The organism is Streptomyces sp. NPDC004732 (genome assembly GCF_040609235.1).
In the GTDB taxonomy this organism is placed as follows: Bacteria; Actinomycetota; Actinomycetes; order Streptomycetales; family Streptomycetaceae; genus Streptomyces.
Genome location: NZ_JBEXJR010000017.1, coordinates 111887 through 166783, shown reverse-complemented (window position 1 = coordinate 166783; position 54897 = coordinate 111887). Strand labels below are relative to the sequence as shown.

General features: G+C 70.4%; 57 protein-coding genes and 1 pseudogene (1 of these 58 running past the window's edge). 24 read left to right on the top strand and 34 right to left on the bottom strand.

Going from position 1 to position 54897, the window contains the following annotated elements:
* The 9 genes from ABZV77_RS37380 to ABZV77_RS37340 all read right to left on the bottom strand — a co-directional run.
* A protein-coding gene (locus ABZV77_RS37380) for an SCO6880 family protein (RefSeq protein WP_356266894.1) crosses the window boundary here: on the bottom strand, nt 1–1388 show its 5' portion. The gene continues 172 nt to the left of window position 1, outside the view; the window shows 1388 of its 1560 coding nt (coding positions 1–1388); the start codon lies at nt 1386–1388; the stop codon falls past the left edge of the window.
* A complete protein-coding gene (locus ABZV77_RS37375; RefSeq protein WP_356266892.1) occupies nt 1385–2746 on the bottom strand; it encodes a hypothetical protein in 1362 nt (453 codons plus the stop codon). Before ABZV77_RS37375 ends, ABZV77_RS37380 begins: the two co-directional genes overlap by 4 nt.
* A complete protein-coding gene (locus tag ABZV77_RS37370) occupies nt 2736–3575 on the bottom strand; it encodes a hypothetical protein (protein ID WP_356266890.1) in 840 nt (279 codons plus the stop codon). The genes ABZV77_RS37375 and ABZV77_RS37370 overlap by 11 nt, the downstream gene beginning before the upstream one ends.
* A gap of 237 nt (nt 3576–3812) precedes the next feature.
* Nucleotides 3813–4121 carry a hypothetical protein gene (locus tag ABZV77_RS37365; protein ID WP_055570172.1) on the bottom strand — a complete coding sequence of 103 codons (309 nt, stop codon included), beginning with the start codon at nt 4119–4121 and terminating at the stop codon, nt 3813–3815.
* A 215-nt stretch (nt 4122–4336) separates the two neighbouring features.
* Nucleotides 4337–5968 (bottom strand): hypothetical protein, encoded by a 1632-nt coding sequence (locus ABZV77_RS37360; protein ID WP_356266888.1) that lies wholly within the window; start codon nt 5966–5968, stop codon nt 4337–4339.
* Nucleotides 5969–6158: 190 nt separating this feature from the next.
* Nucleotides 6159–6872: a DUF4232 domain-containing protein gene (locus tag ABZV77_RS37355; protein ID WP_356266886.1), complete on the bottom strand. Its 714-nt coding sequence runs from the start codon at nt 6870–6872 to the stop codon at nt 6159–6161.
* Between the two features lie 236 nt (nt 6873–7108).
* Entirely contained in the window at nt 7109–7807 is a 699-nt protein-coding gene (locus tag ABZV77_RS37350) for a hypothetical protein (RefSeq protein ID WP_356266884.1), read from the bottom strand.
* Between the two features lie 44 nt (nt 7808–7851).
* A complete protein-coding gene (locus ABZV77_RS37345) occupies nt 7852–9150 on the bottom strand; it encodes a hypothetical protein (RefSeq protein ID WP_356266882.1) in 1299 nt (432 codons plus the stop codon).
* A complete protein-coding gene (locus ABZV77_RS37340) occupies nt 9150–9962 on the bottom strand; it encodes an ATP-binding cassette domain-containing protein (protein WP_356266880.1) in 813 nt (270 codons plus the stop codon). Before ABZV77_RS37340 ends, ABZV77_RS37345 begins: the two co-directional genes overlap by 1 nt.
* Nucleotides 9963–10228: 266 nt before the next feature.
* On the opposite strand from ABZV77_RS37340, the gene ABZV77_RS37335 reads away from it, so the two are divergent.
* Both ABZV77_RS37335 and ABZV77_RS37330 read left to right on the top strand, forming a co-directional pair.
* A complete protein-coding gene (locus tag ABZV77_RS37335; protein WP_356266931.1) occupies nt 10229–11239 on the top strand; it encodes a bifunctional lytic transglycosylase/C40 family peptidase in 1011 nt (336 codons plus the stop codon).
* A gap of 248 nt (nt 11240–11487) precedes the next feature.
* Nucleotides 11488–12204 (top strand): phosphatase PAP2 family protein, encoded by a 717-nt coding sequence (locus ABZV77_RS37330; RefSeq protein ID WP_356266878.1) that lies wholly within the window; start codon nt 11488–11490, stop codon nt 12202–12204.
* A gap of 31 nt (nt 12205–12235) precedes the next feature.
* On the opposite strand, the pseudogene ABZV77_RS37325 reads toward ABZV77_RS37330, so the two are convergent.
* The 3 genes and pseudogenes from ABZV77_RS37325 to ABZV77_RS37315 all read right to left on the bottom strand — a co-directional run.
* Nucleotides 12236–12727: pseudogene (locus ABZV77_RS37325) on the bottom strand (sortase); the annotation flags it as partial.
* 71 nt (nt 12728–12798) lie between these two features.
* Nucleotides 12799–13746 carry a hypothetical protein gene (locus ABZV77_RS37320; protein WP_356266876.1) on the bottom strand — a complete coding sequence of 316 codons (948 nt, stop codon included), beginning with the start codon at nt 13744–13746 and terminating at the stop codon, nt 12799–12801.
* 128 nt (nt 13747–13874) lie between these two features.
* The gene (locus ABZV77_RS37315) at nt 13875–15479 is read right to left on the bottom strand and encodes an FAD-binding oxidoreductase (protein WP_356266874.1); all 1605 of its coding nucleotides are present in this window, start codon (nt 15477–15479) and stop codon (nt 13875–13877) included.
* 354 nt (nt 15480–15833) lie between these two features.
* Between ABZV77_RS37315 and ABZV77_RS37310 the strand changes: the two genes are divergently transcribed.
* Together ABZV77_RS37310 and ABZV77_RS37305 are read left to right on the top strand one after the other, a co-directional pair.
* Nucleotides 15834–16652 carry a hypothetical protein gene (locus ABZV77_RS37310; RefSeq protein ID WP_356266872.1) on the top strand — a complete coding sequence of 273 codons (819 nt, stop codon included), beginning with the start codon at nt 15834–15836 and terminating at the stop codon, nt 16650–16652.
* Nucleotides 16653–16742: 90 nt separating this feature from the next.
* Nucleotides 16743–16925, top strand: a complete 183-nt coding sequence (locus tag ABZV77_RS37305; RefSeq protein WP_356266870.1) for a hypothetical protein — start codon at nt 16743–16745, stop codon at nt 16923–16925.
* 82 nt (nt 16926–17007) lie between these two features.
* Here ABZV77_RS37305 and ABZV77_RS37300 read toward each other — a convergent pair whose 3' ends face one another.
* A complete protein-coding gene (locus tag ABZV77_RS37300) occupies nt 17008–17367 on the bottom strand; it encodes a metal-sensitive transcriptional regulator (protein WP_055567144.1) in 360 nt (119 codons plus the stop codon).
* 212 nt (nt 17368–17579) lie between these two features.
* Between ABZV77_RS37300 and ABZV77_RS37295 the strand changes: the two genes are divergently transcribed.
* Nucleotides 17580–18200 (top strand): DUF47 family protein, encoded by a 621-nt coding sequence (locus tag ABZV77_RS37295; protein WP_055567145.1) that lies wholly within the window; start codon nt 17580–17582, stop codon nt 18198–18200.
* A gap of 9 nt (nt 18201–18209) precedes the next feature.
* Entirely contained in the window at nt 18210–19208 is a 999-nt protein-coding gene (locus ABZV77_RS37290) for an inorganic phosphate transporter (RefSeq protein ID WP_356266867.1), read from the top strand.
* A gap of 119 nt (nt 19209–19327) precedes the next feature.
* Here ABZV77_RS37290 and pstB read toward each other — a convergent pair whose 3' ends face one another.
* The 10 genes from pstB to ABZV77_RS37240 form a co-directional block, all read right to left on the bottom strand.
* Nucleotides 19328–20104: a phosphate ABC transporter ATP-binding protein PstB gene (pstB, locus tag ABZV77_RS37285; RefSeq protein WP_356266865.1), complete on the bottom strand. Its 777-nt coding sequence runs from the start codon at nt 20102–20104 to the stop codon at nt 19328–19330.
* A 53-nt stretch (nt 20105–20157) separates the two neighbouring features.
* Nucleotides 20158–21231 carry a phosphate ABC transporter permease PstA gene (pstA, locus tag ABZV77_RS37280; RefSeq protein ID WP_356266863.1) on the bottom strand — a complete coding sequence of 358 codons (1074 nt, stop codon included), beginning with the start codon at nt 21229–21231 and terminating at the stop codon, nt 20158–20160.
* Complete coding sequence (pstC, locus tag ABZV77_RS37275; RefSeq protein ID WP_356266861.1) at nt 21228–22250, bottom strand: phosphate ABC transporter permease subunit PstC; 1023 nt, start codon at nt 22248–22250, stop codon at nt 21228–21230. The genes pstA and pstC overlap by 4 nt, the downstream gene beginning before the upstream one ends.
* A 113-nt stretch (nt 22251–22363) precedes the next feature.
* Nucleotides 22364–23488: a phosphate ABC transporter substrate-binding protein PstS gene (gene pstS, locus ABZV77_RS37270; RefSeq protein WP_356266859.1), complete on the bottom strand. Its 1125-nt coding sequence runs from the start codon at nt 23486–23488 to the stop codon at nt 22364–22366.
* Nucleotides 23489–23869: 381 nt separating this feature from the next.
* Complete coding sequence (locus tag ABZV77_RS37265) at nt 23870–24286, bottom strand: NUDIX hydrolase (RefSeq protein ID WP_356266930.1); 417 nt, start codon at nt 24284–24286, stop codon at nt 23870–23872.
* Between the two features lie 92 nt (nt 24287–24378).
* Nucleotides 24379–25524 carry a CHAD domain-containing protein gene (locus ABZV77_RS37260; RefSeq protein ID WP_356266857.1) on the bottom strand — a complete coding sequence of 382 codons (1146 nt, stop codon included), beginning with the start codon at nt 25522–25524 and terminating at the stop codon, nt 24379–24381.
* Entirely contained in the window at nt 25505–27751 is a 2247-nt protein-coding gene (locus tag ABZV77_RS37255; protein ID WP_356266855.1) for an RNA degradosome polyphosphate kinase, read from the bottom strand. Before ABZV77_RS37255 ends, ABZV77_RS37260 begins: the two co-directional genes overlap by 20 nt.
* Nucleotides 27752–27990: 239 nt before the next feature.
* Nucleotides 27991–28959 (bottom strand): ABC transporter permease, encoded by a 969-nt coding sequence (locus ABZV77_RS37250; protein WP_356266853.1) that lies wholly within the window; start codon nt 28957–28959, stop codon nt 27991–27993.
* The gene (locus ABZV77_RS37245; protein WP_356266851.1) at nt 28956–29858 is read right to left on the bottom strand and encodes an ABC transporter ATP-binding protein; all 903 of its coding nucleotides are present in this window, start codon (nt 29856–29858) and stop codon (nt 28956–28958) included. Before ABZV77_RS37245 ends, ABZV77_RS37250 begins: the two co-directional genes overlap by 4 nt.
* A complete protein-coding gene (locus tag ABZV77_RS37240) occupies nt 29855–30271 on the bottom strand; it encodes a GntR family transcriptional regulator (protein WP_356266849.1) in 417 nt (138 codons plus the stop codon). The genes ABZV77_RS37245 and ABZV77_RS37240 overlap by 4 nt, the downstream gene beginning before the upstream one ends.
* Before the next feature lie 198 nt (nt 30272–30469).
* Here ABZV77_RS37240 and ABZV77_RS37235 point away from each other — a divergent pair, with 198 nt between their 5' ends.
* A complete protein-coding gene (locus ABZV77_RS37235) occupies nt 30470–30811 on the top strand; it encodes a hypothetical protein (RefSeq protein WP_356266847.1) in 342 nt (113 codons plus the stop codon).
* A 120-nt stretch (nt 30812–30931) separates the two neighbouring features.
* Here the strand turns inward: ABZV77_RS37235 and mshD are convergent, their stop codons facing one another.
* A complete protein-coding gene (mshD, locus tag ABZV77_RS37230; protein WP_356266845.1) occupies nt 30932–31867 on the bottom strand; it encodes a mycothiol synthase in 936 nt (311 codons plus the stop codon).
* 353 nt (nt 31868–32220) lie between these two features.
* On the opposite strand from mshD, the gene ABZV77_RS37225 reads away from it, so the two are divergent.
* Entirely contained in the window at nt 32221–34053 is a 1833-nt protein-coding gene (locus ABZV77_RS37225) for a bifunctional metallophosphatase/5'-nucleotidase (protein WP_356266843.1), read from the top strand.
* Nucleotides 34054–34188: 135 nt separating this feature from the next.
* Entirely contained in the window at nt 34189–35463 is a 1275-nt protein-coding gene (locus tag ABZV77_RS37220; RefSeq protein WP_356266842.1) for a DUF2993 domain-containing protein, read from the top strand.
* Here ABZV77_RS37220 and ABZV77_RS37215 read toward each other — a convergent pair whose 3' ends face one another.
* The 6 genes from ABZV77_RS37215 to ABZV77_RS37190 all read right to left on the bottom strand — a co-directional run bounded on the left by ABZV77_RS37215 (nt 35464) and on the right by ABZV77_RS37190 (nt 40903).
* Nucleotides 35464–36921 carry a HAMP domain-containing sensor histidine kinase gene (locus ABZV77_RS37215; protein ID WP_356266840.1) on the bottom strand — a complete coding sequence of 486 codons (1458 nt, stop codon included), beginning with the start codon at nt 36919–36921 and terminating at the stop codon, nt 35464–35466. It abuts the gene before it with no gap.
* Nucleotides 36918–37655 carry a response regulator transcription factor gene (locus ABZV77_RS37210; RefSeq protein ID WP_356266838.1) on the bottom strand — a complete coding sequence of 246 codons (738 nt, stop codon included), beginning with the start codon at nt 37653–37655 and terminating at the stop codon, nt 36918–36920. The genes ABZV77_RS37215 and ABZV77_RS37210 overlap by 4 nt, the downstream gene beginning before the upstream one ends.
* Before the next feature lie 44 nt (nt 37656–37699).
* Nucleotides 37700–37888, bottom strand: coding sequence for a hypothetical protein (locus ABZV77_RS37205; protein WP_356266836.1), 189 nt, complete (start codon nt 37886–37888; stop codon nt 37700–37702).
* 37 nt (nt 37889–37925) lie between these two features.
* Nucleotides 37926–38945 carry a trypsin-like peptidase domain-containing protein gene (locus tag ABZV77_RS37200; protein ID WP_356266834.1) on the bottom strand — a complete coding sequence of 340 codons (1020 nt, stop codon included), beginning with the start codon at nt 38943–38945 and terminating at the stop codon, nt 37926–37928.
* A 123-nt stretch (nt 38946–39068) separates the two neighbouring features.
* Complete coding sequence (locus tag ABZV77_RS37195; RefSeq protein WP_356266833.1) at nt 39069–40091, bottom strand: LacI family DNA-binding transcriptional regulator; 1023 nt, start codon at nt 40089–40091, stop codon at nt 39069–39071.
* A gap of 23 nt (nt 40092–40114) precedes the next feature.
* On the bottom strand, nt 40115–40903 hold the full coding sequence (locus ABZV77_RS37190) for a response regulator transcription factor (RefSeq protein ID WP_356266831.1): 789 nt from the start codon (nt 40901–40903) through the stop codon (nt 40115–40117).
* Nucleotides 40904–41114: 211 nt separating this feature from the next.
* Between ABZV77_RS37190 and ABZV77_RS37185 the strand changes: the two genes are divergently transcribed.
* The 7 genes from ABZV77_RS37185 to ABZV77_RS37155 all read left to right on the top strand — a co-directional run bounded on the left by ABZV77_RS37185 (nt 41115) and on the right by ABZV77_RS37155 (nt 46117).
* Complete coding sequence (locus tag ABZV77_RS37185; RefSeq protein ID WP_356266829.1) at nt 41115–41960, top strand: alpha/beta fold hydrolase; 846 nt, start codon at nt 41115–41117, stop codon at nt 41958–41960.
* 16 nt (nt 41961–41976) lie between these two features.
* Nucleotides 41977–42231 carry a MoaD/ThiS family protein gene (locus ABZV77_RS37180; protein WP_356266827.1) on the top strand — a complete coding sequence of 85 codons (255 nt, stop codon included), beginning with the start codon at nt 41977–41979 and terminating at the stop codon, nt 42229–42231.
* A gap of 5 nt (nt 42232–42236) precedes the next feature.
* Nucleotides 42237–43604, top strand: coding sequence for a hypothetical protein (locus ABZV77_RS37175; protein ID WP_356266825.1), 1368 nt, complete (start codon nt 42237–42239; stop codon nt 43602–43604).
* Nucleotides 43605–43752: 148 nt separating this feature from the next.
* Nucleotides 43753–44505, top strand: a complete 753-nt coding sequence (locus ABZV77_RS37170; RefSeq protein ID WP_356266823.1) for a DUF2993 domain-containing protein — start codon at nt 43753–43755, stop codon at nt 44503–44505.
* Between the two features lie 218 nt (nt 44506–44723).
* On the top strand, nt 44724–44804 hold the full coding sequence (locus ABZV77_RS37165; RefSeq protein WP_350893136.1) for a putative leader peptide: 81 nt from the start codon (nt 44724–44726) through the stop codon (nt 44802–44804).
* A 145-nt stretch (nt 44805–44949) separates the two neighbouring features.
* The gene (locus ABZV77_RS37160; RefSeq protein WP_356266821.1) at nt 44950–45795 is read left to right on the top strand and encodes a sulfurtransferase; all 846 of its coding nucleotides are present in this window, start codon (nt 44950–44952) and stop codon (nt 45793–45795) included.
* 34 nt (nt 45796–45829) lie between these two features.
* The gene (locus ABZV77_RS37155) at nt 45830–46117 is read left to right on the top strand and encodes a DUF1416 domain-containing protein (RefSeq protein WP_356266819.1); all 288 of its coding nucleotides are present in this window, start codon (nt 45830–45832) and stop codon (nt 46115–46117) included.
* 79 nt (nt 46118–46196) lie between these two features.
* On the opposite strand, the gene ABZV77_RS37150 is transcribed toward ABZV77_RS37155, so the two are convergent.
* On the bottom strand, nt 46197–46454 hold the full coding sequence (locus tag ABZV77_RS37150) for a DUF3099 domain-containing protein (protein ID WP_356266817.1): 258 nt from the start codon (nt 46452–46454) through the stop codon (nt 46197–46199).
* Between the two features lie 244 nt (nt 46455–46698).
* Between ABZV77_RS37150 and ABZV77_RS37145 the strand changes: the two genes are divergently transcribed.
* From ABZV77_RS37145 to ABZV77_RS37135, 3 genes are all read left to right on the top strand, one after another.
* Complete coding sequence (locus tag ABZV77_RS37145; protein WP_356266815.1) at nt 46699–47271, top strand: FABP family protein; 573 nt, start codon at nt 46699–46701, stop codon at nt 47269–47271.
* 16 nt (nt 47272–47287) lie between these two features.
* Nucleotides 47288–47716 (top strand): transcriptional repressor, encoded by a 429-nt coding sequence (locus ABZV77_RS37140; protein WP_356266813.1) that lies wholly within the window; start codon nt 47288–47290, stop codon nt 47714–47716.
* Nucleotides 47717–47790: 74 nt separating this feature from the next.
* The gene (locus tag ABZV77_RS37135; protein ID WP_356266811.1) at nt 47791–48756 is read left to right on the top strand and encodes a folate-binding protein; all 966 of its coding nucleotides are present in this window, start codon (nt 47791–47793) and stop codon (nt 48754–48756) included.
* Nucleotides 48757–48795: 39 nt separating this feature from the next.
* Here ABZV77_RS37135 and dtd read toward each other — a convergent pair whose 3' ends face one another.
* The gene (gene dtd / locus ABZV77_RS37130) at nt 48796–49233 is read right to left on the bottom strand and encodes a D-aminoacyl-tRNA deacylase (protein ID WP_356266809.1); all 438 of its coding nucleotides are present in this window, start codon (nt 49231–49233) and stop codon (nt 48796–48798) included.
* Between the two features lie 209 nt (nt 49234–49442).
* Between dtd and ABZV77_RS37125 the strand changes: the two genes are divergently transcribed.
* Nucleotides 49443–50006, top strand: a complete 564-nt coding sequence (locus ABZV77_RS37125; protein ID WP_356266928.1) for an ABC transporter substrate-binding protein — start codon at nt 49443–49445, stop codon at nt 50004–50006.
* A 230-nt stretch (nt 50007–50236) separates the two neighbouring features.
* Here the strand turns inward: ABZV77_RS37125 and ABZV77_RS37120 are convergent, their stop codons facing one another.
* Nucleotides 50237–50422, bottom strand: a complete 186-nt coding sequence (locus ABZV77_RS37120) for a hypothetical protein (RefSeq protein WP_055567178.1) — start codon at nt 50420–50422, stop codon at nt 50237–50239.
* A 234-nt stretch (nt 50423–50656) separates the two neighbouring features.
* Here ABZV77_RS37120 and ABZV77_RS37115 point away from each other — a divergent pair, with 234 nt between their 5' ends.
* Nucleotides 50657–51568 carry a winged helix-turn-helix domain-containing protein gene (locus ABZV77_RS37115; RefSeq protein ID WP_356266807.1) on the top strand — a complete coding sequence of 304 codons (912 nt, stop codon included), beginning with the start codon at nt 50657–50659 and terminating at the stop codon, nt 51566–51568.
* A gap of 53 nt (nt 51569–51621) precedes the next feature.
* Here the strand turns inward: ABZV77_RS37115 and ABZV77_RS37110 are convergent, their stop codons facing one another.
* Nucleotides 51622–51810 carry a hypothetical protein gene (locus ABZV77_RS37110; protein WP_055567180.1) on the bottom strand — a complete coding sequence of 63 codons (189 nt, stop codon included), beginning with the start codon at nt 51808–51810 and terminating at the stop codon, nt 51622–51624.
* Nucleotides 51811–51935: 125 nt separating this feature from the next.
* Here ABZV77_RS37110 and ABZV77_RS37105 point away from each other — a divergent pair, with 125 nt between their 5' ends.
* The 3 genes from ABZV77_RS37105 to ABZV77_RS37095 all read left to right on the top strand — a co-directional run bounded on the left by ABZV77_RS37105 (nt 51936) and on the right by ABZV77_RS37095 (nt 54838).
* Nucleotides 51936–52847, top strand: coding sequence for a GntR family transcriptional regulator (locus ABZV77_RS37105; protein WP_356266926.1), 912 nt, complete (start codon nt 51936–51938; stop codon nt 52845–52847).
* Nucleotides 52848–53615, top strand: coding sequence for an HAD family hydrolase (locus tag ABZV77_RS37100; protein WP_356266805.1), 768 nt, complete (start codon nt 52848–52850; stop codon nt 53613–53615).
* Nucleotides 53616–53707: 92 nt separating this feature from the next.
* Entirely contained in the window at nt 53708–54838 is a 1131-nt protein-coding gene (locus tag ABZV77_RS37095; protein ID WP_356266803.1) for an aminoglycoside phosphotransferase family protein, read from the top strand.
* Nucleotides 54839–54897 lie beyond the last annotated feature (59 nt).

Genomic DNA, 54897 nt, shown 5'->3' with positions numbered 1-54897 from the left:
TTCACCCCCGCCGCGCCGCTCGCCAGGTCCTCGCCGCGCTGGTCGAGGCGGGAGTGCGAGGCGATGTCGCGGGGGTCGACCGTGCGGTTCATCTTGGCCTGGCGGCTGGCTTCCGCCTCGTCGTTGGTCTTCTCGGTCAGCATCCGCTCGATGGCGACCTCGGTGGGTTCGAGGTCCATCGTCACGGCCACCGTCCTGATGACGTCCGGGGTGTGGACGAGCAGCGGCGCGAGGAAGTTGACGCCGACGGGCGTCATCGGCCACTCCTTCACCCAGGCCGTCGAGTGGCACCACGGGGCGCGGGTGGAGGACTCGCGGGTCTTCGCCTGGAGGTAGGTGGGCTCCATGGCGTCGAGCTCGGCGGGCCAGGCGTTGCGCTTCGTCATCGCCTGGATGTGGTCGATGGGGTGGTCCGGGTCGTACATGGAGTGCACCAGCGAGGAGAGCCGCCCCTGACCGAGCGGCTGCCGGACCCGGATGTCGGCCTCCTGCAGCCGCGAGCAGATGTCGGTGAGCTCGCGCGCCATGACGACGGCGAGCCCGGCGTCCTTGTCGAGCTTCCTGCCGCCCGCCGGGCGGGCCGCGCGGGCCATCGCCTGGGCCTCGGCGGCCAGGTCGCGGGAGTAGTGCATGCAGGCGACGAGGTAGGCGCGGTGCTGCTCGCTGCTGGTCGACACCATGGACTGCAGCTGGTCGTACGACTGCTGGAGCCAGGGCAGGGCCCGGGTGTCCCCGCGCACGCTGACGTCCTTGGCGTGCGCGTCCGGGTCGGCGGGGAGCGTACGGGCGAGCATCTGGAGGCGGGTGACGAACCCGTCCCCGTTGGCGACGTGCTTGAGGAGCGTCCCGAAGCGGTCGACGAGGGCTTCCTGGTCCTCGCTGTCGCGCAGCCCGACGCCGGGGCCCTCGATCTCGATCGCTGCCGTGACGGTTCGCCGGTCGGCGTGGAGCAGCACGGCGATCTCGTCCGGGCCGAAGGGCGCGGCCAGCCAGCTGATGCGGCCGATGCCGGGCGGCGGGCCGATCTCGACCTCGCGGCCGTCGAGCCGGATGCCCGACTCGGGCGCGGCGGAGCGGTAGGCGGTGCCGCGCTTCAGGGAGCGCTTGTAACTCCGGTTGATCTCGAACCACTTGAAGAAGGTGCGGCCCTTGTACGGGACGTAGACGGCCGCGATGGCGAGCATCGGGAGGCCGGTGAGCAGCACGATGCGCAGGGAGAGGACGGGGACGAGGAGCCCGCACATCATGCCGAGGAAGGCGCCCACGATGATCAGGGCGATTTCCCCGGTCTCGCGGTTCTTGCCGACGATCGCGTTCGGCCGGGCGCGGCCGATCAGATATGTGCGGCGGGGCGCGACCGGCTGGGACACGTGGGACTGGGTCGTCAACGCCCTTCACCTCCCGTGCGGTTGTTACTGCTCTTGCCTGAACCGCCGCGTGGGCCCGCGTGCGGGGTGTTCGTCGCGCCGCTGCGCGGCGGGGGTGCGGCGGAGGGGACAGATCCGCCGCCGTTGGAGGAGCCGCCGCCGGAGGATCCGCGGCTGCTGTGTGCGGCGACGCCGCCGCTGACGGGATTGGCGGGCCTGCCTTGGTTGTTCCCGCCACCTCCCCCTCCGCCGCTGTTTCCGTTGCCGCGGGCACTGTGGGTCTTGATGCCCTGCGAGACGAGGGAGGCGGGGGAGCTGATCACGGCGGCGGCCTTGTTCTCGGCGCCGCGCATGATGCGGTTGTTGCGGGAGTTCGCGATCTCGTCGCCGAAGCCCGGCACGAAGCGGTAGATCATCGCGCTCGCGAAGATGGCGAGCAGAATGATCGAGAGCCCGGAGACGACCGCGGAGAAGGAGTCGGGGCCGTCGTCGGCGGAGAGCGCTCCGGCGAGACCGAGCACGATGACGATGATCGGTTTGACGAGGATGACGGCGATCATGATCCCCGCCCAGCGGCGGACGTGCGTCCACAGGTTCTTGTCGACGAGACCTGCGTAGACGACGGTGCCGAGGAGCGCTCCTACGTAGAGGAGCGCGGCCCTGATCACGAGCTCCAGCCAGAGCACGCCCGCGGCGAGGATCGACACGAGCGAGACGACGATCAGCATGATCGGCCCGCCCCCGATGTCCTCGCCCTTCTTCAGCGCGCCCGAGAACGTCCCGAAGAACGTGTCCGTCTGACCGCCCGTCGCCTTCGCGATGACGTCCGTGACGCCGTCCGTCGCGGAGACGACGGTGTACAGGATCAGGGGGGTGAAGGCGGAGGCGATGACGGTGAGCCAGAGGAAGCCGATGGCTTCGGACAGGGCGGTGGTGAGCGGGACACCCCGCACCGCCCTCTTCGCGACGGCCAGCAGCCACAGGAGCAGCGTCAGGACGGTCGACGCGGCGAAGACGACGGCGTACTGCTGCAGGAACTGGGGGTTCGTGAAGTCGACGTTCGCGGTCTCCTTCACGGCGTCGGAGAGCTTGTCGACGGTCCAGGAGGCGGCGTCGGCGCAGCCTTTTGCGAGGGAGCTGAGGGGGTCGAGGGTGTCGCCGAGGGGGGGCTCGGTGGGGTATTTGCCGCTGCCGCCGCTGCCGCCGTCCTCGCCTTTTTCGCAGTACTTCTTGGCGGGGCCGATCAGAAGGTCGCAGGAGTCGTCCGATGGCTTGGGGTCCGGGGCTGCGAAGGCACGCGTGGCCAGCAGGACCGCCGTGGCCTGCACGGCAGCGACGGCGGCGGTGACCTTGAGCACGCGACGTGGGCTACCGGGCATACGTGAACCCTCCGTACTCCTCGATGGCCTTGCTGATGTCGTCCGAGGCCGATGCCCGCTCGTCGCCCGGCACGGGAGTGGGCCCGCTCTTCTGCGAATCCGCCGTGATCTTCCAGTCGCCGTCGGCCCACCGGAGGGTGAACGTCCACGTCTGCCAGGTCGAGCTGACCGGGTTGGTCGAGCGCTGCCCGGACATTCCGAGAAGCCCCATGTACCAGACGGAGATCTCGGCCTCGTCATTGCTGTACTTCAAGACCTTCGTACCCACAGGGACGGTGCGTGAGACGAACGTGCTCCCCTGCGGAGGGTTGCCCTTCGCGTCGAGGCCCAGCGTTTCGAGGAACTTCGTCGAGTACGCCTTGTCCATGGGCGCCTTGAGCTTGGCGGATGCGGCAGGCGTGTAGATGGTGTCGACGATGCCGTGGCGACTGTCGACCTTGAACATGCCCGTACCACCGAGAGCCACCGCATAGTTGGACGCCGCACTCTGCGCCCCCTGCTCGTCATGCGCGTACCCGGAGGGGATCCCCCCGTTCTTGCCCCCGACAGGCTTCTCCCCCGTCGCCGCCGTCGACGACGCGTCCGGCTTCTTGGCGTCGCCGCCGCCCGAAGAGGAATCGTCCCCTCCGCGGTTCGCGAACGCGATCGCCGCGATCAGGAGGACCACGACGCCCACGACCGTGACGAGGCTGCGGGAGGATCCGCGGGCGGGGCGGGCGGATCTGCGGGTGCCGTAGACGTCGTCACCGCCCTCCCCCTCGGGAAGGCGCGTCCGGGTCTCCCCCGAGCCGCCGAAGAGGCCGTCGTTCCGGTCGTCGTCGGGACTCATGCCGCGCACGCCCCCTCAACCTCTCGCTGGACCGTCTCGTAGGACACGTATGACGGTAGCCCTGCTGGTTCCCGCGCGGGCGCGGTGTGGTGACTCGACATCAGGGAGTTGCAACCTCAGCCGGTGGGCACGACGGACGGGTGGGGGAGAGGGGGACAGGGAGAGGGGGGACAGGGAGAGGGGGGACAGGAGGAGAGGGGACGTGGGGGAGGAACGGCGGAGGTCAGCGTGGGACCGCTAGACCGCCATGCCGTAGACGATGGTGAACAGTGTGCCCAGCGATCCGATGATGAAGACGCCGGTCAGGCCCGCGATGATCAGTCCCTTGCCCTGCTCCGCACTGAACGTGTCACGCAGCGCCGTCGCACCGATGCGCTGCTTCGCCGCGCCCCAGATCGCAATGCCGAGACAGAGGAGGATGGCGATCGCCATCACGACCTCGATCATCACGCGTGCCTCGTTGCCCAGACTCCCGAAGGGACCCCAGTCGGGGGCGATCCCGCCGATGATGGTGGTGATGTCGCCCTTTTCGGCTGCCATAAGCATGTGTAACTCACCGCCCCTAGTGGGTTGTTCTGCCACCTCTGCCCACTCGGTGCAGAGGACAGCTCATTGTCGCCGACAATCGGGCCCGCGCATGTCGCCTTGGCGCCATTCGTTGGCTGACTTCGTACGTTTCCTCGTACGCGAGGTCCGGTGACTCTGTGTATCACGCGGTACGACGCCGGGCAATGACGGCCCGGCGTGCCCCTGACCAGGTGTTAAGTGGGCCCGAGCCCGGCGGTGCCGCGGGTCACGAAGGAGCAGTCGGTGTAACGGTACGAGGTGCTGAGCTTCGCGCCGTCGGCTCGATTGCGTACGGTCGCCCGCTTGTAGAGGAAGTGGTAGTCGCCCGCGGGCAGCCGGAGCGTGGTCCTCGGGTACTGCTTGACCCCGGCCCGGCAGGCGGCGTCGCCCCGGGACCTGGTGGCGTAAATGTGGCATGACGTGCAGTCATCGAGCTTGACGGTGCCGGTGGTGGGGCCGGTGTAGAGGACCTCGAGCGCGCCGGGGCCGAGGTTGGCGACGACGAACTCGACCGTGCCGCTGCCCCCTGAGGCGCGGGTCGGGGGCAGGCGGCGGCCCGCGGCGGGGCGTTCGGCCGCGATCTCCGCGGCGACGGCGATGTCCTCGGCGCGGTCGCGCTTCGCGCTCCCCGGGTACTGCCTGGCGAAGCCCGTCAGCGTCGCGGCGGCCTCGGCGAAGGCGCTGTCCTTGAACTCGTCCACTCCGCAGGCGTAGACGCCGCGTTCCACCGCGCGGTCGGTGGTGTCGCGCAGCGCCTCGGTGTCGACCCGGCCGCCGGGCAGCGCTTCGGCGGTCCGGCTGAGGGTGCGCAGCTCGTCGACGCCGGTGCAGGGGTCGGAGCCCTTGAGCGCGGCCGAACGGGTGTCGATGGCGGCGCGCAGGGCGGGCCCGACCTTCGCGGCCTGGTCCGACTCGGGGAAGGTGCGGAGGAGTTCGCGCAGCGGTTCGTTCGCGTCGGCCCTGCCGAGGGCGGCGGACCCGCACTCGTAGAGGGAAGTGGCCAGGCGTGCGTCGGGCCAGGCGGCGAGCGCGCCGAGGCGGCCCCTGCCGAAGGCCGGGACGGTGTCGGGGACGGTCCGCAGGTGTTCGAGCGGGACGACGGCGTCGCAGTACCGCCCGGCGGCGTACGGGGCGGCGACGGACTTGTAGTACGCGTCGAGGCTGCCGGGCAGCCGGTCCGCGGCCTTCGACCCCGCGTGGTCCTCGGCCAGCCCCCGATAGAGGCCGAGCGCCTTCTCGTACTGCCGCTCCGCCGTGCCGCCGAAGGCCTGCCCGTCCAGTCCCTCGACGATGCGGTCGGCCTCGTCGAGTCGGCCGAGGAGCATCCGCTCGATCGCCTCGTCGCGCGCGGACTCGTACGCGAGCGATGCGCCGGTCGGCACGGCCAGGAGGACGACGCCGAGGCCGATGGCGAGGGGCGTCGTCCGGAGCGGCCGGGGGGTGCGGGCCTGGGCGGCCCGGTACGCGCCGTGGGCCGCGGCGAGGAGCAGCAGGGCGGCGTATCCGATGAGTACGCCGCCGGGGACGCCGTCGACGTCGGCGGGCAGCGCGATGAGGAGCAGGGCGGCGGTGGCGGCACAGCAGAGGAGGGCGAGGAGCCGTTGCCGGAGGAGGAGGTAGCCGAGGCCGAGGCCGTTGAGGTTGAGGAGGGCGGTGGTGAGGGGGTGGGGGTTGGGGCTGTTGGGTGATGGTGGCGGTGGCAGTGGCGGTGGTGGCGGCGGAACTGGAGGAACTGGTGGGAGCGGTGGCATCGGTGGGCCGAACTCTCCGGGCTCTCCGAACTCTCCTGGGCGGCGGTCCTCCGGGCCCCGGTCCGGTGCATTCATCGGCGGCTCCCCCCGGCCGTGACGCCGCGCCCTGGACGGCCGCCGCACACAGAGGCCGCATGACGCCCAATTCACCCACCATCGGGGTTCGTTGAGGGCACGTCAATCGGGTGCGGAGGGAGCGTGTGAACCCCTGTGACCAGGGCGTTCTGCCTGGCCACAGGGGTCACTCGGGCACCTCTGCCGTGGGTCAGCCCGCGGGGGAGTCGCTCACGATGCCGACCGGGCTGATCGACAGCTTCGGGCCGTCCGAGGGGGCGTCGGGGTTGTCCACGGGGAGGGAACCGGCGGGCCAGGCGATGGTGACGGTCTTCGTCTCGTTCGGCGGGGTCACCAGGATCTTGGTGACGCGCACACCGGAGCCACCGCTGTTGTTGATCGGGAAGGTGATGTTGAAGGCCGCGGATTCGCCGTCCTTGATGACTCCGGGGGTGGCCTTCTCGCCGTTGCGGTTCACGGACAGGGTGTCGCCCGCGGCGGTCTTCAGGTCGACGCCCGCATAGCCGTTGATCGTGCAGTCGCGGCCGCCGCCGTTCTTGAACTGGACGGTGACGACACCCTCCGTCTTGTCGGTGGAGTTGTCGACTGCGCTCACTTCCAGCTCGTCGCTGCGGCAGATGCCGACCTTGCCGTTCTCGTTGGAACCGGTGCCTGCGTCGGTGCCCTGACCGCTGTCGTTGCCGCCGCTCTTGCCCTCGCTGCCACCGCTGCTGCCGCTGCTGCCGGAGGAGCCGCCACCGGTCCCCTGGTCCGAGCCACCGCTGCCACCGGTCGAGGCGCTGGACGCGGAGTCGGGGGCCGCACCGGCGCTGCCGTCGTCGTCACCGTTGCAGGCGGTCAGGCCGAGGGTGCTGATCAGCGCCAGGCCGGCGAGGAGGGTCTTGGTGGCGTGGGCGTGCTTCATGGGGGTCCCCGTGAGGTAGTGAGTGATGGGCCGTGCGGTGAGGCCGCGCCGTGAGGCTGTGCTGTTCGGCCTGGTGAACAGCGAAGCGGGTGGCGCCGGGGCGGGGCAAGGAGTGCCGGAAGATCAGGAACGCTGGAATGCCAAAAGGGGTTCTGACCTGGGGAAACGGTCGTACCCTGGAACGCCCTGATGGGACACGGGGCCCGGAAGCGGAACCCTCCGATCAAGAACGGCCCTCAGTTCTGCTCGGCCCGCTCCGCCTGCCGTGGCCCCGCCGTGGCGGCGGCGCACGCGCCGACCACCCACAGCGTCACGGCCACGATCGCGGCCGCGGCGTCGGACGACGGGTGCAGGGACCAGGCCCAGGGCTCGGGTGTGTTGTCGCTGCCGACCCCGAGGAGCAGCGTGGGGCCGAACATGGCGAGGGGCAGCAGCCAGGCGAGGCCGCTGCCGAAGAGGCGGGCGCTGAGCATGCCGAGGCCGAGGTAGCCGATGACGTTGCGGGCCGCCGAGACGTAGACCTCGGCCGTGGCACCGGCCAGCAGCGGCAGTGCGGTCAGGCCCAGGGCCAGGGCGAGGAGGGCCACCAGGTACAGCGCCCGGTGGCGGCTCATCGGCTGGGCCGAGGTCTGTTCCAGGTCGGCCATAGGGGAGAACAGCGTGGTGGCGAGGACCATCGCGTGGGCGAGCGGCACGATTTCGGCGACCGGCACGCTGAAGTCGACCAGGTAGCGGAACTCGGGCACCGCCACGCGCTGCCCCGCGAAGGCGGTCGCCGCCAGGGCCACGAGCAGGGCGACGGCCGCGGCGCGGGGCAGGCCCCGGCAGCGTACGAAGGCGAGGACGGCGCGCAGCCGGGGGTCGCGCAGCAGGCTCGCGCGAGGGGACTCCTCGGGCTGCGCCGACGTGTTCGACGTGGGGTTCGCAGAGGTCATGGCGGCACGGTCGATTCGCTCAGAGAGGACGCTGAAGGGGGGCGCTAGGGAAGCTTGGGGACGGGCCTGCACGCGCGGATGTCGGCGGCCGCCGCCTCGATCCACTGGTCCTGCCGCGCGCCAGGCGCGCCGGTGACGCGCTCGAGGGCGCGGCCGAACTCCTCCCCGTAGTACTCGCCGGGCGCCCCGATGCGGGCGCGTACGGCCGCTTCGAACAGGAACGTGTCGGGGTAGCCGCCCGCCGACTTGAGGAGGTGCGGTCCGCACTTGGACGACGTCGGCTGGGGGAGCGCCGCCGAGAACATCGCGTCCGTCAGGTCGTCCTGCGTCGCCGCCGGTGACATGAGGGGCAGTTCGGCGGTGGCGCCGGACGGGCGGAGGAGGCCGTCGGCGTAGAAGGCGCGGTTGAGTCCGGACAGGGAGCCGAGCCCGGAGTCGACGGTCCGCAGGGCGGCGCGGGTCTGCGGCAGCAGATGGCGGTCCTCCGGCCACAGGCACGCCTTCGTGCCGCCACTGGTGACGCAGAGCGGCTGCGCGGGCTGCTCCTTGCGCACCGCCCAGTACGAGTCGGGCACCGGCGTGCGGAAGGCGACGAGGGTGCCGCCCGCGACGAGTGCGACCACCGTGAGCGCGCCGAGCGCGACCGGGCGGGGTGCGAGGGAGGCGCGGCGCCAGAGGGCGGGGAGCGCGGTCAGGGCGAGGCCGAACGCCAGACACCAGGCGACGGCGACCAGCATGCGGGTCGAGTCGGGCTCGAACTCCGAGCTCCAGAACTCGTCTATCGCCGGGAACAGCTTGTCGAGCGGGGTGTCGGGGGCGAACGCGACGACGACGAAGAGGCTGTACCAGAAGATCCCCGCGAAGGGCGCGACCACGCGGGAGGGCAGCGCGGAGCCGATGGCGACGCCGGCGGCGATCTCCAGGCCCATCATGCCCGCGCCGAGCAGCAGCGGCGCCCACGCGGGGTCGCTGACCTCGCTGACGGACGCGGTCCGCGAGAACGCGACGGCGATCAGTACGGCGTAGGCCAGCAGGGCCCACAGCCAGGCCGCGAGCCAGAGCAGCAGGGCCTGGGCCCAGCCGCCGCGGGCTGCGGTGTCGGCCCAGACCCGGGTGCGGTGGCGGAAGGCGCGGCCCGCGCTCCAGGCGGCCGCGGCGCTCATCACGGAGCCCATCACGATCACCGAGAAGAGCTGGACCTGGAGGCTGGTCTGGTTCCACCAGCCGATCCAGTCGCTCTCGCCGGGGCTCTCGGCGGTGAAGTAGTAGATGCCGATGGCGCCCATGAGGGCGGCGCCCCACTTGGCCTCGCCGCGGCGCATCTCGGTCAGCAGTACGCGCATCACCCGGCCACCGCTTCCGTACCGGCGAGATGCAGATACCCGGCTTCCACGGCGCCCCCGTCGACTTCCTTCGCGACGGTGCCGTCTGTGCCATCACCTGAGGTCGGCAGGGCGCACAGCTCGGCGACCGTGCCCGTGAAGCGGACCGTTCCCTCCAGGAGGACGGCGACCCGGTCGCACACGTGGGCGACGTCCTCGGCGAGGTGGGTGCTCATCACCACCGCGCACCGGTCGCCCAACTCCTTGATCAGGCTGCGGAATCCGACGCGCTGGGCCGGGTCGAGGCCGACCGTCGGTTCGTCGAGGAGGACCAGGGAGGGCTTGTTGACCATGGCCTGGGCGATGCCGACGCGGCGCAGCATGCCGCCGGAGAGGGCGCCCATCTTGGTGTGGGCGTGCTTCTCCATCTGGACCAGGCGCAGCGCCTCGCGGGCCCGGTCGCGCCGCTGGGCCGCGGGGACCTTGCGCAGCCAGGCCGCGTACTCGGTGAATTCCAGGACGGTGAAGCGGGGGTAGAAGCCGAAGGACTGCGGCAGCACCCCGATCTGCTTCCGCAGCCGCTGCACGCGGGCCCGCCCCGGGGTCTCTCCCAGGAGGGTGACGTCGCCGGTCTTCGGCCTGCGGGCGGTGCTCAGCAGGGACAACAGGGTGCTTTTACCCGCTCCGTTGGGCCCCAGGAGGCCGGTGACCCCGGCGGGGAAGGTGAGGGTGACGTCGTCGAGGGCGGTCGTCGAGCCGTACTGGACGGTGACGCCTGCGACCGCCGCGACCGGCGGGGAGCCGGTCGCGGCGGCGCAGTGGGAAGTACGCACGTGATTCCTGAGTTCTGAGTCCTGAATCCGAATCAGTTCTGGGCGTTCACGTAACCGTAGGCCCGGCTGCCGGGAATGCCCGCCCAGGGGGCCTTGGCGCAGTACTTGCCACCCGTGCTGGCCATGCGGGATGTTTCTGATCGCTCCCCGGCGCGTCCTGGTTCCCGAGGTTCCTGACCTTTCTCGGGCAAGGGCACCTGTCATCGTCGGACGTGACCTCTACACTGAGCGCCGGTGGACTACCGGCGGGTGAGGGGTGGTTGACGGTGCGTAAGGCGTGGCTGGTCGCTGCCGTGGGGATCGGTGGTGCGCTCAGCTTCATCGCGCTGCTCGTCGTCGGGACGTACATGGCCGCGGGAAGTCTTGCCAACGGGGTGGGGGGCGGGTCCGTGGGGCTCGCCAAGGGGGCCGTGCCGGCCACCTATCAGCCCCTCGTGCAGAAGTGGGGCAACCTCTGCAAGGCCATCAACCCCGCGCTGCTCGCCGCCCAGCTCTACCAGGAGAGCGGGTTCAATCCGCGGGCCAAGAGTCCGGCCAAGGCGCTGGGCATAGCGCAGTTCATTCCGGGGACCTGGGCGGCTCATGGGGTGGACGGGGACGGTGACGGGGACCGGGACGTGTGGGACCCGGAGGATGCCATTCCGTCGGCTGCCTCGTACGACTGCAAGCTCGCCGGGTACGTGAAGGACGCGCCCGGCAATCCGACGAAGAACATGCTCGCCGCGTACAACGCGGGGGCGTACGCCGTCATCAAGTACGGCGGCGTGCCGCCCTACAGCGAGACGCAGAACTACGTGAAGACCATCACCGACCTGTCGAAGAGCTTCGCCCGGCCCGTCGGCCGCGTGGCGCCCTCGCAGCAGGCTGCCGGGGCCATCTACTTCTCGCAGAAGAAGCTCGGCACTCCCTACCTGTGGGGCGGCAACGGCACCGCGGACCAGGGCGGCCGCTTCGACTGTTCCGGGCTCACCCTCGCCGCGTACCGCTCCGTCGGCATCACGCTGCCGCGTGTCGCCAACGACCAGTACAACGCGGGACCGCACCCCAAGAGGGACGAACTCCTCCCGGGCGACCTGGTCTTCTTCTCGGACGACCTGACCAATTCCCGCACCATCCGGCACGTCGGGATCTACGTCGGCGGGGGCTACATGATCGACGCCCCGCGGACCGGCGCCGTGATCCGGTTCGACCCGATCGACACTCCTGACTATTTTGGCGCGACTCGTGTCACCGAGGACGGGGCCAAGGCCCTGCCCGCCAAGCCGACAGCGGTCTGAGGGCCGTCGGTGCGGGTGGGGTCCGCGGGGCGTGCGTGGTGTGATGTGGCTTGAACTCTCCGTTAGGACACTCCTCTGAGCTGCAGCGATGTATCTCTCTTCGATAACGTCTGAGTGATCTTTCGGTGGAGGGTGGAACGTATGACGGGGGACAGGGCGTTCCCTTGACTGGACCGACCACGGGGGTTGATGGAACGGGCGCACCGCACAGTGCGCCCCTGGGCTAGGAGACAAGGGGCCGCAGCGCCATGGCTGGACTCGATGAATCCGGGTCGAACCCCGACGTCGGCCTGCTCTACGACATCAACGGCCTGGCGAAGGACTCCCCGTCCTGGTTCGACAGCGCCATGGCGTTCGTCGGGGAGTACGGCCTGTTGCTCGCCCTCGTGCTCCTCGTCGTGTGGTGCTGGTGGGGCCAGCGCAAGCGCGGCACCCTCGACGACGCCGCCTCGTCGGTCGCCGCCGTCGTCTGGGCACCGCTCGCCGCGGGCATCGCCGTCCTGGTCAACGTCCCCATCCGCAGCTTCGTCGAACGGCCGCGCCCGTTCCGCGTCCACCGCGGCGTCGAGCTCCTCGTGGACGGCAAGAACGACTACTCGTTCGTCAGCGACCACGCGACCCTCGCCATGGCCATCGGCGCCGGACTCTTCGTCGCCAACCGGAAGTTCGGGCTCGTCGGCCTCGGCCTCGCCGTCCTCGAAGGCTTCTGCCGCGTCTTCATGGGCGTGCACTATCCGACGGACGTCGTCGGCGGCTTCGCGCTCGGCACCGCCGTCGCCCTGCTCCTGTCGCCGCTCGCCATGGCCCTGCTCACGCCGCTCACCAAGATGATCGGGCGCTCCGGTCGCGCGGGGTGGCTGGTGTGGGACCGGAAAGTCGGTCCTGTCGCGGCGCCGCTGACCGGGACGGCGACGCAGTCGGGTGCGGCGTCGGCAGATCCGGACGAGCGGGACCTCGCCGCGTAACGCCATTTCCGGCCACGGCCACGCGCGCGGCGCTCACGACCACGTTCGAGTCCCAGTGGCCGTCCCTGCCGATGCGGCCGCCGCAGGTGAGCAGGCGCAGCTGGGAGCCGATCGCGGGCGCGTAGACCGTGCCGGTGGGGAAGTCCGCCGTGCGGTACGTGGCGACCGCCGTGACATTGAACGTCGTACGTCGCCCTGCCGCCGTCGTCGTCTCGATCCGGTCGCCGGGGCGCAGCCGGTCGAGGTGGGCGAAGACGGCGTCCCGGTAGCTGGTGGAGGCCCTGTCGTACCGGTCGTCCCGCACGGCGGGTGCGTCGCGGTGGCCCACCAGGACCGCGGGGCCCCGGGCTCCCGGGCGGGGGCCCCGGGTGTACCAGCCGACCTTCATGGCGTCCCGGAACGACGGCACCTCCAGGGCGCCCTGCCGGTCCAGGCCGACCGGCAGGAGATCCGCGTCCACGCCGATCGCGGCGATCCGGATGCGGCCCTCCAGGACCCGTCCTGAGGGCGGCCCGTCACCCACCGGGGGTGCGGTGGCGAGGAGCGCGGCCGCGGCGAGCAGGAGAGGGGCCGCCGTGCGGCGCAGGGAGCGGTTCAGTGGTGGTCCGTGCCGGAGCGGGTGCTGGTGCCGGTGCCTGTGCCTGTGCTGGAGCCGTGTGTCTTGCGGCGGCGCAGCAGCCAGACGCCGATACCGGCCGCGGCGCCGGTGACCGTCGCCGAGGCGAACGTCAGGGGGCCCGCCGCGGGGTGCTCGGCCTCGGCCGTGACGTGCGTGGCACCGCCTCTGGCCGCGCCGGAGGGTGTGGCTTCCAGGGCGCCGGTGTTCGTGCCGGTGCTCGTGCTCGGGGACGCCTTGGTGGCGGGTGTGCTCGGCATGGGGGACGCGGTGGCCGAGGCGTTGGCGGACATGTTCGAGTGCGGGGACTCGGACTTCTCCGCGGATGCGGATGTGGATGCGGATGTGGATGCGGATGCGGACGCGGATGTGGACGAGGTCTCGGGGGACGCCGACGGGTCCGTGGAGTCGGTGCCCGCGCCCAGGCTCTTTCCGTCCGCACCCAGCAGGCTCCAGCCCTCGACGTCCTGGCCCTTCGGGTCCTGCCCCTTCTCGTCGTCCTTGAAGTAGTAGAGGGGGCGGGTCTCGTAGATGACCTGGGGCATGTCCGCGTCCGGCGCGTTGGCCCCGCTCTGGGCGCTCCGGGAGGCCTGGGCGGTCTGGCCCGTGACCCCGTCCGCCTTGGTCGGATAGCCGATCGCGGCGGGCCACTCGGTGGCGCACTCCCCGGTGCAGCCGGGGGTGTCGGCCTCGTCGGCGTCGCGCGTGTAGAGCGGGTTGCCCTCCTTGTCGGCGAGGGCCTTGCCCTTCGGGGTGTCGACGAGGGTCAGCTCGCCCGGCTCGGTGGGCTTGTCCAAGGCGACGGCCGGACCCGCCAGGGCGAGGACGGCAGCTGCGGCCGCCGTCGCCGTGACGGCGGCTATTCGAGGCGTACTGCGAGGCGTCCTGCGAGACGTACTGCGCGGCGTACTGCGGCGTGGGGTCATGCCCTCAGGCCACCCGTGTCCAGCGGGGTGGGCCACCTGGGGGCGTGTCGGGCGGGGCCGAACGGGTTGCGGTGCCCGCCGGGCGGGTGACGGGCCCGCCATGACAGCGCTGCGGGCTCAGAACCGGCTCAGAGTGCCTGCGGGAAGTCGAAGAAGCGGGTCGGGTCGTACTGCTTCTTGAGCTTCTTCAGCCGCGGCGCCGCAGCCCCGTAGTACGCCTCGCGCCAGTTCGTCAGCGTCGAGTCGGCGTAGTTCTGGTAGGCGGCGCCGGACGCGTAACGGCCCATGGACCCGTGCGCCTTCTTCAGCCACGCCCGGGCGCCCGAGCCCGACGTGCCCGCGCGCCACGACGCGATGTACTGCGCCAGCATCCGCGAGCGGCGGTGCACGAAGGCCGTCGCCGTCGGGTCGACGCGGTTGATCGCGCCGCCGAGCGCGGTGAGCGCGATGCTGCCCCCGCTCGCGCCCGTCACGTTCTCGATCTGCGACAGCAGCGTGCGGATGCCCGCCGCCGAGAGCGAACGGTCGAAGAAGTCCGAACTCGCCGCGTACGTCTCGCGCTTGAGGGCGCCCTGCGGGCTGCGGCCCGGCGTCGCGCCGGGCAGGTGGCACTGGGCGTCGGAGGAGAAGGACGAGCAGCCCGCGTACACCTCCATCGACTCCTCGTACGTACGCCGCTTCAAGGAGACGCTGCGGGCCGGTGCGCCGATCTTGTCGGCGAGGCGGTCGACGGCGTTCTGCAGCTCGCCGTACGTGCCGAGCGAGAAGCAGGCGATGGAGACGGTGGGGGTGCCGCCGGGGGTGTTCGCCAGGTGGAGGGACGACCAGATCTCGTCGGGCTGGTCAGGGCCCCACGTCTGCCACGCCTTGACGACCGCGGCCGCCTTCGACCAGGGCCAGGTCATGTAGGCGGAGACGCCCTGCGGTGCGGCGTGCGTGCGGTAGGTGAGCTCGGTGACGATGCCGAAGTTGCCGTTGCCCGCGCCGCGCAGCGCCCAGAACAGGTCCTTGTTCTCGGACTTGGAGGCGGTGAGCTGCTTGCCGTCCGCCGTGATGAGCGTGGCGGAGGTGAGGCTGTCGCAGGTCAGGCCGTACGCCCGGGAGACCACGCCGTGGCCGCCGCCGAGGGTCAGGCCGGATATGCCGACGGTCGGGCACGATCCCGCGGGGATGGTGACGCCCTTCGCCGCGAGCGAGCGGTAGACGTCGATGAGCTTGGCGCCGCCGCCGATGGTGGCGGAGCTGCCGCTCGAACGTATTTTGCTCAGCTTCGACACGTCGATGATCAGCCGACCGTTGCCGGAGGACCAACCCGCGTAGGAATGACCGCCGTTGCGGATCGCGACCTGGGTGCGGTGGGCGCGGGCGTACGCGAGGGCGGTGCGGATGTCGTCCGGGTGCGCGACGTAGGCGACGGCCGTGGGCTTCAGGTCGTCGTAGCGCGTGTTGTACAGCTGGCGGGCCGCCGCCCACTTGGCCTGTCCCGGCTGGACGAGGGTGCCGTCCAGGTCACGGGCGAGGGCCTTGAGGTTGGCGGGGGAGGAGGACGCGGCACTGGAGCTCCTGATCGGGGTGCCGCCGCCGCGGGACGCGGTGGTGCCGGTGCTGCTTCCCGTGCCGGAGCCGGTGCTCGTACTGGTGCCGCTGCCGCCCGGACCGCCGCTGGTGCAGCCCGCGACCGTCGCCGCGGCCAGCGTGGCCGCCGTTGTGCCGATGAACGTACGTCGTTCCATGACGCCTCCCGTTGCTTCCCGAGAACGAGACGGTGTGGGGGGCGCCGGGGTTCCTTAGGGGCGGGGGTCGGAGGAGGCGCTTAAGGGGACGCTTCGTGTTCTGTCGCGTCCGTACGGGCCTTGCTGCGGGCCCGTCTGGCCGGGCCGCGCCACCCGCAGGTGCAGTGGGCCGTGGTGAAGCGGCCCTTCTCTACCGTCGTCGTGCGATGGGCTGAGGGGACTTGCTGATCGGCCACGCGGTCACCGTACCGACCCCGGGTGAACGGCCGTGCGCGTGACGGGTCAACGTACCGGTCGTTAGGGGAACGACGGGGGACGGCGCAGGCGCGGGAAACGCTTGGGGGTAGACGGGCGATGGTGCATCGGCACAGGCGCACGGGCGGAGCGGTCGTCGCGGCCGCGGCGGTCGGACTGATGGCCGTCACCTCCGGGTGTTCGCACACCGGCGCCGCCGCCGACGGCAATGGCGCGGGCGACCCCGCCGACGTCGTGCGCAAGGCCGCGGACTCCCTGGTCGGGTCGGGCAGTTCGCAGGCGTCGACCTCCATGGAGATGGCCAGCGGCGGTACGCGCGTGACCATCCGCGGCAAGGGTGTCTACGACTTCGGGCGGCAGCGGGGACGGTTCGAGGTGATGCTGCCGCCGGACCCCGCGGGCGCCGACGAGCACCGGCCCATCACCGAGCTGATGACCGCGGGAGCGCTGTACATGAAGAACCGGGGGGCCGGGGTGCCCGCCGACAAGTGGGTGCGGATCGAGACACGTTCGCTCTCCGACGGCAACCTCGTCACCGGCGGCGCCACGGATCCCCTCGCTGCGGCGGAGCTGCTGCGCGGGGCGAGGAAGGTGGGGTACGTGGGAGAGGAGCGGGTCGGTGGGGTGGAGGTGCGGCACTATCGCGGTGTCGTGGACCTGCGTGCCGCGGCCCGGGCGGCTTCCGCAGGTCAGCGTGGTGCGCTCGGGGTGGCGGCGGCGAAAGGGTTCAGCAGGGGCCGCGTGCCCTTCGACGTCTTCCTCGACGAGCGGGGGCGGGTGCGGAAGCTGCGGCAGCGGTTCGCCGTGGCCGACGCGAACGTGGCGTCGACCACGTTGCTCTATGACTTCGGGGTGCCGGCGAAGGTACGACTTCCGGCCGAGAAGGACATCTTTGCCGGGAAGATTGCCGGGCAGTAGTCGCGTACGACTGGTGGAAATGGTCCGTCCGTGCCATGCGCGGTGCGTAGACCGCTCCCTACCCTAGGAAGTCGGCATCAGGAAGAGGTGATGAACGTGGCTCCGATGCGTGGCGGTACGGCGGTTCAGGACCACGTCGCCCTCGCCGAGATCGAACTGTGCGGCGAGCTCATCATTGCGGCGAGTGCGGCGGCCGAGCGGTTGAGCTTCGACCGCATCGACGAGGTCCTCCAGGTCGCCGACGAGCGGGACCCCGGCGACGACTTGCGGTGACGGCGTCCCGGCGTCCCAGCGTCCCGGCGTCCCGGCGTGACGCGCGGGGCATCCCGGGAGCCGTCTCCCCCTGACGGGAGCGTCACGTGCGCATCATGCGTGCGATCGCCTTCGTCGCCTCCTCGACCTTCGCGTCGATCTCCGTGCCGCCCTTCACCGCCGCGTCGGCCACGCAGTGCCGCAGGTGCTCCTCCAGGAGCTGGAGGGCGAAGGACTGGAGGGCCTTCGTGCTGGCCGAGACCTGCGTGAGTATGTCGATGCAGTAGACGTCCTCCTCGACCATGCGCTGCAGGCCGCGGATCTGGCCCTCGATGCGGCGCAGACGCTTGAGGTGCTCGTCCTTCTGCTTGTGGTAGCCGTGCACTCCGCGGTCGTGGTCGGAGGGCGCTTCGGGCGCCCCCGGGGTCGGCACGGCCGCGTCGGCCGCCTCGGTGGTCGTCATGACGTCCTCCTCCTGGACTTCCTGGACTTCCGGGCTTCTTCTGTGTTTCTGCAGATCTATATACCCCCGGTGGGTATATGATAGCCGATTTCTCGGGGGGTGTGCTGATCACTGTGCCTGATGGGCGACACTGGGGGGCGGCCGGTTAGCCGTGGCCGGATGATGCGCCTAGCATCAGCCTGACCGCATCCAAAGCACCCCGAGGACCCCACGTGCGCTTTCGTCTGACCCCCAGGGAGACGAGCTTCTACGACATGTTCGCCGCATCCGCGGACAACATCGTCACGGGCTCGAAGCTCCTGATGGAACTGCTCGGAGCGGACTCCTCCGCACGGGCCGAGATCGCAGAGCGTATGCGGGCCGCGGAACACGCGGGAGACGACGCGACGCATGCGATCTTCCACCAGCTGAACTCCTCGTTCATCACGCCGTTCGACCGCGAGGACATCTACAACCTCGCGTCGTCCCTCGACGACATCATGGACTTCATGGAGGAGGCCGTCGACCTGGTCGTCCTCTACCAGGTCGAGGAACTCCCCAAGGGCGTCGAGCAGCAGATCGAGGTCCTCGCGCGAGCCGCCGAGCTCACCGCGGAGGCCATGCCCAATCTGCGGACGATGGCCAACCTCACCGAGTACTGGATCGAGGTCAACCGTCTGGAGAACCAGGCCGACCAGATCCACCGCAAGCTCCTGGCCCAGCTCTTCAACGGCAAGTACGACGCCATCGAGGTGCTGAAGCTCAAGCAGATCGTGGATGTGCTGGAAGAGGCCGCCGACGCCTTCGAGCACGTGGCGAACACTGTGGAGACCATCGCGGTCAAGGAGTCCTGAGGCCTCGCCATGGACACCTTTGCTTTGATCGTGACGATCGGCGTCGCGCTCGGATTTACGTATACGAACGGCTTTCACGACTCCGCGAACGCCATCGCCACCTCCGTCTCCACGCGTGCGCTGACGCCTCGCGCGGCGCTCGCGATGGCCGCGGTGATGAACCTCGCCGGTGCCTTCATGGGCAGCGGGGTCGCCAAGACCGTGAGCGAGGGGATCATCGAGACCCCGCACGGCGACAAGGGGATGTGGATCCTCTTCGCGGCGCTCATCGGCGCCATCGTGTGGAACCTCATCACCTGGTACTTCGGGCTGCCCTCGTCCTCGTCGCACGCACTGTTCGGCGGCATGGTCGGCGCGGCGCTCGCCGGTGGCATCGGGGTCATCTGGTCCGGCGTCATCGACAAGATCGTCATCCCGATGTTCCTGTCGCCGGTGATCGGCCTCGTCGCCGGTTATCTGGTGATGTGCGCGATCATGTGGATGTTCCGCAAGTCCAACCCGCACAAGGCCAAGCGGGGCTTCCGCATCGCGCAGACGGTGTCGGCGGCCGGTATGGCCCTCGGTCACGGTCTGCAGGACGCGCAGAAGACGATGGGCATCGTGGTGATGGCGCTCGTCATCTCCGACGTGCAGAGCGCCGACGCGCCCATTCCGATCTGGGTCAAGATCGCCTGTGCGCTGATGCTCTCGGCCGGTACGTACGCGGGCGGCTGGCGCATCATGCGGACCCTCGGCCGCAAGATCATCGAGCTGGACCCGCCGCAGGGCTTCGCGGCCGAGACGACCGGCGCGGGCATCATGTTCACCACGGCGTTCATGTTCCACGCGCCGATCTCGACGACCCACGTCATCACGTCCGCGATCATGGGCGTGGGCGCGACCAAGCGGGTCAACGCGGTCCGGTGGGGCGTGGCCAAGAACATCATTCTGGGCTGGTTCATCACGATGCCGGCGGCCGCGATCGTGGCCGCGGTCAGCTTCTGGATCGTGAACCTCGCGTTCTTGTAAGGCGTGAGCAACCGCGCACGCACATGGAAGGGCCCGCCCCCGGGAGCCAGGGGCGGGCCCTTCTTGGTGTCCCTGCGGTGGCACCGCCATGCAGCACCGCGGGGAGTCTGGCGGACGGCTCAGCCGAAGCGGCCCGAGATGTAGTCCTCGGTGGCCTGCACCGACGGGTTGGAGAAGATCCGCTCGGTGTCGTCGATCTCGACGAGCTTGCCGGGCTGGCCGACGGCGGCGAGGTTGAAGAAGGCGGTGCGGTCCGAGACGCGGGCCGCCTGCTGCATGTTGTGCGTCACGATGACGATCGTGAAGCGCTCCTTCAGCTCGCCGATCAGGTCCTCGATCGCGAGGGTCGAGATCGGGTCGAGGGCCGAGCACGGCTCGTCCATGAGGAGCACCTGCGGCTCCACCGCGATCGCCCGCGCGATGCACAGCCGCTGCTGCTGGCCGCCGGAGAGGCCGGAGCCGGGCTTGTTGAGGCGGTCTTTGACCTCGTTCCAGAGGTTCGCGCCCTTGAGGGACTTCTCGACGACGTCGTTGAGCTCGGACTTCTTGTACGAGCCGTTGAGCTTCAGGCCCGCCGCGACGTTGTCGAAGATCGACATCGTGGGGAAGGGGTTCGGGCGCTGGAAGACCATGCCGATCGTGCGGCGGACGGCCACCGGGTCGACGCCGTGGCCGTAGAGGTCCTCGTCGTCCAGCAGGACCTTGCCCTCGACGCGGCCGCCGGAGGTGACCTCGTGCATGCGGTTCAGGGTGCGCAGGAACGTGGACTTGCCGCAGCCGGACGGGCCGATGAAGGCCGTCACGGAGCGGGGCTCCACGGTCATGGAGATGTCGTCGATCGCCTTGTGGGAACCGTAGAAGGCGGTCAGGCCCGATACGTCGATTCGCTTGGCCATGGGGATCACTGCTTTCGAAAAGGGAGGTGCAGAGGGTCGCTGATGTGGCCGCGTCAGCGGCCCGTCTTGGGGGCCTTCCAGCGGGCTACGCCGCGGGCCGCCAGGTTGAGGATCATGATGAAGCCGATGAGGGCGAGGGCCGCGGCCCAGGCGCGGTCGATCGAGGCGTCGGTGCCCGCCGCGTACTGCTGGTAGATGTACAGCGGCAGCGAGCCCTGCGAGCCGTCGAACGGGTTCGTGTTGATCACGGGGTTCACCCAGACAAGCAGCAGGACCGGCGCGGTCTCACCGGCGATGCGGGCGACCGAGAGCATGACGCCCGTGGTGATGCCGCCGATCGCGGTGGGCAGGACGACCTTGAGGATGGTCCGCCACTTCGGGACGCCGAGGGCGAGGGACGCCTCGCGCAGCTCGTTCGGGACGAGCTTCAGCATCTCCTCGGTGGAGCGCACGATCACCGGCATCATCAGGATGGCGAGCGCCATGGCGCCGGCCCAGCCGGAGTAGCCGAAGCCGAGGATCAGGATCCAGAAGCTGAGGACGAACAGACCCGCGACGATCGAGGGGATGCCGGTCATGACGTCGACGAAGAACGTGACGGTCTTGGCGAGCTTCCCGCGTCCGTACTCGACGAGGTAGACCGCGGTGAGCAGGCCGATCGGCACGGCGATCACGGAGGCCAGGAGCACCTGCTCCAGGGTGCCGATGATCGCGTGGTAGATGCCGCCGCCGGTCTCCTCGTCGGAGAGCAGGCCCATCGAGTGGGTGAGGAAGTATCCGTCGAAGACCTCGGCGCCGCGCTTGACGGTCTCGTAGATCAGCGAGGCCAGCGGGACGACGGCGAGCAGGAACATGACCCACACCAGCGAGGTGGCGAGGCGGTCCCTGGCCTGCCGGGCGCCCTCGACGGTCACCGCGAGGGCGTACGACCCGACGAGGAAGAGGACGGCGGCGATCAGGCCCCACTGGATGCGGCTGTCCAGGCCCGCCCCGGCGCCGATGCCGACCGCGACGGCGGCCGATCCGGCGGCGACGGCAAGCGGCGACCAGCGCGGCAGGCTCGCGGCCTTCAGCGTCGAGGGACGCTTGACGAGGGGGTTGGGCGGGGTGGGTGTCGTGGTGCTCATGCGTTGGCCCCCGAGTACTCCTTGCGGCGCGCGATGATCAGGCGGGCGGCGCCGTTGACCAGCAGCGTGATGATGAACAGGACCAGGCCGGAGGCGATGAGTGCGTCCTGGCCGTACTCCGTGGCCTCGTTGAACTTGCTGGCGATGTTCTGCGCGAACGTGCCGCCGCCGTAGTCGAGGACGGAGGCCTGGATCACGAAGGTCGGGGAGAGCACGGTGGCGACGGCGATCGTCTCGCCGAGCGCGCGGCCGAGGCCCAGCATCGAGGCGGAGATGATGCCGGAGCGGCCGAAGGGGAGCACCGACATGCGGATGACCTCCCAGCGCGTGGCGCCGAGGGCCAGCGCGGCCTCCTCGTGCATCTTCGGGACCTGGAGGAAGACCTCGCGGCTCACGTTCGTGATGATCGGCAGGATCATGATCGCGAGGAGGATGCCGACGGTCATCAGGGAGCGCGGGGCGCCGCCCTGGTACTCGAAGATGCCGGTCCAGCCGAAGTAGTCGTCGAGCCAGCTGTAGAGCCCGGTGAGGTTGGGCGCGACCACGAGGGCGCCCCACAGGCCGTACACGATCGAGGGCACGGCGGCCAGCAGGTCGATCACGTAGGCGATGGGGGCGGCCAGCTTGCGCGGCGCGTAGTGCGAGATGAAGAGCGCGATGCCGATGGCGACGGGGACCGCGATCGCGAGGGCGATGATCGAGCTCACCACGGTGCCGAAGACGAGGACGGCGATGCCGAAGTACGGCTTGCCGCCGGTGCTCGCACCGGCCGGGTCCCATTCGAAGGTGGTGAGGAAGTTGCCCGTGTTGTCGGCGAGGGCGAGGGTCGTGCGGTACGTCAGGAACGCGGCGATGGCCGCCATGATGAGGAGGAGCACGATCCCGGAGCCCCGGGAGAGGCCGAGGAAGATCCGGTCGCCGGGGCGGGTGGAGCCGCGGGTGGCTGCCTTGCTCACCGGGGCCGTCGGCTCGGCGTCGTCGACGGGGGGAGGAGCGGTCGTATTGCTTGGTATGTCCATGGGGTTCTCCGGTCTGCGGAGGCGCCGTGCGGGTGACGCAGGCGCTCCGTGGCGGCGGTGCACCGGACGGTGCGGCCGGCCCGGTACTGCGGGGCCGGCCGCACTCGGTTCAGCTAGCTCAGGCTCGCGACGGTGGAGCGGACCTTGGTGATGATCTCGGCCGGGATCGGCGCGTAGTCGTTGTCCTTGAGGACGTTCTGGCCGTCCTCGCTGGCGATGTAGGTCAGGAAGGACTTGGTGGCGGCGAGCGAGTCGGCCTTGTTGCCCTTCTCGCAGACGACCTCGTACGTCACCAGGGTGATCGGGTAGGCGCCCTCGGCGGTCGGCTTGTAGTTCAGCTCCAGGGCGAGGTCCTTGCCCTTGCCGACGACCTTGGCCTCGGAGATGGCCTTGGAGGCGTTGTCGACGGTGGCCTTCACCGGCTCCTTGGCCTCGGTCTTCAGGTCGACGGTCTTGACGCCCTCACCGGCGTAGGAGAGCTCGAAGTACGAGATGGCGCCCGCGGTCTGCTTGACCTGGCTCGCGACACCGGACGAACCGTTCGCGGACTGGCCGCCCTTGGGCTCCCACGACTTGCCCGGCTCGTAGGGCCAGGCCTTCGGGGCGGCGCCCTTCAGGTACTTGGTGAAGTTGTCCGTGGTGCCGGACTCGTCGGAGCGGTGGAACGCCTGGACCTTGGTGCTGGGGAGCTTGACGCCGGGGTTGAGCTTCTCGATCGCCTTGTCGTCCCAGGTCTTGATCTTGTCGTTGAAGATGTCGGCCAGGGTCGCGGCGTCCAGGGTCAGCTTGTCGACGCCGGGGACGTTGAAGCCGATGGCGATCGGGCCGCCCACCATGGGCAGGTCGATGGCCTGGCTGCTCTTGCAGACCTTCTTCGACTTCTCGATCTCCTCGGGCTTCAGCGCCGAGTCCGAACCGGCGAACGCGGTCTGGCCCTGGAGGAACGCGGTGATGCCGGCGCCCGAGCCCGTCGGGTTGTAGTTCAGCTGCACGTCCTTGCAGTTGGTCGTGTAGACCTTCCGCCAGGCGTCGATCGCGTTCTTCTGCGCGGACGAGCCGGAGGCCGCGAGCTGGCCCTTGGCGTCGTCGCACTTGATGTTGGCGTTGGCGTTGGTCTCCTTGCCGCCATCGCCCGAGCTCGTGTCGTCGGAGCCGCACGCCGTGAGGGCCAGGGCGCCGGAGACGGCGATGGCGCCGAGGGAGAGGGCGCGGAGCCGGTTCTTGCGCTGAAGCTTCACTTCGGGTCTTCCTTCCGGGAGCCGCCGACCCATGCTGGCGGCGTGCGATGTGTTGCGTGTAGAGGTCTTACGTCGTGTTGTAAGGCCGAAATTAGGCAGGGCAGGTGAAGCGGCCGATGGGCATGAGTGAACGGAGGGTGAACCTCGGCGGTCGGCCTGGTTAGGCGAATCACTACGAAAAGTAGCGCTTCTACTACATAGCGTCATGGATGCTGGTCCGACGGGTCCGAATACGATCAGCGCATGATCATTCCGTTCCTCGTCGGCGTCACCGTCCTGCTCGCCGTCGCCGTCCTGGCCGTCCGGGTGGGCCTGGAGTTCCGCGCGGAGTGCCGCGCGCGGAGGAACACGGCGGCCTAAGACAGGCCCTAGGGGAGAGGGCTAGCGCCCGCCCCCGGAAGAGGCCAGCGCGGCCAGCAGGTCGGCGACGAGTCCGACGTCCCTGCGGTGCGTCAGGTGGCGGCGGGCCGCGTCGGGCGAGAGCCACCGCAGGTGCGAGACCTCGGAGTTGGGGGCGAAGGCGCCGGAGAGCGCCTCGGCGGCCCAGTAGCGGACCTCCTTGGGGCGGCCCTGGGAGTCCCTGTAGTGGGCGGTGGTGAGCTCGGCGCCGAGCTCGCACGTCATGCCGGTCTCTTCGAGCACTTCGCGCAGGGCCGCCTCCTCGAACGTCTCCCCGCGCTTGAGCTTGCCCTTCGGGTGGGACCAGTCCGCCCACTTGGGGCGGTGGACCAGGGCGAGCTCGATGCCGTGCGCGGACCCGGTCCCGTGGCCCGCGGCGGGCGCGGGGCGCCACAGCACGCAGCCGGCCGCCAGGACCGTGCTCTCCCCGCCGGGCCTGTCATCTCCCCCGTACGTCTCTTCTCCCCTGTACGTCTCTTCTTCCCGGTACCTCACCGTGTCCTCGCCTCCTCGCGCAGCCAGGCCCGCTGGAAGACGAACCTGGCCGCCTCGACCTCATGGCGCTGGTCGGCATGGAGCACCCCCAGCGCGTACGCCGTGGCCGGGGCGATCCGTGGCGTCCTGGCCGCCTGGGCTGCCGCGCCCGCCGCCGACGCCGCCTCGCGGTGCACGTTCAGGGCGTGGCTCGCGTCCGCGATGCGCGGGTCCGGGCGGGCGTGGCCCAGGAGGACCTCCTGCGCGTACCTGTGCAGGCGCAGCAGCGAGCGGACCTGCAGCCAGGGGGCGTCCTGGGCGTCCGGGGCGGTGTCCGTGGGGGCCAGGCCGTGGGCGAGGGCACCGGCGTTGTACGGGTGGCCCGCCTGGCCGAGGGGGAGGGCGGCGACGGCTTCGTCGAGGTCGGCCCGCGCCTGCTCGGCCTGGTCCGCCAGATCTCTCTCCGCGTCCTTCTCCGCGCCCTTCAGGGGGACCTCGCTGGCCAGCACGGCCACGTTGTCCGCCACCGCGTGGAAGCGGGAGGAGCCGAAGGCCTGGAGGGCGGTGGAGTGCGCCCGGGTCCTGGCGAGCGTGAGCTGCCGCTCCAGGAGGGCGGCGGCCTTGGCCGCGCCGACGGCAAGCCCGCGCGGGGTACTGCCCCCGTCGGCGGCACTCGGCACCGCGGGCCGGGGCTGCGCCCACCCGTTCCGCTGGGCCGCGGAACGCCTGCCCGCGGCGGGTGCGGCCAGGGCCGCGGCGGCGTGCAGGGTCCCGGCCTGGCCGGTCGGCCCCGGTACCGGGGCGGGGCCCGACAGGCGGTGCAGGGCCTCCAGGAGGCGGTCCAGGCGGGTGGCGTACGCGTGCTCCTGGGCCAGTGTGCCGGAGAGCCAGGCCAGTTCGGGGCGGAGTGCCGACGCCCAGTCGGCGTCGAGGAGCGGGCGGAACGTGTGGAGGGTGCCGCCGATGCGGCGGGCCGCGCGGCGCAGGGAGATGGACGCCTCCAGGGACTCCTCCGCGCCCTGCGCGTCCGTGCTGGACTCGCGGTGCAGCCGCAGCGAGCGGAGGAACTCCGTGGCCTGGTCCTGCAGATAGGCCGTGAGTGCCTCACCGGCGGTGCCCGTGACCGGGCCCGCACCCGTCATCTCATGGTGTTGCTGTGCCACGCCGGCGCCTCCGGGCGTCTATGAGCATCTCCTGCACGTTGCGCAGGGGCTGGCCTTCCGGGTCCACCGAGTGGCGGGTCCAGTTGCCGTCCGCGCCCAGGTGCCAGGAGGCGGTGGTGTCCGACATGCCGGTCTCCAGGAGCCGGCTGAGGGCCGCCCGGTGCGCCGGGTCCTGGACCCTGACCAGCGCCTCGATACGGCGGTCGAGGTTGCGGTGCATCATGTCGGCGCTGCCGATCCACACCTCCGGTTCGCCGCCGTTGCCGAAGGCGAAGACCCGGGAGTGTTCGAGGAAGCGGCCGAGGACGGAACGTACCCGGATGTTCTCCGAGAGCCCCGCCACTCCCGGGCGCACCGCACAGATGCCGCGCACCCACACGTCCACCTCGACGCCTGCCTGCGACGCGCGGTACAGCGCGTCGACGACCGCCTCGTCGACCATCGAGTTGACCTTGATGCGGACGTAGGCGGGGCGGCCCGCGCGGTGGTGCTGCATCTCCTTGTTGATGCGGGAGACGAGGCCGTCGCGCAGGGACTTGGGGGCCACGAGGAGGCGGCGGTAGGTCTCCCTGCGGGAGTAGCCGGAGAGCCGGTTGAAGAGGTCGGAGAGGTCCGCGCCGACCTCCTGGTTGGAGGTGAGCAGGCCCAGGTCCTCGTAGAGGCGGGCGGTCTTGGGGTGGTAGTTGCCGGTGCCCACGTGCGAGTAGCGGACGAGGGACTCGCCCTCCTGGCGCACGACGAGGGAGAGCTTGCAGTGCGTCTTCAGGCCGACCAGGCCGTAGACCACGTGGCAGCCGGACTCCTCCAGCTTCCGCGCCCACTTGATGTTGGCCTGCTCGTCGAAGCGGGCCTTGATCTCGACCAGGACGAGGACCTGCTTGCCGGACTCGGCCGCGTCGATCAACGCGTCGACTATGGGGGAGTCGCCCGAGGTGCGGTACAGCGTCTGCTTGATGGCGAGCACGTCCGGGTCGGCGGCCGCCTGCTCAAGGAACGCCTGCACGGAGGTGGAGAACGAGTCGTACGGGTGGTGCAGGAGTACGTCGCGTTCGCGAAGGGCGGCGAAGATGTCGGGCGCGGACGCCGACTCGACCTCGGCGAGGTCGCGGTGGGTGCCCGCCACGAATTTGGGGTACTTCAGCTCGGGCCGGTCCAGCTTGGCGATGCTGAAGAGGCCGGTGAGGTCGAGCGGTCCCGGCAGCGGGTACACCTCGGACTCGCTGATCTTCAGTTCCCGCACCAGCAGGCTGAGGATGTTCGGGTCGATGGACTCCTCGACCTCCAGGCGCACGGGCGGCCCGAAGCGGCGCCGCATCAGCTCCTTCTCCAGGGCCTGCAGCAGGTTCTCGGCGTCGTCCTCCTCGACCTCCAGGTCCTCGTTCCTGGTGAGCCGGAACATGTGGTGCTCCTGGATCTCCATGCCGGGGAAGAGCTCCTGGAGATGCGCGGGCGCGGCGATGACGTCCTCGATGGGGACGTACCGCTGCGGGGAGGCCTCCAGGAAGCGGGAGAGCAGCGGAGGGACCTTCACCCGTGCGAAGTGCTGATGGCCGGAGACCGGGTTGCGCACGACCACGGCGAGGTTGAGCGAGAGCCCCGAGATGTACGGGAAGGGGTGCGCGGGATCGACGGCCAGCGGGGTCAGGACGGGGAAGATCTGCTGCCGGAAGAGCGTGAAGAGCCGGGACTGCTCCTTCTCGGTCAGCTCGTGCCAGCGCACCAGGTGGATGCCCTCGTCGGCGAGGCCGGGCGCGACGTCGTCCTGGTAGCAGGCGGCGTGCCGGGCCATGAGCTCGCGGGAGCGGTTCCAGATGAGCTCCAGGACCTCGCGGGGCTGCAGGCCGGAGGCCGAACGGGTGGCGACGCCGGTCGCGATGCGGCGCTTGAGCCCGGCCACCCGGACCATGAAGAACTCGTCCAGGTTCGAGGCGAAGATCGCCAGGAAATTAGCCCGTTCGAGGAGGGGTGTGTGCGGGTCCTCGGCCAGTTCGAGAACCCGCTCGTTGAAGGCGAGCCAGCTGCGCTCCCGGTCGAGGAACCGGCCCTGGGGCAGTTCCGCGCCGTCGTGCCCTATCTGGGCGTCCTCGTCGTACGCGTCGAGGTCGGCATCGATGTCAGGGTCCAGGTCGGAGACCGTGGCGGCGATGGTGTGGGGCCTGTGGGCGGCGATCGAGCCGACGGAGGGCTGGGCGTGCTGGACCTGACCTTGTGTGCTCGGCTGGCTCATGGACCCATTCTTCCGCGTGGGCACGCCGATGGGCGCGTCGGAGAGCGCGGGAGTGAGGCGGAGCTTCCCGTTCACGGGGGAAGGGTCGGGCACGGCAGGCTGCATTGAGTGAGCGTCGCAAGCCTGTCTGAATCGCTGGTTACGGCGACATGACGTGCGGGACATCGGCCGACGACCCCCGGGCGTCTACACGGCGGCGGGCCGTCGGTCGAGCATACGAAACAAGCCGATCGTACGGTTCAGGCCGCGCGGCGGCGCAAGAGGCGGAAGGCGGCGTACGTCGCGGCGGCCGCGAGCGCGAGGACGATCCCCGTCTCGATCAACTGGAGGTACCAGAAGTGGGATCGGGGGTGGTAGTCCAGGTACGCGCTGGTGATCTTGGTGTCGGTGGGGCAGAAGTAGCCGGGCGTCGGCTTCGGGTGGCACAGTCCCTCGATGAAGCGTTCTCCGGCGGCGTTGGTGACGCCCTGGTCCACGGCGAAGGAGTCGTAGGGCTCGGAGATGTACCAACTACCCCCGACGCGCGAGGTCTCGGTGAGCGTACGGGTCGGGAAGAGGTCCCAGCGGAGACTGCCGAAGAGCAGCAGCACGCCCCCGGTGACCACCGCGGTGAGGGAAACGGCGAGCAGCGTGCGGCGCACGAGGAGGCCGACGGCGGCACCCACGGCCACGCCCAGCAGGCCGTACGCGACGAGGACGGGGCCCGTGGCCTCGTAGACGCCTTGGTAGTCCCAGTGCACGTCCGAGCGGCGGCCGATCGCGTAGCCCGCGCCGAGTTGGAGGACGGCCATCAGGAAGAGCGTCCCGCCCACGGCGAGCGCGGCGGCGATGGTCAGCTTCGAGGTGAGCCAGCGCGCGGGGGAGACCGACTGGGTCCAGGAGAGCTTGTACAGCCCGGATTCCAGCTCGCGCCCGATCAGCGGGCCCGCGACGAAGGCGCCGATGAGCGCGGGGAGCACCAGCAGGCCGACGGAGCCGTTCTCCATGCTGGAGTAGAGCATGTCGCGGGCGCTGGCGAAGCCGAAGAAGGTGTCGCAGGTTCCGTCGGAGACGCAGCGGCCCATGGGTTCGGGGTAGGCGCGGGCGGCCCAGCGCAGCCAGCCGGTGAAGGCGAGCGCGGCGAGGAGGAGGGCTCCGCCGGTCAGCAGGGCGGTGCGGTGCAGGCGCAGGTCGACCCAGCGGGGGCCGCGCAAGGTGGGCAGGCTCATGCCGTGGCCCCTTCCTGGGAGCGGGCCGTCGTGCCCGGAGTGAGCAGCGGGGGCGCGTCGGGCGAGCGGAGGTGGGCGAGCAACAGCTCTTCCAGGGAGGGTTCTTCGACCTCCCAGTCGTCGCCGAGCGGGGCCTCGGGGCGGATCAGAGCGGTGAGGCCGCGGCCCGTGGCGCGGGACTCGACGACGGTGTGCGGGTGCAGGCGGTCGGCCGGGCCGCGGCCGGTGACCAGGCGGTGCGCGCCGATCAGGTCGTCGATGCCGCCGCCGAGCCGGACCAGGCCCCCGGAGACGAGGAGCAAGTGGTCGCAGGCGTCGGCGAGTTCGCCGACGATGTGCGAGGACATCACGACGGTGGTGCCGTGTTCGGTGGCCGAGGCCATGATCGTGCCCATGAGTTCATGCCGGGCGAGCGGGTCGAGGTCGGCCATCGGCTCGTCGAGGAGCAGGAGTTCGGCGCGCTTGCCGAGTGCGAGGGCGAGCGCGACGCGGGTGCGCTGGCCGCCGGAGAGCGTACGGATGCGGGCGCCCGGGTCGAGCCCGCCGCCGCTCGCGACGCGTTCGGCGGTGGCCGCATCCCAGCGGCCCGGGTTGAGCTCGGCGCCCAGGCGCAGGGTGTCCGCGATGGTCAGCCGCGGATGGAGCGGCTTGTCCTGGGCGACGTACGCGACGCGGGCGCGGGCCTCGCCGGGTGTGGTGCCGAGGACGGTGAGCGTGCCCGAGGTGGGGCGGGCGAGGCCCGCGGCCAGGGTGAGCAGGGTCGACTTGCCCGCGCCGTTGGGGCCGACGACCGCGCAGACGCGGCCGGTGGGCAGGCGGAAGGCGCAGTCCCGCAGGGCGTAACGGCTCCGTCCGAAGCGTTTGGTCAGTGCTGTCGCCTCGATGGCGGTGTCGGTCATGCGGGGTCCCCCCTGGTTTCCAGCTCCTGGGTCTGCGAATCGCCGAACTGTTCTTCCAGTACGGCCGTGAACAGCGCCGCCACGTCGTCCCTGTCGAGCCCCGACTGCCGGGCCCTGGCGGCCCAGTCGGCGAGTTCCCCCCGCAGCGGCGAGTCGGTGGCCGCGCTGCCGAGCGTCCGGCGGACGAACGTGCCGAGGCCGCGGCGGGCCTCGACCAGTCCCTCGCGCTCCAGCTCGCGGTAGGCCTTCAGCACGGTGTTCGGGTTGATGGCCGTGGCTTCGACGACCTCACGGGCCGTCGGCAGCTTGTCCCCGGGCTCCAGCAGGCCGAGGCGCAGCGCCTGGTGGGTCTGCTGGACGATCTGGAGATAGGTGGCGACGCCGCTGCGCCGGTCGATGCGGTACTCGACCACTGCCTTGCACCACCCTTTCACTAATTGAGTAGTGAAAGGGTGGTGCAAGATCGGGCCTCCGGTCAAGTGGAAGTTTTGAGACGTCTTCTCGGAGGTTTCGAGGGAGGTGCTCCGGGGGTTTCGGGGAGGCACCCGCGATCTTGTAACGTCTGCCGCTCAGAGTTGACGTGAACACGCACGACAAACGGGGGTTCCACCATGTCCCAGCAGCGCCTTTCGCCCCTCATGAAGGTGGCGGTCGTGGTCATCGCGGCGGTCATCGCGGGCGTCTGGATGTACACGAGCCGCGGCAACACCACCGGCCCCGACAGCGAGAGCGCGAAGGAGCCCGCGGTCGCGGAGGTCGGTGACTGCGTGCAGAACAAGGGTTCCGACGGCACTCCCGACATGGAGGTCATCGACTGCTCGGACCCGAAGGCGGAGTACGAGGTCGCGAGCAAGTTCGAGAACGAGTGCGAGCCGGGGCAGAGCCGGTACGAGCAGACCCGGCGGGGCCGGGTGCAGTTCTCGATGTGTCTGACGAAGGCCGGGGCGAAGTAGCCGGGAGGTCCGGCGGTACGAAGGGCGCGGCTCCCCTCTCTTGGGAGGAGGGCCGCGCCCTTCGTGTGTGCTGGGGGAGGGGGGAGGAGGGAGGGGGCAGGGGGTGTGCTGGCGGGAGGGTTAAGACTCCGTGCGGTACATCAGGTCCGTCTCGTGCGTGACGAAGCCGAGGCGCTCGTAGACGCTCACGGCCGCCTTGTTGTCCGCGTCCACGTACAGCATCGCGGTCGGCAGGCCCGCCTGCGCGAGGTGGCGCAGGCCGGTCGTCGTCAGCGCCTTGCCGAGGCCGCCGCCCTGGGCTCCCGGCCGTACGCCCACCACGTACACCTCTCCGAGGCGCTCGGCGGCGTGCACCTTCGTCCAGTGGAAGCCGACCAGTTCGCCGTCGCTCTTGCGCTCGGCGAGGAAGAAGCCCGCCGGGTCGAACCACGGCTCCGCCTTGCGGTCGTCCAGGTCGCGCTGGGTGAGGGCGCCCTGCTCGGGGTGGTGGGCGAAGGCCTCCGCGTTCACCGCGAGCCAGGCCGCGTCGTCCTGTCCGGGGACGAAGGTACGTACGGAGACGCCCTCGGGGAGCGCCGGGTCCGGCAGGTCGAGGTCGGCCAACGGGCGGCGCATCTGACGCAGTTCGCGGAAGAGGGCGAGGCCGAGCACCTGGGCCAGGTGACGGGCCGCGGAGTGGCCGCCGTGCGCCCACACGCGCAGACGGCGGCCCGACTCCGCGAGCAGCGCGGTGCCGAGCGCCCTGCCGTGCCCGTGCCCGCGGCGCGAGGGGTGCACGACGAGCTCCGCTGCGGGGGCCTCGACGGGGTCGGTGTCCTCCAGCTGCGCGTACCCGACGAGCTGGTCTTCGACGGTGAGCAGCAGGTGCCGGACGCCGTCGCGGGCGCCGCCGCGGAGCTGCAGCCGGCCCTGCTCGGACACCGCCTGCTGACCGTCCGTACGGGCAGCCTCGGCGAGCAGCGCGAGGACGGCTTCGGCCTGCGCGGAGGTGAGTTCGGCGAGGGCGTCGATCTTTCGGAGGGGGGTGGGGGTGTCGGCGGGGCGGTCGTCAGTCATGTCCCCGAGCGTATTCTGGCGGGGGCGCCTTTGGGGGTGGGGGCTTCGTGGTACTCGCCTTGTCCTCAGGTGCCGGACGGGCTCCGTCGGGCCTGCCGTGGTTCTTCGGCTTCCCGCCGGGGGTGGTTTATCGCGCTGTGCGCTCGTCCTCAAACGCCGGACGGGCTGAAATGTGTCCCCCAGGTGCCGGACGGGTTGAAATGTGGCCCCCCTGAAATGCGTCCCCCCCCACTTCGCCCCTCCGTCTCCCAAGGGCAACCAGGCTGTAACCAGCAACCCTCTGTTCCGCTACGCGCGTTGACTCTAGGCTGCCGACGGTTCCAGTCTTCTCACACCTAATCCCGGGGGAACGCGTGTCCGCCATACCTAAGCATCGACGGCCCAAGCGGCGGGCCACTCGTGTTCTTGCCGTGGCGGCGGGGCTCGCCACCGTGGGGGCGTTGGTTGTCTCGTTGCCTGCCAGTGCGGGGCAGGACGGGGCGGGCGGGGGCAAGGGAGGGAAGAAGCGCACCGTTGATGTGCAGTTGTTGTCCTTCAACGACTTCCACGGGAATCTGCAGCCGCCCGCCGGGTCGTCGGGTCAGGTGACGGAGAAGCAGGCCGACGGGAGCGAGAAGAAGATCGACGCCGGTGGCGCCGAGTATCTTGCGACCTCGCTGCGCGCCGCCCGCAAGGGGAATCCGTACAGCGTCACCGCCGCCGCGGGTGACCTGATCGGTGCCAGTCCGCTGCTCTCCGGGCTCTTTCACGACGAGCCCACCGTCGAGGCGATGAACAAGCTCGACCTGGACGTCACCAGCGTCGGCAACCACGAGTTCGACGAGGGGGCCAAGGAACTGGCCCGTATGCAGAACGGTGGCTGTCACCCCAAGGACGGGTGCTTCGAGAAGGACGGTCACGGCAAGGGGAAGAAGTTCAAGGGGGCCGATTATCCCTATCTCGCCGCCAACGTCACCGACGAAAAGACCGGCAAGCCCATCCTCAAGCCCTACTGGGTGTGGAAGCACAAGGGCGTCAAGGTCGGCTTCATCGGCGTGACCCTGGAGGGCACCCCGGACATCGTCTCCGCCGACGGAGTCAAGGGGCTGAAGTTCCACGACGAGATCGAGACCGTCAACAAGTACGCGAAGATCCTCGACAAGCAGGGCGTGAAGTCCATCGTCACCCTCATCCACGAGGGCGGCGTGCCGAAGAGCCAGACGTACAACTACGACTGCGACTCGCCCGGCGCGGGCGACGGGATCTCGGGGCCGATCACCACCATCGCCAAGGGGATCACGCCCAAGGTCGACGCCCTCGTCACCGGGCACACCCACAACGCGTACGTCTGCACGATCCCCGACCCCGCGGGCAAGCCGCGCATGGTGACCTCCGCCTCCTCCTTCGGGAAGCTCTACACCGACACCACGCTCACGTACGACCGCAAGACCAAGGACATCGTGCGGACGAGCGTGAAGTCGGCCAACCACGTCGTCAGCCGTGAGCAGGCCAAGGCCCCCGACATGACCTCGCTGATCTCGCGCTGGGACAAGCTGGCCGCGCCCGTCGCCAACAAGGCCGTCGGCCACATCTCGGCGGACATCCCGGGCCGCGGCGCCGGTGTCCCCGAGTCCCCGCTCGGCGACCTCATCGCGGACGCGCAGCTCGCGCACGCCAAGTCCCTCGACCCGGAAGCCGACCTGGCCCTGATGAACCCGGGCGGCATCCGCTCCGACATCGTCTTCAAGGCGAGCGGCAGCGAGGGTGACGGCGTCGTCACCTACGGCGAGGCGTTCACCGTGCAGCCGTTCAGCAACACCGTCAATCTGGTCGACCTGACCGGCGCGCAGCTCGTGACCGGGCTGAAGCAGCAGGTCAGCGGGTCCAATGAGGCCTCGCCGAAGGTCCTGCAGGTCTCGGACGGGCTGACGTACACGCTGGACATGACCAAGACCGGCGCGGACCGTGTCGTCGCCGACTCGATCAAGCTGAACGGCAAGGCGATCGACCCCGCGGCCACCTACCGCGTCGCGATGAACTCCTTCCTCGCGGGCGGCGGCGACGGCTTCGCCGAGCTCGGCAAGGGGACGAAGCCGCTGGTCGGCAGCGACGACCTGAAGGCGTTCAACGACTACCTGACCGCCAACTCCTCGGCGGACAAGCCGATCGCGCCGCCGAAGGCCGACCGGATCACCATCGTGAAGTAGGTCGTGACGCAGGTTGCCTTGCGGTGGCCCGCAGGTGGCCTGTGATGAAAACAGCGCGTTAAAGAAGCGGCCGAAAACGGGTGTTACCGGGTGTAAGGCTTGGGGTGGGGTGTGAACGTATGGTGAGATCCTCTGATGCGTTCCCCCCACCGCATAGCCACGCGTCCTTCGGACGCTGCCCCGCTCGACGACCACGACCATCCTGAGAACGACACCGCTCAGCTGCCGGTCTCCTCGTACAGCAATCCGTACGACGAGCTCGCCGCGCTCGCGCCGAACCCGCTGGAGGAGTTCCTCCACGAGGACAAGGGCGAGGGTGGGACGGCCGAGGCGGAGAAGCCCTGGACGCCGCCCAACCACCGGCGCGGCAGCCGCCGCCGGAACCGCTTCGCAGGTCTGCCGCTCGCCGCGAAGGCCCTGGTGGCCGTCCTGGTCGCCACCGCGTTCCTCGCGCTCGGCGACCGCTGGGCCCTGCTCTACGCCGAGCACGAGGCCGCGGAGAAGCTCAAGGACCAGATGAACCTGAGCGCGGCGCCCGAGGTCGACATCGAAGGGTTCCCCTTCCTCACGCAGGTCTTCGACAAGCGCGTCGACAAGGTGAAGGTCACGGTCCCCGATGTCGCGGCCGACCGGATCTCGCTCGCCAAGGTCTCCGCGACCGCCACGAACGTCACGATCGACGGCGACGGGCCCACCTCGATCAAGGGCGCCAGCATCGGCGAGATGAAGGGTGAGGTGCTGCTCTCCTTCGAGGACCTCAACCGTGAACTGGGCGCCTCCCAGGTCACGTTCACCGGCCACGGCCACGACCAGGTCCTCGCGCGCGGCACGCTGCCCGTCGCGGGACACGACCTGAAGGTCCGCGCCGACGCCCGCATCGAGCGCAACGGCGACCGCGGCATCTCCACCGACATCGGCGGCATGAGCCTGCAACTCGGCGACCTGGCGACGTACCGTCCGGGTACGCGCGAGAAGGAGGGCCTGCACCTGTCGCAGAAGTCCGCCGACCGCGTCGCCGACGAGACGTCGAAGGCGAAGGCGCTGCTGTCCGTCCCGGCGATCGTCGAGCGGCTCGGCGTCCCGCGGGACGTGGTCAGCGGAGCCCTGAAGAGCGACGCCAAGCTCAACGAGCTCACCGGCTCGCCGCGCTTCGTGAACGACGTCATGGGCCTGAACCTCATCGACGTCGCGATGGGCCACCCCGAGCTCCTCAAGAAGCTCGGCCTCGACCCCGCCCTCCTGAACGGCCTCTCCCAGCTCACCCGCCCCGTCCTCGCCGACCGCCTCACCCTCGCCTTCCAGCTGCCGAAGCTGCCGGGCGCCGGGACGATGGCGCTGCAGGACGTGACGGTGGAGAAGGAGGGCATCCGGGTACGGATCGCGGGCTCCGGGATCGGGATCGGACGCTAGCTAGGGCCAGTCCGGGGGCGGCGTAGCCGCCCCCGGCAACCGCATCGTCGCCACCGTCCCGCCGCCCTCCGCCGCCTCCAGCGTCACCTCGCCGCCCGCCTGGCGCACCGTCCGGGCCACGATCGACAGGCCCAGGCCCGAGCCGGGCAGGGCGCGGGCGGACGGGGAGCGCCAGAAGCGGTCGAAGACGTGGGGGAGTTCGTCGGCGGGGATGCCGGGGCCGTGGTCGCGGACCGTCAGGCGGCCGCGGTCGAGTGTGACCTCCACCGTGCCGCGCGGCGGGCTGAACTTCACCGCGTTGTCGAGGATGTTGACGATGGCCCGCTCCAGGGAGGGCGGCTCCGCGCGCACGTACCAGGGAGCGAGTTCCGCGGTGATCGTCAGCTCGGGGCCGCGCAGCCTCGCCCGGTCGATGGCGGCCCTCGTGAGGTCGTGCAGGGCGACCACCTGGATCTTGCCGCCGCCGTCCCCGTCCCCGGCCCCGGGACCGGCGGCGGTGTCGGGGCGGGAGAGCTCCTGAAGGTCGCCGATGAGCACGGCCAGTTCGGTCATCTGGGCGGTGACCGAGGCGAGGAGTGCCTTGCGGTCGTCGGGCGGGATGGCCCGGCCCGTCTCCTCGCTGCGGGCGAGCAGCTCGATGTTCGTGCGCAGGGAGGTGAGCGGGGTGCGCAGCTCGTGGCCCGCGTCGGCGATCAGCTGCTGCTGGAGGTCGCGGGACGAGGCCAGCGAGGCGGTCATGGAGTTGAAGGACTCGGACAGGCGGGCGATCTCGTCGTCGCCCTCGACGGGGATGCGGAGGTTCAGGTCCTCGGTGCGGGCGACGTGTTCGACGGCGTCGGTGAGCCGGTCCACGGGCCGCAGTCCGGTCCGGGCCACCCAGAGCCCCGCGGCCCCCGCGCCGAGCACGCCGATTCCGGCGACGACGACGAGGATCAGGGCGAGGTTGTCGAGCGTGTCGTCCATCTCGCTGAGCGGGCGGGCCACGGAGACGGCCAGCGGGAGCTGGGGGTCCTCCAGCGGATAGGTGTAGACCCGGTACCGCTCGCCGTTGGACGCGGTGGCGTTGTGGAAGGTCTCCGTCTTCTGGCGCTCGGCGACGGCGATGTCCGCGGCGTCGACGTCGACCGTCTGGCGGCCGAGGATCGCGCAGTTCGTGCCGTTCTTGGCCACGACCTGGATGGTCTGCTTGAACAGGTCGGGATTGTCGCGCCCGGGGACCTCGCGCAGGCACCGCGCCTGGCCGCCCACCGCGTCGATGTCGATCCGCTGGATCACGTCCTCGGCCTTCGGCCGATTGCTGCTCAGCGCATCGTCCAGCGAGTCGAGCAGCGCGTTGCGCACCACGAACCAGCAGGTCACCGCCGCCGCCGCGACGGCGAGCGCCACCGCCGTGGCCACCAGCAGCGCAAGCCGCGACCGCAGCGGCAGCCCGTGGAAGCGCCGCAGCACCCTGTTCACTCGCCGCCCCGCAGCACGTACCCCACGCCCCGCACCGTGTGCACGAGGCGCGGCTCGCCGCCCGCCTCCGTCTTGCGGCGCAGGTACATGACGTACACGTCGAGGGAGTTGGACGTCGGCTCGAAGTCAAAGCCCCAGACCGCCTTGAGGATCTGTTCGCGGGTCAGGACCTGGCGCGGGTGCGCGAGGAACATCTCCAGGAGGGTGAACTCCGTGCGGGTCAGCTCCACGGTCCGCGGGCCCCGCGTGACCTCGCGCGTCGCCAGGTCCATCCGCAGGTCGGCGAAGGCGAGGGTGTCGCCCTCCTCGGCCTGCCCGGCGCCCGGGGCGTACGAACTGCGGCGCAGCAGGGCGCGGATGCGGGCGAACAGCTCGTCCAGCTCGAAGGGCTTGACCAGGTAGTCGTCGGCGCCCGCGTCGAGTCCCGTGACGCGGTCGCCGACGGTGTCGCGCGCGGTCAGCATCAGGATCGGGGTGGTCGATCCCGTGGCGCGGAGCCTGCGCGCGGCGGTGAGGCCGTCCATGCGGGGCATCTGGATGTCCAGGACGACCAGATCGGGGTGGTACGCCGCGGCCTTCTCCAGCGCGTCCGCGCCGTCGACGGCGACCTCCGTGCCGTACCCCTCGAAGGCGAGGCTGCGCTGCAGCGCCTCCCGCACGGCGGGTTCGTCGTCCACGATCAGGATGCGCAGCTGCTCGCGGTCACCGGTGCGGTCGCCTTCGGCGGGGCTCATGGGCTTCGGACTTCCTCGGGTCGGGGGGCGGAACGGGGCCGGTATCAGCCTCGCACGCGGGGGCGGTCGGTGCGGTCCTGCCGACCGGCGTGCACTTCCCGTGCCACGGCGAGGGGGAGGCCGACCCCGGCCGGATCGGTGGCGGGGCGGCCCCAGCCGACGGTGACGGCGAGGGCGTGCCGGGCGCGGTTGACGGTGACGGAGGTGGCGGAGGTGAGGGTGCTGCCGGACATGGCGGCCTCCTGGAGGTCGTACGGTCGTACTTTGGGGTCAGGTCTTCGAGCCCGAGCGGAGCTTGCCGAGGTCGTCCTTGACCGTGTCGACCGGGATGGCGAAGCCGAGGCCGATGCTGCCGGAGGCGGTCTGGCCGGAGCCCTGGCCGGACGAACTGGGCGAGTACATCGCCGAGTTGATGCCGATGATGTTGCCGTTCATGTCGATGAGGGCGCCGCCGGAGTTGCCGGGGTTGAGCGAGGCGTCGGTCTGCAGCGCTTTGTACGTGGTCTTCGACGAGCCGGTGTCGCCGTTGAACTGCTGCCCGCCGAACTCGAACGGCCAGCCGCCCTCGGGGTTCTGCTGTTGTTGCGGCTCGTCGCCCGTGGCGACGGTGACGTCGCGTTCGAGCGCGGAGACGATGCCGCTGGTGACGGTGCCGGTCAGGCCCTCGGGGGAGCCGATGGCGACGACCTCGTCGCCGACCTTGACGTTGCCGGAGTTGCCGAAGGTGGCGGGCTTGAGCCCGGAGGCGTCCTTCAGCTGGATGAGCGCGAGGTCCTTCTTGCTGTCGGTGCCGACGACCTCGGCGTCGTACGTCTTGCCGTCGTTCGTCCGCACCTTGATCGAGGTGGCACCGGCGATGACGTGGTTGTTGGTGACGATCTCGCCGTTGCTCTTGGTGATGACACCGGAGCCGGTCGACTTGCCCTCGCCGGTGGTGGCGCTGATCTCGACGATGCTGGGGCTGACCGCCTCCGCGACTCCGGCGACGGTGCCCTTCTTGCTCGTCGGCACGACGTCGGTGCTGGTGGCGGAGGAGCCGCCGTCCTTGCCGGTCAGCGTCTGCACGGCGTACGCGGTGCCGCCGCCGACCGCTGCCGCCGCGATGGCGACGGCGGCGAGCAGGGCCACGGGGCCCTTGGCGCGGCGGCGCCTTGCGGGGGCGGGTGCCTGAGGTGCTTCCGGCGCGAAGGCGGGCGGGGGCGGGTAGGCGCCCTGCGTACCGCCGGGCGGCACAGGCGCTGACGACTGCTGCTGGTGGTACTCGCCGCTGTGGCGGAAGGTCTCGGTCATGACTACGAGACTGTCCGGCGTACATGAGAGCTGCCTGAGTACGTCCTGAGAAGCCCGGCAGAAGTGCGTATGCCCGATATAAAGGCCCGGGTGGCATAAAGGCCCGGGTGGCCGGGGCAGAGGCTACGCGCAGCCGCAGGACTGGCGGACCACCAGCCGGGACGGGAACAGCTTCAGCCGCTCCCGGCGCGACCCGGCGACCCGCAGCCCGTCGTCAAGGACCAGATCCACCGCCGCCCGCGCCATCGCGGGCCGGTCGGAGGCGACCGTCGTCAGCGGCGGGTCCGTGAGGCCCGCCTCCTTGACGTCGTCGAAGCCCGCCACGGCGAGCTCCCCCGGCACGTCGATGCGCAGCTCGCGCGCCGCCCGCAGGATGCCGATCGCCTGGTCGTCCGTGGAGCAGAAGATCGCGGTGGGCCGGTCGGGGCGGGCGAGGAGCTCGAGGCCCACCTGATAGGCGTCGTAACGGTTGTACGGGGCTTCGAAGAGCCGCCCCTCCACCGAGTGCCCGGCCTCCCGCATCGCGCGCCGCCAGCCCTCGACGTGGTCGGAGACGGGGTCGCCGACGGTCGGGGTGTCGGCCGTGCCGCCGACGCAGGCGACGTACGCGTGGCCGTGCTCCAGGAGGTGCCGGGTGGCGAGCTGCGCGCCGCCGACGTCGTCCGTGACGACCGCGACGTCGTCGATGGCCTCGGGCCGCTCGTGGAGCAGCACCACGCGGGCGTCCCACGCGTCGATCTCGGCGGCGGCCTGGTCCGTCAGACCGTGGCTGACGAGGATGAGGCCGGAGACCCGCATGCCGAGGAAGGCGCGGAGGTAGTGCGTCTCGCGCTCCTCCACGTAGTCGGAGTTCCCGACGAGGACCATCTTTCCGCGCTCGGACGCCGCCTGTTCCACGGCGTGCGTCATCTCCGCGAAGAACGGCTGGCGCGCGTCCGGCACGATCATGCCTATGAGGTCCGTGCGCCGCGAGGCCATGGCCTGGGCAACACGGTCGGGCCGGTAGCCCAGCTCTTTGATCGCGGCGAGTACCCGCTCGCGCGTGGCCGGGGCGACCGGCCTGGGTCCGTTGTTGATGACGTAACTGACGACCGCGGTCGAAGTACCCGCAAGTCTTGCCACGTCATCCCGAGTCACCTTGGCCACGCGCGGAGTCTACGCGGATGGAACTACCGCTGGGCAGGGCGTACGGCAGCTTCCTTCGGAGCGGGCACCGGGCCCCTGCCGTTCTCCTGCGCCCGCGGGGTGGCGGCCTTCGCCTTCTCGCCGTCGGCGGCGCGCTCCACCTTCTCCGGTGTGACGAACCGATAGCCGACATTGCGGACGGTGCCGATCAGCGACTCGTGCTCGACGCCGAGCTTCGCCCGCAGCCGCCGCACGTGTACGTCGACCGTGCGCGTGCCGCCGAAGTAGTCGTAGCCCCACACCTCCTGGAGCAGCTGGGCACGGGTGAAGACCCGCCCCGGGTGCTGCGCCAGATACTTGATCAGCTCGAACTCCTTGAAGGTCAGGTCGAGGACCCGCCCCTTCAGCTTCGCGCTGTACGTCGCCTCGTCCACGGAGAGATCGCCGTTGCGGATCTCCATCGGGGAGTCGTCGCAGGTGATCTGCTGGCGGCCCATCGCGAGCCGCAGCCGCGCCTCGACCTCGGCGGGGCCCGCCGTGTCGAGGAGCACGTCGTCGATGCCCCAGTCCGCGGTGACGGCCGCGAGGCCGCCCTCCGTCACGACGAGGACCAGCGGACAGCCGGGGCCCGTGGAGCGGAGCAGCTGGCAGAGGCTGCGGACCTGGGGGAGGTCGCGGCGCCCGTCGATGAGGATGACGTCGGCACCGGGGGTGTCGACGAGAGCGGGCCCCTCCGCGGGGGCGACGCGCACGTTGTGAAGGAGCAGGCCGAGGGCGGGGAGCACCTCCGTCGACGGCTGGAGGGCATTGGTCAGGAGCAGCAGCGAACTCACCGCCGACCACCTGCCCGGGTCGTCTGACTGTCGTGCACGTTTCGCTCGCCCATAACGTCTGGTTCCTCCTCGGTCCCTGCGAGGACGTTTACGGCACTGCTTCGTACTGCTCTGCTGTGTTCTCCGAAGGGCCCGCGCCCGGGGCCCCGGAAAGCACGAAAGGACCCGGGGGCTGCGCTGCCCGGATCCTCTGCCCAGCAGAATAGCCCACATGAACTCCGGTCCGGCAGGTCAAGCGGCACGATCTTCTGTGCCTCCGCTCACTCGCGGTCAGCGCGGCGTTCAGCAGAGCGCCACGCTGCGTACACGCGACGGAGTGGCCATCGAGGCCGCCTACGACCCCGGGCCCGCCCCCGCGGGAGAGCTCGCGATCGTCGTTGCGCACGGCTTTTCGGGTGACTTGTCCCGGCCGCACGTGCGCCGTATCGCGGGTGTCTTCGCCCAGCGTGCGGCTGTGATCACGTTCTCCTTCCGGGGGCACGGCGGCTCCGGCGGGCACTCCACGGTCGGCGACCGCGAGGTGCTCGACCTGGCGGCGGCGGTGGAGTGGGCGCGGTCCCTCGGGCACCCGCGCGTGGTGACCGTCGGTTTCTCGATGGGCGGCTCGGTCGTCCTCCGTCACGCCGCGTTGCACAGGGGGCGCACGGAAGCGCGAACCGACGCGGTGGCCGCGGTGAGTGCTCCCGCGCGGTGGTTCTACCGGGGGACGGCGCCGATGCGGCGGCTGCACTGGGTGGTCACGCGGCCCGCGGGGCGCGCGGTCGGCCGCTTCGGGCTGCGGACGAGAATCCACCCGCACGAGTGGGACCCCGTCCCCCTTTCGCCCGTCGAGTCCGTCCCCCTCATCGCTCCGACGCCGCTGCTCATCGTCCACGGCGACCGCGACCCGTACTTTCCGCTCGACCATCCGCGGATGCTCGCCGCGGCGGCCGACGGCGGGGCGGAGCTGTGGCTGGAAGAGGGCATGGGACACGCGGAGCACGCGGCGACGGACGGGCTCGTCGGGCGGATCGCCTCGTGGGCCACGGCATCATGGACGTCGGCAACCGCCGACTGAAGGGAAGGGGAGTCGCATGGTGAACGGCACCATTCGTTACTGGGCCGCTGCCAAGGCGGCCGCGGGCGTCGCCGAGGAGCCGTACGAAGCGGTGACGCTCGCCGACGCGCTGGAGGCCGCCCGCGAGCGGCATCCCGGTGAACTCGTCCGGGTCCTGCAGCGCTGCTCCTTCCTGGTCGACGGAGCCCCCGTCGGGACCCGGAGGCATGAGACCGTACGGCTGGCCGAGGGCGGCACGGTCGAGGTGCTCCCGCCGTTCGCAGGAGGATGAGCGCCATGTCCAATCAGCCCTATGACGGGTACGAGGGGTACGACGGGTACGAGCCGTATCCGCAGCAGTACCCCGGACAGCAGCAGCCGTATCCGGAACAGCAGCAGCACCCGCAGCAACAGCCGCCACAGGCGCAGCAGCAGCCGTACCCGGATCAGCAGGCGTACCAGGGCCAGCAGGCCTACCCCGCGCAGCAGCAGTATCCGGACCAGCAGCAGTACTACGCGCAACAACAACAGCAACAGCAGCAACAGCAGCAACAGCAGTACGGCCAGGATCAATACGGCCAGAACCAGTACAGCCAGAGCCAGGACCAGTACGGCCAGCCGTACGCCCAGCCCGCCCAGCCCCAGCAGTACTACGCCGCCCCCCAGCAGCAGTACGGCCAGGAGCAGCACACCCAGCAGTGGGCGGGGCAGACCTGGGAGACGCAGGCGGGGCAGCCCGCCGCCGCGGTGGACGTGACGGCGACGGCATACCTGCCGCCGCAGAGTGCCGCCCCCGCCCCCGTGCCGGAGGCAGCCATGCCGGAAGAACCCGAGGAGGCCGCGGAGCCCGGTTCCGCCGCCGAGGACTCGTCCTCGTACGGTCCCGCCACCACCACGGGCAACCCCCGCGTCACCGACGCCCAGCGGGCCAGGGCCGAGGGGCGCTCGCCGGTCATCGAGCCGGGGATGCAGCCCGCCGCGCTGACCGCCGTGCTCGGGCTGCTGCTCGCCGCGGGCGCCGCAGTCGGGCAGTACGCACTGCTCGTGCCGCTCGTGCTGCTGCAGGCCGTGACCGCCGCCGGATGGTTCCGGCTCAACGGCATGTGGCCCGCGCGGCAGGGCATCGCGCTCGCCTTCCTCGGCGGTGTCGCCGCGGACGTGGCGCTGCTGGCCGTCGGCAAGGAGAACGCACCGGCCGCCATCCTCGGCACCCTCGGCGTGTGGGTGCTGCTCGTCCTCGTGCTGCAGCTGCGCAGCCGTGCCGGTGCCGACGAGCGGATGTACGGGCTGATGGCCACCGTCGCCTCGGCCGCGCTCGCGATCGTCGCGGCCGGGCACCTCGCGGCCGCGTCCGACGCCGTGACGGTGGGCGGCATCGCCGTCGCCGCCGCGATCCTCGCCCGTGCGCTCCCGCTGCCCACCCCCGCATCCGTGGTCGTCGCGCTGCTCGCGGCCGCCGGTGCCGGGATCGCGGTCGGCGGGACGACGGACTACGGCAGCGAGGGGGCGCTGCTCGGCCTCGGCGCCGGGGTCTGCGCGCTGATCGGGCACCGCGTCGCCAGCTACGACTACCCGTCGCGCTTCGTACACATGACGGCGGGCGTCGCGCTGCCCCTGGCGGCCGCCGCCCCGGCCGTCTACGTGCTCGGCCGCGCCATCGGCTGACCACCACGCCTGACCACCACGGCTCGCAGCCGCTGGCTGATCGTCACAGCTGATCGACAGGTCCCCCGCCGGGCTCTCCGGCCGGGGACCTGTCCTTTAGGCTCGCGGAAACAGTTGACTCGGGGGACCAGGTGGGGGAACACCGGACATGAGCAAGCGCGCCATACGCATACTTCTGATCGTCGTCGTGATCCTCGGGGGTCTCTTCGTCGCGGCGGACCGGCTTGCCGTGAACTTCGCCGAGGGCGAGGCGGCGGACAAGATGCGGACCAGCGAAGGGCTGAGCGAGACGCCCGACATCTCCATCAAGGGCTTCCCCTTCCTCACCCAGGTCATGGGCGGTGAGCTCGACGACGTGGAGGTCGGCATCAAGAACTACGACGCCAAATCCGGGTCCGACTCCATCCGCATCGCCGACCTCACCGCCCACATGAAGGGCGTCGAGTTCTCCGGCGACTACAGCTCGGCGACCGCCGCGACGGCCACGGGCACCGCCCGCGTCTCGTACGACGAGCTCCTGAAGGCCAGCAGGTCCGAGCCCGTCGAGCTGCCGCTCGGCGCGACCGGCAAGGTCATCGGCCTCTCCGACGGCGGCAACGGCAAGATCAAGGTCGCGGTCGAGGTCAGCAAGGGCGGCGTGAAGCTCCCGAAGCCCGTCTACGTGCTCAGCTCGGTCCGCGTCGAGGGCGACAACATCAAGGTCCACGCCGACCAGATCCCGAAGAGCATCGACGTCCTCGGCGTCTCCATCCCGCTCCCCGAGGGCACGGCCCGCAACGTCACCGACTTCGACCAGAAGATCGACGACCTGCCGGCCGGCATCAAGCTGGAGAAGGTCGAGGCGGCAGCGGACGGCGTCGACATGTCGGTGACCGGCTCCAACGTGCGCCTGGCGGGCTGAGACCCGCCAAGGGAGTCACCGGAGACCCGCTCCGACGGCGATCCGTCCGCAGTGCGAGACGGAGGCGTCCGGCGGGCGGATGTGACCGGGGCGACAGCCTGCCCGCGGGGCCACCGGGGCGGCCGCGGGCTTCAACGATTCCCACATCGTGGACGATCGTGTCTCAGCATGCGGAGCGCCGGTGACACGGCCACCCCTCCGTCCCTACGATCGGACGCATGCACCGACAGGCGGACCTCACGAAGCGGCGGGCAGTGGACCTGTGCCGCGTCGCCGCCATGCTCTGTCGCACCTTCTAGCGGGACGCCCCATCCCCGCATTCCCCCGGCCTGTTGACGCCATTCGTCAGGGCCTCCCCCGTGTGTACGCACGCCGTGCCTCCCCGCACCGCCCGTGCCGCGCACGCCCCTTTGCACCGCCGTAACTGCCCCGGAGGAGAGAAGCATGAGCCGCAGCGACGTCCTGGTAGACGCCGACTGGGTCGAGGCCCACATCGAGGACCCGAAGGTCGCCATCGTCGAGGTCGACGAGGACACCTCCGCGTACGACAAGAACCACATCAAGAACGCGATCCGCATCGACTGGACCGACGACCTCCAGGACCCGGTCCGCCGCGACTTCGTGGACCAGGAGGGCTTCGAGAAGCTCCTCTCGGCCAAGGGCATCGCGAACGACACCACCGTCGTCCTCTACGGCGGCAACAACAACTGGTTCGCGTCGTACGCCTTCTGGTACTTCAAGCTCTACGGCCACCAGGACGTGAAGCTCCTCGACGGCGGCCGCAAGAAGTGGGAGCTCGACTCCCGCGATCTGGTCGACGGCGACGTGGTCCCGAACCGCCCCGCCACCGACTACAAGGCCAAGGCCCAGGACACCTCGATCCGTGCCTTCCGCGACGACGTCGTGGCGGCCATCGGCGCGCAGAACCTGGTCGACGTGCGCTCGCCCGACGAGTTCAGCGGCAAGCTGCTCGCCCCGGCCCACCTCCCGCAGGAGCAGTCGCAGCGTCCGGGCCACGTCCCGTCCGCCCGCAACATCCCGTGGTCGAAGAACGCCAACGACGACGGCACCTTCAAGTCGGACGACGAGCTCAAGGCCCTCTACGAGGACGAGCAGGTCGACCTCGCCAAGGACACCATCGCCTACTGCCGCATCGGTGAGCGTTCGGCCCTGACCTGGTTCGTCCTGCACGAGCTGCTCGGCCAGACCAACGTCAAGAACTACGACGGCTCGTGGACCGAGTACGGCTCCCTCGTCGGCGTGCCGATCGAGCTCGGCGCCAACAAGTAAGTCATCCGACCTTCCTTCCCCCTCAGGAGTACCCATGTGTGGAGCAAAGGCCGGCGGCCCCGACGCTTCGACGATCAAGCCCGGTGAGACGACGATCCAGGGCCAGGTGACCCGCGACGGCGAGCCCGTCACCGGTTACGTGCGCCTGCTCGACTCGACCGGCGAGTTCACCGCCGAGGTCCCGACCTCGGCCACCGGACAGTTCCGCTTCTACGCGGCCGAGGGCACGTGGACCCTCCGGGCGCTGATCCCCGGCGGCACCGCCGACCGCACGGTCGTCGCGCAGACGGGCGGCCTCGCGGAGGTCGCGATCGCGGTCTGATCACTCACCGCACCGAGAACGGCTGAAGGGCCGCACCCCAGGGGGTTGGACGCCACTGGAACGGGGTGCGGCCCTTCGGCTACCGCTTGTGCCTGCCGTCGAGCTCGTCCCACCATTCGTCGGACTTCTCGTCCCCGCTGGGGTCGTCCCACCAGCGGTCGTCGGGGCCGCGCCGGTTCGCCGCCATGGCCGCGAGCGGCGGGATCACCATCGCCACGACGCACATCCCGACGGCGACGGGGATCGACCAGAGCCGCACGACGCCCCAGGCCAGGACGAAGAGACCGATGCAGGTCCCCATCATGGCGAAGTACACATGGCGCCTTCGCGCGTACATACATCCAGCGTACGTCCCGAGGGCCCTCACAGAGAGGGACGGGCGCCGCCCGACTACAGTGGGACCGGCTCTGAATACCTGCCCCAACCGCTCACCGAGGAGCACCCCGTGCTTGAGGCCTTCTTCTCCGCCCTGCTGGTTCTTGTCTGCGTCGGCGTTCTCGCCTTCGCCGGGCTCACCGTGAAGAAGCTGTACCAGGGCCAGCGCTGACCACCGCCACCTCCACAGATCGCCTGAGCTTCCCATGATCGAGATTCCGTCCGACCTGAACCCCGACCTCCTTCCCCTCGCCTGGCTCCTCGGCAACTGGGCGGGCGCGGGCGTCACCGACTTCCCCGGCGCCGAGAAGGCGAATTTCGGCCAGGAGGTCACCTTCACCCATGACGGGCGGGACTTCATCGAGTACCGCTCGTACACCTGGGTGCTCGACGCCGAGGGCAACAAGGTGAAGCCCCTGGAGTCCGAGTCCGGCTTCTGGCGCATCGACAAGAACCGCAAGGTCGAGGTCGTCATGGTCAGGGACGACGGCGTCGTCGAGGTCTGGTACGGCGAGCTGGCGGACAAGAAGCCGCAGATCGAGCTGGCCACCGACGCCGTCGCGCGCACCGCGGCCTCCGGCCCCTACTCCGGTGGCAAGCGCCTCTACGGCTATGTGAAGGGCGACCTGATGTGGGTCGGCGAGAAGCAGACCCCCGAGGTCCCGCTGCGTCCCTACATGTCGGCCCAGCTGAAGAAGGTCGTCACCCCAGAGGACGTCGCCGACATGGCCCGCAACCTCGGCGATCTGCCCGACGACGGCATCGCTTTCTTCAAGTAGAACTAGACTTCCGGGTGTGGCGAGCACCGACTCCGACTGGAAGAGCGACCTGCGTCAGCGCGGCTACCGGCTGACGCCGCAGCGACAGCTTGTCCTCGAAGCCGTCGACACCCTCGAACACGCGACCCCCGACGACATCCTCTGCGAAGTGCGCAGGACGGCGTCGGGGGTCAACATCTCCACGGTCTACCGCACCCTGGAGCTCCTGGAGGAGCTGGGCCTGGTCAGCCATGCCCACCTCGGGCACGGCGCGCCGACGTACCACCTGGCGGACCGGCACCACCACATCCACCTGGTCTGCCGGGACTGCACGGACGTCATCGAGGCCGACACCGGGATCGCGACGGAGTTCACCGACAAGCTGCGCGAGACCTTCGGCTTCGACACCGATCTGAAGCACTTCGCGATCTTCGGTCAGTGCGGGAAGTGCCGGAACGCGGAGTGAAGTGCGGGGACGCGGAGTGAAGAGCGGGGACGCGGAATAAGCGCGCCCGCGGGCTGGTCGTAGTCTTTGTGAACATGAAGAGCCCCCTGTTGTCCCTGCCCGGCGCCGTTCCCGCCGAGGGCGTGGACGAAGGCGTCGCCGCCCACTACGGCGAACTGTTCCGAGAGCAGCGCGCCCTCGCCGACGGCACCGGTTTCGTCGACCTCTCCCACCGCGGCGTGCTCGCCGTTACCGGTTCCGACCGGCTGAGCTGGCTGCATCTGCTGGTCACCCAGCACGTCAGCGAACTTCCGGCGGGCCGGGCCACCGAAGCGCTGATCCTCTCCGCCAACGGCCACATCGAGCACCACCTCTCCCTCGTCGACGACGGCGAGACCACCTGGGCGCACGTCGAGCCAGGCACGCAGGACGCGCTCATCGCGTACCTGGAGAGCATGAAGTTCTTCTACCGCGTCGAGGTCGCCGACCGCACGGCGGACACCGCCGTCGTCCACCTGCCCGCCGGTTCGATCGCCCCGGTCCCGGACGGCGTCGCCGTACGCGAGACCGCGCACGGACGCGACCTGTTCCTGCCCCGTGCGGACCTGGAGGCGTACGCCGAAGGGAACGGCCCCGCGGCCGGTCTCCTCGCGTACGAGGCGCTGCGGGTCGAGACCCACCGGCCGCGCCTCGGCTTCGAGACCGACCACCGCACCATCCCGCACGAGCTGGGCTGGATCGGCTCGGCGGTGCACCTGCAGAAGGGCTGCTACCGCGGCCAGGAGACGGTCGCCCGCGTCCAGAACCTGGGGAAGCCGCCGCGCCGCCTGGTCTTCCTGCACCTGGACGGCAGCGAGGTGCACCTGCCCGCGGCCGGGACGCCGCTGCATCTGGCGAGCGAGGGCGTCGAGGGGCGGAAGCTGGGGTTCATCACCACGGCCGTCCGCCACCACGAGCTCGGGCCGATCGCGCTGGCCCTGGTCAAGCGCAATGTGCCGCTGGACGCGGAGCTGATCGCGGGAGACACGGCCGCGGCGCAGGAAGTCGTCGTCGAGCCCTGACCCGATGGGACGGTCCCCGACTGCCGGGGACCGTCACCGTCACATCTCCAGCAGCACCGTGAACGGGCCGTCGTTCGTCAGGCCCACCCGCATCTGCGCCCCGAAGCGGCCCGTCGCCACCGTCGCGCCCAGGGCGCGCAGTTGCGACACCACCTCGTCGACCAGGGGCTCGGCCACATCACCGGGGGCCGCCGCGTTCCACGTGGGGCGGCGGCCCTTGCGGGCGTCTCCGTAGAGGGTGAACTGGCTGATGACCAGCAGCGGTGCGTCGATGTCGCTGCACGACTTCTCGTCGGCCAGCATGCGCACCGACCACAGCTTGCGGGCCAGCTGGGCGGCCTTCTCCTTGGTGTCGTCGTGCGTGACGCCCACCAGGACGCACAGGCCCTCGCCGCTGATCTCGCCCACCGTCTCGGGGCCGTCCTCGCCCGCCACGACGACGCTCGCTCCGTCGACCCTCTGCACAACTGCTCGCATACGTTCATCATGCCGTGTCGCAGGAGGTGCTGAAGACGGCCTCTCGATCCCCCCATCCGGGGCCGATTCCGGGCACTCGGCCCCATAGCGGCCACTCGGGGTGGCACCATGCATACACGCGGTGCACCGCGTCGGCCGGTCGAGGGGACGGGTAGAGCCAGATGGTGAGCACTTCAAGTACCGGGCAGTCACCGGGCCGCGTCTCGCTGATGCGCACGCAGGCCGCACGCCCGCCCGCCCAGCGCACCGGCGGACGGCTGCTGCCCGACGTGCCCGAGCACGACCTGACCGTGCTGCGGCTGCCGGAGCTCCGCGAGCTGCGCAGGGGGGCACAGCAGGACGAGGCCGACCTCAGCTATGTGCGGCGGCTGCTGCAGGGCCGCATCGACATCCTGCGGGCCGAGACCGCGCGCCGCAGGGCGCCCGACCGGCCGGAGCCCGAGCCGGAGGCGACGGTCGTGGACCGGCTCTCGGAGATCCTCAGGGACGCCCCGGCCCGCCACCGCTCCTCGGCCCGGCACGTCACGCTCGGCATCCCGCTCGGCGAGGAGTCCAGGCTGCTGGCCACGGAGATGCTCGCCGAGGTCGAGCTCTCCGACCTGGCGGCGCGCACGGACGACGAACTGGACACGGCCATGGGCCGCCTCGTCCGGTACGAACAGCAGGTCTCGCGGCGCAGGCAGGTGCTGCAGCGCACGGCGGACGACTGCTCGGCGGAGATCGCCCGGCGGTACCGGGTGGGCGAGGCACAGGTCGACGACCTGTTGCTGTGAGCCCCGCGGGTCGGCGCGAGCGGGTGGTGATGGAGGAGGAGCGGAAGGGCGTCGCCGTGCTGGCCGACGCCCTGTTCCGCACGTCCGGGCGGCCATGGTGCCCGGACATGTTCTGAGCCCCGGCCCGTCCGTAGCGATGGACCGGGGCTCAGCCCCCCTTACGGCTGACCGGACTCCCGGCTCCCCTCCGGATGGGAGCCCGGTCAGCCGAACCTGGTGGGCCGGGCGGTTCAGCCCGACTGGGCGAGGAGCAGGACGAGGAGTCCGGCTCCGACGCCGCTGAGCTTGACGTTCTTGGCCTTGATTCCGACGGTCAGCAGGACGAAGGCGACGATGCCCAGCGGTCCGTACTTCCACTGGACGAGTTGCTCGAATCCAATGGCGAGGGCGGCGACGACGATGGCGATGAGCGGCATGACGTTCCCTCCTTCGGGATCGGGGCAGCGGACCCCGTTAGTCGATGGCCAACTGGCTGCCGGTGCGCGGTATGCAGTGCTTGCGGGCGGCTGCGACGGCTGGTGGCCAACCCCGGGAGGGTCTGACCATGTCGCCGAAGTTGGCTACCAACTTCAACTGACTTATCTCCGCTAGGAGTCGACTCATAACCACCTTTCCTGCAACTCCCCTAAGATGGCGCGAAGTTGTACGGTTTGGTTGTGAGCACCGAACCCGCCGCCGTCAATGGGCGCAAGCGAGCGCAGCGGAGCCACCGAGAGGTTGCCGACGTGCTGCGCGACCGGATCAGGACCGGGTCGCTGAGGCCCGGTCAGCGCATGCCCACACAGGCCGAGCTGGCCGACGAGTTCGGTGTGGAGCGTGGAGCGGTGCGTGAGGCGCTGCGCATCCTGCACCGTGAGCATCTCCTGTCCAATGTCTCCAAGGGCAGTCCTGCCACGGTCGCGGACGCCGCGGAGCGTGCTTCCGCCGGTTCCGGCGAGGTGCGACCGCAGCCCACAATGGTCGGTCTGGCCCCACGGATCGCAGCCGCGTTCGACGCACCGCACGTCGAGATAGACGCCCTCTGCCTCACGTCCATCTCCCTCACCATGGCCATCGGCGAACCGCTGCGGCAGATCCACGCCGGACGGCGGAAACCGGCCAAGGTCGACGTCCGGGTGCTGCTGCCGAGCCGTGACATCGACCTCGCCTTCCCGGCGCCGGTCGACGGGGGAGACCACCAGGGCGACCGGGTCCACCGGCGCTGGCTGGACCAGCGCAACGCACAGGGGCAGGTGCTGCGCCACAACCTGCTCGCGCTGCGGTCCTCGCACGGGATCGACGTATCGGTGCAGTTCCGCGCGCTGCCGTTCACACCGCCCGTGAAGCTGTACCTGATCAACGGCGCGGAGGCGCTCTTCGCCTACTACACGCTCACCAAGCGGGACGAGGAGATCGGCCAGGAGTCCCTGGAGATGTACGACGCGCAGGGCACGCAGTCGATGCTCTTTCCGTTCAAGGAGGGGGACGGGCTGCGGGACACGACGTTCGTGGAACAGTCCCATCTGTGGTTCAACGCTCTCTGGAACACGATCAGTCAGGACCTGGAGCTGGCGGCGGGCTGAGCACCCCGGAGTTGGTCCCCGCCGAGGTCCGACCGGCCGCCTGCCCCGCCGGATCAGCCGGCCGGACCCGTCACCATCAGGGCGAGGACGACGGCTCCGATGGAACTGCACGTGGGATTCTTCGCCTTGACGCCCACGGTCAGCAGAAGGAGGCCGACGATGCCCATCGGGCCGTACTTCCACTGCACGAGCTGTTCCAGGGCTACAGCGACCACGGCTGCGAGGAGGGCTATGGCGGGCATGGTGGTTCCTCCTTCTGCCATCTTGAGTCAGTTGGCAACCAACTCTGTTGAAGTTGTCCCCACTTGGTGAGAGTCCATAAACAACTTGGCCGCAACTCCCCAGAGATGGCGGTCAGTTGTATCGTCTGGTCGTGACCCAGGAGAACGTGGCAGTGAACGGCAGCAGCAGAAGAAGACTCAGTCCCCAGGACATCGCCGACACCCTCCGCGAACGCATCCGCGCGGGCGAACTCAGGCCGGGAGCACGCCTGCCGACCCAGGCGGAGCTGGCCGAGGAGTTCGGCGTCGAACGCGGCGCCGTACGCCAGGCCATGAAGAAGCTCCAGGCCGAGGGCCTGCTGTCCAACGTGAGCAAGGGGAGTCCGCCACGGGTGGCGGAGTCGACCGCGCTCCCCGCGGGCAAGGACCCCCAGCCGTCCATGGTCGCGCTGGCCCCGCGCCTCGCGGCGGCCTTCGCGGAGCCGCATGTGCGCATCGACGTGGTCTCGTACACCGCGGAGACCCTGATGATGGCTCTCGGCGAGTCGGTCCGGCTCATCCACGAGGGCAGCCTCCGCCCCGAGTCGATCAAGGCGCGGATCCTGCTGCCGAGCAGCGACATCGAGCTGGCCTTCCCCGTGCCGGTGGAGGGCGGCGAGGGCGGCAGGGAGCGGCTCCACCAGCGCTGGCACGCCCAGCGCAACGCGCAGGGCCAGGTGCTTCGGCACAACCTGCGCGCGCTGCGGGCCTCCCACGGAATCGACGTGGAGGTCACGTTCCGCGCGCTGCCGTTCACCACGCCGGTGAAGCTGTATCTGCTGAACGGGCGGGAGGCGTTGCTTGCGTACTACACGCTGGCGACCATGTCGGTGGAGCTGGAAGTGCCCGACGGGGCGACCGAGACGATGGACATCTGGGACGCGGGGGGCATCAAGGCTCCCGTCTTCTCCTTCGAGAAGACCGGCGACACCTCTCGCGACACCGTATTCGTCGACGAGTCGCAGAACTGGTTCGACGCCCTCTGGGAAACCATCACCACTGACCTGACACTCTCTTAAATGACATCAGATTCGACGCGATCCGAAGCGACGCAGCCCGAACCGTCCGTGGATGAAACCGAGTTGCTGCGGAAGATGGTCACGCCCGTCCACTTCGTCCTCTTCGACTTCGACGGGCCCATCTGCCGCCTCTTCGCCGGGCGTCCCGCGGCCGCGGTGGCGCGGGACCTGGTCCAGTGGCTGAAGGAGCGCGGGCTGCGCGGGCTGCTCACCGCCGAGGAGAAGAAGCAGCCCGATCCCTACGTCGTGCTGCGCGCCGTCGACCGCCGTCATCCCCGCAGCGACCTGGTCGTCGAGCTGGAGCAGTGGCTCACCCGGCAGGAGCTTGCGGCCGTGGCGACGGCCATGCCGACCGCGTACGTCGACCCGCTGATCCGCACCTGGACGGCGCTCGGCGTCCGGCTCGCGGTGACGACCAACAACGCGCCGTGCGCGGTGGGCAGCTACCTGGAGAAGCGCGGCACCCTGGACTGCTTCGCCCCCCACATATACGGCCGCACCCAGGACCTGAGCCGACTCAAGCCCGATCCGTACTGCGTCGAGCGGGCGCTGCACGCCATGGGGGCGGAGCGGGGGGCCGCCCTGATGATCGGTGACGCACCGTCCGACTACGTGGCGGCGAAGCGGGCGGGCGTGCACTTCCTCGGCTACGCGCGTAACGAGAACAAGGCGAAGCTGCTGCGGGAGGCGGGCGCGGAACACCTGGTCGACTCTCTCGAACAACTCTCCAGGGTTGTATACGCCATCGGGCGCACGAAGGCGCCCTAAAGGAGCAGGTGAGAGCAGGCTAGCGCCACGCCGACGTCCACTATGTGGCATGTGGCAGGAACGGTTCCGTGCAGCGGATACCCTCTGCGCTCATGCCGCCACCTCCGCCTCGCACCCCCCACGAGGCGCCGAAGACCGGGCGTCGCGAGGCGTGGATCCGACACCTCGCAGATCTGCACCGGGACCGCCCGGACCGCCAGGTCGTGACCGGTCACCACAACATCAACTACGTCGTGCCGCTCGGCTGGTCCCTCGCCCTGCTGCTGCGCACGATGCCCTTCAGGGCCCGGGTCAAGTGCCGGATGCCGCGTGCCGCGGTGGAGGTGGTGCCCCGCATCTGGCCGAGCGAGCCCGAACTGCTCGCGGTGGTCAGCAGGCACCTGAAGGAAGTGCCGCGCTGCTTCCGGGACTTCGGCGACTGGTCGCTGCACTCCTACCGGGCCGGGCGCGCGCTCTCCGAGGTGCAGCCCGAAGGTCCCGTCGGGGAGGCGATGATGCGCTCCTTCGCCGAGTTCTTCGCCCGGGCCGCGGCCGTGCCCGAGGAGGACCTGCCGCCCAGGCCCGCCGGCTGGCCGGAGTCCGGGCAGAGCGAGGAGTTCCTCCGGTGGCTCGTCGACTTCACCGAGAAGCGGGTGCACGAGCCCAACCGGGAGCGGTTCGACGCGCTCTTCTCGGCGGTCGGGGTGCGCCGCGACGCCATGGCCGCCTTCCGCGACGCCCCCGAACGCCCACGGCTGACGCCGAGGCCCTTCTGCCTGCTGCACACCGACGTCCACCGCGCGAACGTCGTCGTCGACCGCAAGCAATTGGCCGTCATCGACTGGGAGTTGGCCATGTACGGCGACCCCCTGCACGACCTCGCCATCCACGTCGTCCGGATGGACTACGAGAAGGACGAGCAGACCCGCGTCAAGGAACTGTGGGCCGAGGGCATGGAGCGGGCGGGCCACGCCGCCATGACGGAGGGCATGGCAACGGACCTGCCCGTCTACCTCGACTTCGAGTACGCCCAGTCCGTCTTCCCCGACATCATGCGGGCCGCCCTCGACCTGGTCGCACTCCCGGACGAGCCGGGACCCGCCGACTTCGCGGGCGCGGCGGTGCGGGTCTGCCGGGCGGTACGGCGGGCGGCGGAGCCGCTGAAGCTGGATTCGGTGCCGGACGAGGCGGTCGCCGAGAGCGCTCTTAGGGAGTGGTTCGCGGGGCCGTTCGGCCGTTCCTGAGCCCTTCCTGACCACTCCGGGCGCGGGCACCATGGCTTCACCGTTGAGCACTCCGCTCA

Bases quoted from the DNA above. Each gene is read 5' to 3' on its own strand.
- ABZV77_RS37375 (WP_356266892.1), bottom strand. From the start codon at position 2,746: ATGCCCGGTAGCCCACGTCGCGTGCTCAAGGTCACCGCCGCCGTCGCT.
- ABZV77_RS37370 (WP_356266890.1), bottom strand. From the start codon at position 3,575: ATGAGTCCCGACGACGACCGGAACGACGGCCTCTTCGGCGGCTCGGGG.
- ABZV77_RS37365 (WP_055570172.1), bottom strand. From the start codon at position 4,121: ATGCTTATGGCAGCCGAAAAGGGCGACATCACCACCATCATCGGCGGG.
- ABZV77_RS37360 (WP_356266888.1), bottom strand. From the start codon at position 5,968: ATGAATGCACCGGACCGGGGCCCGGAGGACCGCCGCCCAGGAGAGTTC.
- ABZV77_RS37355 (WP_356266886.1), bottom strand. From the start codon at position 6,872: ATGAAGCACGCCCACGCCACCAAGACCCTCCTCGCCGGCCTGGCGCTG.
- ABZV77_RS37350 (WP_356266884.1), bottom strand. From the start codon at position 7,807: ATGACCTCTGCGAACCCCACGTCGAACACGTCGGCGCAGCCCGAGGAG.
- ABZV77_RS37345 (WP_356266882.1), bottom strand. From the start codon at position 9,150: ATGCGCGTACTGCTGACCGAGATGCGCCGCGGCGAGGCCAAGTGGGGC.
- ABZV77_RS37330 (WP_356266878.1), top strand. From the start codon at position 11,488: ATGGCTGGACTCGATGAATCCGGGTCGAACCCCGACGTCGGCCTGCTC.
- ABZV77_RS37320 (WP_356266876.1), bottom strand. From the start codon at position 13,746: ATGACCCCACGCCGCAGTACGCCGCGCAGTACGTCTCGCAGGACGCCT.
- ABZV77_RS37315 (WP_356266874.1), bottom strand. From the start codon at position 15,479: ATGGAACGACGTACGTTCATCGGCACAACGGCGGCCACGCTGGCCGCG.
- ABZV77_RS37310 (WP_356266872.1), top strand. From the start codon at position 15,834: ATGGTGCATCGGCACAGGCGCACGGGCGGAGCGGTCGTCGCGGCCGCG.
- ABZV77_RS37305 (WP_356266870.1), top strand. From the start codon at position 16,743: ATGAACGTGGCTCCGATGCGTGGCGGTACGGCGGTTCAGGACCACGTC.
- ABZV77_RS37300 (WP_055567144.1), bottom strand. From the start codon at position 17,367: ATGACGACCACCGAGGCGGCCGACGCGGCCGTGCCGACCCCGGGGGCG.
- ABZV77_RS37290 (WP_356266867.1), top strand. From the start codon at position 18,210: ATGGACACCTTTGCTTTGATCGTGACGATCGGCGTCGCGCTCGGATTT.
- pstB (WP_356266865.1), bottom strand. From the start codon at position 20,104: ATGGCCAAGCGAATCGACGTATCGGGCCTGACCGCCTTCTACGGTTCC.
- pstA (WP_356266863.1), bottom strand. From the start codon at position 21,231: ATGAGCACCACGACACCCACCCCGCCCAACCCCCTCGTCAAGCGTCCC.
- pstC (WP_356266861.1), bottom strand. From the start codon at position 22,250: ATGGACATACCAAGCAATACGACCGCTCCTCCCCCCGTCGACGACGCC.
- ABZV77_RS37255 (WP_356266855.1), bottom strand. From the start codon at position 27,751: ATGAGCCAGCCGAGCACACAAGGTCAGGTCCAGCACGCCCAGCCCTCC.
- ABZV77_RS37250 (WP_356266853.1), bottom strand. From the start codon at position 28,959: ATGAGCCTGCCCACCTTGCGCGGCCCCCGCTGGGTCGACCTGCGCCTG.
- ABZV77_RS37245 (WP_356266851.1), bottom strand. From the start codon at position 29,858: ATGACCGACACCGCCATCGAGGCGACAGCACTGACCAAACGCTTCGGA.
- ABZV77_RS37235 (WP_356266847.1), top strand. From the start codon at position 30,470: ATGTCCCAGCAGCGCCTTTCGCCCCTCATGAAGGTGGCGGTCGTGGTC.
- mshD (WP_356266845.1), bottom strand. From the start codon at position 31,867: ATGACTGACGACCGCCCCGCCGACACCCCCACCCCCCTCCGAAAGATC.
- ABZV77_RS37220 (WP_356266842.1), top strand. From the start codon at position 34,189: ATGCGTTCCCCCCACCGCATAGCCACGCGTCCTTCGGACGCTGCCCCG.
- ABZV77_RS37210 (WP_356266838.1), bottom strand. From the start codon at position 37,655: ATGAGCCCCGCCGAAGGCGACCGCACCGGTGACCGCGAGCAGCTGCGC.
- ABZV77_RS37205 (WP_356266836.1), bottom strand. From the start codon at position 37,888: ATGTCCGGCAGCACCCTCACCTCCGCCACCTCCGTCACCGTCAACCGC.
- ABZV77_RS37200 (WP_356266834.1), bottom strand. From the start codon at position 38,945: ATGACCGAGACCTTCCGCCACAGCGGCGAGTACCACCAGCAGCAGTCG.
- ABZV77_RS37185 (WP_356266829.1), top strand. From the start codon at position 41,115: ATGAACTCCGGTCCGGCAGGTCAAGCGGCACGATCTTCTGTGCCTCCG.
- ABZV77_RS37180 (WP_356266827.1), top strand. From the start codon at position 41,977: ATGGTGAACGGCACCATTCGTTACTGGGCCGCTGCCAAGGCGGCCGCG.
- ABZV77_RS37175 (WP_356266825.1), top strand. From the start codon at position 42,237: ATGTCCAATCAGCCCTATGACGGGTACGAGGGGTACGACGGGTACGAG.
- ABZV77_RS37170 (WP_356266823.1), top strand. From the start codon at position 43,753: ATGAGCAAGCGCGCCATACGCATACTTCTGATCGTCGTCGTGATCCTC.
- ABZV77_RS37165 (WP_350893136.1), top strand. From the start codon at position 44,724: ATGCACCGACAGGCGGACCTCACGAAGCGGCGGGCAGTGGACCTGTGC.
- ABZV77_RS37160 (WP_356266821.1), top strand. From the start codon at position 44,950: ATGAGCCGCAGCGACGTCCTGGTAGACGCCGACTGGGTCGAGGCCCAC.
- ABZV77_RS37155 (WP_356266819.1), top strand. From the start codon at position 45,830: ATGTGTGGAGCAAAGGCCGGCGGCCCCGACGCTTCGACGATCAAGCCC.
- ABZV77_RS37150 (WP_356266817.1), bottom strand. From the start codon at position 46,454: ATGTACGCGCGAAGGCGCCATGTGTACTTCGCCATGATGGGGACCTGC.
- ABZV77_RS37145 (WP_356266815.1), top strand. From the start codon at position 46,699: ATGATCGAGATTCCGTCCGACCTGAACCCCGACCTCCTTCCCCTCGCC.
- ABZV77_RS37135 (WP_356266811.1), top strand. From the start codon at position 47,791: ATGAAGAGCCCCCTGTTGTCCCTGCCCGGCGCCGTTCCCGCCGAGGGC.
- dtd (WP_356266809.1), bottom strand. From the start codon at position 49,233: ATGCGAGCAGTTGTGCAGAGGGTCGACGGAGCGAGCGTCGTCGTGGCG.
- ABZV77_RS37125 (WP_356266928.1), top strand. From the start codon at position 49,443: ATGCGCACGCAGGCCGCACGCCCGCCCGCCCAGCGCACCGGCGGACGG.
- ABZV77_RS37120 (WP_055567178.1), bottom strand. From the start codon at position 50,422: ATGCCGCTCATCGCCATCGTCGTCGCCGCCCTCGCCATTGGATTCGAG.
- ABZV77_RS37110 (WP_055567180.1), bottom strand. From the start codon at position 51,810: ATGCCCGCCATAGCCCTCCTCGCAGCCGTGGTCGCTGTAGCCCTGGAA.
- ABZV77_RS37100 (WP_356266805.1), top strand. From the start codon at position 52,848: ATGACATCAGATTCGACGCGATCCGAAGCGACGCAGCCCGAACCGTCC.
- ABZV77_RS37095 (WP_356266803.1), top strand. From the start codon at position 53,708: ATGCCGCCACCTCCGCCTCGCACCCCCCACGAGGCGCCGAAGACCGGG.